The 46,436-nt window shown below is 70.0% G+C and carries 47 protein-coding genes and 1 riboswitch; of the genes, 21 read left to right on the plus strand and 26 right to left on the minus strand.

Annotated elements, in window-relative coordinates; translation table 11 throughout:
* Window positions 1–116 precede the first annotated feature (116 nt).
* Window positions 117–452, minus strand: a complete 336-nt coding sequence (locus ABZV91_RS23720) for an RNA polymerase-binding protein RbpA (RefSeq protein ID WP_030519040.1) — start codon at window positions 450–452, stop codon at window positions 117–119.
* A 417-nt stretch (window positions 453–869) separates the two neighbouring features.
* Here ABZV91_RS23720 and ABZV91_RS23725 point away from each other — a divergent pair, with 417 nt between their 5' ends.
* Complete coding sequence (locus ABZV91_RS23725; RefSeq protein ID WP_030519041.1) at window positions 870–1,193, plus strand: hypothetical protein; 324 nt, start codon at window positions 870–872, stop codon at window positions 1,191–1,193.
* Here ABZV91_RS23725 and ABZV91_RS23730 read toward each other — a convergent pair.
* Both ABZV91_RS23730 and ABZV91_RS23735 read right to left on the minus strand, forming a co-directional pair.
* Window positions 1,144–2,253: a hypothetical protein gene (locus ABZV91_RS23730; protein WP_355245574.1), complete on the minus strand. Its 1,110-nt coding sequence runs from the start codon at window positions 2,251–2,253 to the stop codon at window positions 1,144–1,146. The two genes, ABZV91_RS23725 and ABZV91_RS23730, sit on opposite strands and share 50 nt — an antisense overlap.
* A 106-nt stretch (window positions 2,254–2,359) precedes the next feature.
* Entirely contained in the window at window positions 2,360–3,073 is a 714-nt protein-coding gene (locus tag ABZV91_RS23735; RefSeq protein ID WP_355245577.1) for a M23 family metallopeptidase, read from the minus strand.
* A gap of 183 nt (window positions 3,074–3,256) precedes the next feature.
* Here ABZV91_RS23735 and ABZV91_RS23740 point away from each other — a divergent pair, with 183 nt between their 5' ends.
* Window positions 3,257–3,580: a metalloregulator ArsR/SmtB family transcription factor gene (locus tag ABZV91_RS23740; RefSeq protein ID WP_355245580.1), complete on the plus strand. Its 324-nt coding sequence runs from the start codon at window positions 3,257–3,259 to the stop codon at window positions 3,578–3,580.
* An 11-nt stretch (window positions 3,581–3,591) separates the two neighbouring features.
* Here the strand turns inward: ABZV91_RS23740 and ABZV91_RS23745 are convergent, their stop codons facing one another.
* Window positions 3,592–4,569 (minus strand): glycosyltransferase family 9 protein, encoded by a 978-nt coding sequence (locus tag ABZV91_RS23745; protein WP_355245583.1) that lies wholly within the window; start codon window positions 4,567–4,569, stop codon window positions 3,592–3,594.
* 231 nt (window positions 4,570–4,800) lie between these two features.
* A riboswitch (cobalamin riboswitch) is annotated at window positions 4,801–4,919 on the plus strand.
* A 104-nt stretch (window positions 4,920–5,023) separates the two neighbouring features.
* Here ABZV91_RS23745 and ABZV91_RS23750 point away from each other — a divergent pair.
* From ABZV91_RS23750 to ABZV91_RS23775, 6 genes are all read left to right on the plus strand, one after another.
* A complete protein-coding gene (locus tag ABZV91_RS23750) occupies window positions 5,024–6,550 on the plus strand; it encodes an ABC transporter substrate-binding protein (RefSeq protein WP_355245586.1) in 1,527 nt (508 codons plus the stop codon).
* Window positions 6,547–7,314 (plus strand): class I SAM-dependent methyltransferase, encoded by a 768-nt coding sequence (locus ABZV91_RS23755; RefSeq protein ID WP_355245588.1) that lies wholly within the window; start codon window positions 6,547–6,549, stop codon window positions 7,312–7,314. The genes ABZV91_RS23750 and ABZV91_RS23755 overlap by 4 nt, the downstream gene beginning before the upstream one ends.
* A gap of 7 nt (window positions 7,315–7,321) precedes the next feature.
* Window positions 7,322–8,296 (plus strand): ABC transporter permease, encoded by a 975-nt coding sequence (locus ABZV91_RS23760; RefSeq protein WP_355245591.1) that lies wholly within the window; start codon window positions 7,322–7,324, stop codon window positions 8,294–8,296.
* A complete protein-coding gene (locus ABZV91_RS23765) occupies window positions 8,293–9,117 on the plus strand; it encodes an ABC transporter permease subunit (RefSeq protein WP_355245594.1) in 825 nt (274 codons plus the stop codon). Before ABZV91_RS23760 ends, ABZV91_RS23765 begins: the two co-directional genes overlap by 4 nt.
* Complete coding sequence (locus ABZV91_RS23770) at window positions 9,110–10,636, plus strand: ATP-binding cassette domain-containing protein (RefSeq protein WP_355245597.1); 1,527 nt, start codon at window positions 9,110–9,112, stop codon at window positions 10,634–10,636. The genes ABZV91_RS23765 and ABZV91_RS23770 overlap by 8 nt, the downstream gene beginning before the upstream one ends.
* Before the next feature lie 124 nt (window positions 10,637–10,760).
* The gene (locus ABZV91_RS23775; protein WP_355245600.1) at window positions 10,761–12,119 is read left to right on the plus strand and encodes an LLM class flavin-dependent oxidoreductase; all 1,359 of its coding nucleotides are present in this window, start codon (window positions 10,761–10,763) and stop codon (window positions 12,117–12,119) included.
* A gap of 31 nt (window positions 12,120–12,150) precedes the next feature.
* Here the strand turns inward: ABZV91_RS23775 and ABZV91_RS23780 are convergent, their stop codons facing one another.
* Together ABZV91_RS23780 and ABZV91_RS23785 are read right to left on the minus strand one after the other, a co-directional pair.
* A complete protein-coding gene (locus tag ABZV91_RS23780) occupies window positions 12,151–12,633 on the minus strand; it encodes a nuclear transport factor 2 family protein (protein ID WP_355245603.1) in 483 nt (160 codons plus the stop codon).
* A 35-nt stretch (window positions 12,634–12,668) separates the two neighbouring features.
* Entirely contained in the window at window positions 12,669–13,481 is an 813-nt protein-coding gene (locus tag ABZV91_RS23785) for an SDR family NAD(P)-dependent oxidoreductase (protein WP_355245606.1), read from the minus strand.
* 104 nt (window positions 13,482–13,585) lie between these two features.
* Here ABZV91_RS23785 and ABZV91_RS23790 point away from each other — a divergent pair, with 104 nt between their 5' ends.
* Window positions 13,586–14,188: a TetR family transcriptional regulator gene (locus ABZV91_RS23790; protein WP_355245609.1), complete on the plus strand. Its 603-nt coding sequence runs from the start codon at window positions 13,586–13,588 to the stop codon at window positions 14,186–14,188.
* On the opposite strand, the gene ABZV91_RS23795 is transcribed toward ABZV91_RS23790, so the two are convergent.
* From ABZV91_RS23795 to ABZV91_RS23805, 3 genes are all read right to left on the minus strand, one after another.
* The gene (locus tag ABZV91_RS23795; RefSeq protein WP_355245679.1) at window positions 14,185–15,090 is read right to left on the minus strand and encodes a phosphatase PAP2 family protein; all 906 of its coding nucleotides are present in this window, start codon (window positions 15,088–15,090) and stop codon (window positions 14,185–14,187) included. The genes ABZV91_RS23790 and ABZV91_RS23795 overlap by 4 nt on opposite strands.
* A 146-nt stretch (window positions 15,091–15,236) precedes the next feature.
* Window positions 15,237–16,598 (minus strand): LLM class flavin-dependent oxidoreductase, encoded by a 1,362-nt coding sequence (locus ABZV91_RS23800; RefSeq protein WP_355245612.1) that lies wholly within the window; start codon window positions 16,596–16,598, stop codon window positions 15,237–15,239.
* Window positions 16,599–16,873: 275 nt separating this feature from the next.
* A complete protein-coding gene (locus tag ABZV91_RS23805) occupies window positions 16,874–17,470 on the minus strand; it encodes a TetR/AcrR family transcriptional regulator (RefSeq protein WP_355245615.1) in 597 nt (198 codons plus the stop codon).
* A 75-nt stretch (window positions 17,471–17,545) separates the two neighbouring features.
* Between ABZV91_RS23805 and ABZV91_RS23810 the strand changes: the two genes are divergently transcribed.
* The 4 genes from ABZV91_RS23810 (at window position 17,546) to ABZV91_RS23825 (ending at window position 20,652) form a co-directional block, all read left to right on the plus strand.
* Window positions 17,546–18,667: a YbfB/YjiJ family MFS transporter gene (locus tag ABZV91_RS23810; protein ID WP_355245618.1), complete on the plus strand. Its 1,122-nt coding sequence runs from the start codon at window positions 17,546–17,548 to the stop codon at window positions 18,665–18,667.
* Between the two features lie 53 nt (window positions 18,668–18,720).
* A complete protein-coding gene (locus ABZV91_RS23815) occupies window positions 18,721–19,569 on the plus strand; it encodes a hypothetical protein (protein ID WP_355245621.1) in 849 nt (282 codons plus the stop codon).
* A gap of 318 nt (window positions 19,570–19,887) precedes the next feature.
* Window positions 19,888–20,223: a hypothetical protein gene (locus ABZV91_RS23820; protein ID WP_355245624.1), complete on the plus strand. Its 336-nt coding sequence runs from the start codon at window positions 19,888–19,890 to the stop codon at window positions 20,221–20,223.
* 81 nt (window positions 20,224–20,304) lie between these two features.
* Complete coding sequence (locus ABZV91_RS23825; RefSeq protein ID WP_355245626.1) at window positions 20,305–20,652, plus strand: hypothetical protein; 348 nt, start codon at window positions 20,305–20,307, stop codon at window positions 20,650–20,652.
* A gap of 51 nt (window positions 20,653–20,703) precedes the next feature.
* Here ABZV91_RS23825 and ABZV91_RS23830 read toward each other — a convergent pair whose 3' ends face one another.
* A complete protein-coding gene (locus ABZV91_RS23830; RefSeq protein WP_157181924.1) occupies window positions 20,704–20,859 on the minus strand; it encodes a hypothetical protein in 156 nt (51 codons plus the stop codon).
* 330 nt (window positions 20,860–21,189) lie between these two features.
* Here ABZV91_RS23830 and ABZV91_RS23835 point away from each other — a divergent pair, with 330 nt between their 5' ends.
* On the plus strand, window positions 21,190–21,960 hold the full coding sequence (locus ABZV91_RS23835) for an RNA polymerase sigma factor SigF (protein WP_355245682.1): 771 nt from the start codon (window positions 21,190–21,192) through the stop codon (window positions 21,958–21,960).
* Window positions 21,961–22,300: 340 nt separating this feature from the next.
* Window positions 22,301–23,098 (plus strand): SDR family oxidoreductase, encoded by a 798-nt coding sequence (locus ABZV91_RS23840; RefSeq protein WP_355245685.1) that lies wholly within the window; start codon window positions 22,301–22,303, stop codon window positions 23,096–23,098.
* A 159-nt stretch (window positions 23,099–23,257) separates the two neighbouring features.
* Here the strand turns inward: ABZV91_RS23840 and ABZV91_RS23845 are convergent, their stop codons facing one another.
* From ABZV91_RS23845 to ABZV91_RS23860, 4 genes are all read right to left on the minus strand, one after another.
* A complete protein-coding gene (locus ABZV91_RS23845; protein ID WP_355245629.1) occupies window positions 23,258–25,195 on the minus strand; it encodes a KUP/HAK/KT family potassium transporter in 1,938 nt (645 codons plus the stop codon).
* 391 nt (window positions 25,196–25,586) lie between these two features.
* Window positions 25,587–27,557: a copper-translocating P-type ATPase gene (locus ABZV91_RS23850; RefSeq protein WP_355245688.1), complete on the minus strand. Its 1,971-nt coding sequence runs from the start codon at window positions 27,555–27,557 to the stop codon at window positions 25,587–25,589.
* A 267-nt stretch (window positions 27,558–27,824) separates the two neighbouring features.
* Window positions 27,825–28,454: a DUF305 domain-containing protein gene (locus ABZV91_RS23855; protein WP_355245632.1), complete on the minus strand. Its 630-nt coding sequence runs from the start codon at window positions 28,452–28,454 to the stop codon at window positions 27,825–27,827.
* A gap of 325 nt (window positions 28,455–28,779) precedes the next feature.
* Entirely contained in the window at window positions 28,780–29,058 is a 279-nt protein-coding gene (locus ABZV91_RS23860; protein ID WP_355245635.1) for an SHOCT domain-containing protein, read from the minus strand.
* A gap of 215 nt (window positions 29,059–29,273) precedes the next feature.
* On the opposite strand from ABZV91_RS23860, the gene ABZV91_RS23865 reads away from it, so the two are divergent.
* Together ABZV91_RS23865 and ABZV91_RS23870 are read left to right on the plus strand one after the other, a co-directional pair.
* Window positions 29,274–29,963, plus strand: coding sequence for a response regulator transcription factor (locus tag ABZV91_RS23865; RefSeq protein ID WP_355245691.1), 690 nt, complete (start codon window positions 29,274–29,276; stop codon window positions 29,961–29,963).
* A complete protein-coding gene (locus tag ABZV91_RS23870) occupies window positions 29,960–31,111 on the plus strand; it encodes an ATP-binding protein (RefSeq protein ID WP_355245638.1) in 1,152 nt (383 codons plus the stop codon). The genes ABZV91_RS23865 and ABZV91_RS23870 overlap by 4 nt, the downstream gene beginning before the upstream one ends.
* 171 nt (window positions 31,112–31,282) lie before the next feature.
* Here ABZV91_RS23870 and ABZV91_RS23875 read toward each other — a convergent pair whose 3' ends face one another.
* From ABZV91_RS23875 to ABZV91_RS23900, 6 genes are all read right to left on the minus strand, one after another.
* On the minus strand, window positions 31,283–31,528 hold the full coding sequence (locus ABZV91_RS23875; RefSeq protein ID WP_355245641.1) for a DUF2892 domain-containing protein: 246 nt from the start codon (window positions 31,526–31,528) through the stop codon (window positions 31,283–31,285).
* Between the two features lie 52 nt (window positions 31,529–31,580).
* On the minus strand, window positions 31,581–31,850 hold the full coding sequence (locus ABZV91_RS23880) for a metal-sensitive transcriptional regulator (protein ID WP_355245694.1): 270 nt from the start codon (window positions 31,848–31,850) through the stop codon (window positions 31,581–31,583).
* Between the two features lie 67 nt (window positions 31,851–31,917).
* Window positions 31,918–33,990, minus strand: a complete 2,073-nt coding sequence (locus ABZV91_RS23885; RefSeq protein ID WP_355245697.1) for an MMPL family transporter — start codon at window positions 33,988–33,990, stop codon at window positions 31,918–31,920.
* A gap of 203 nt (window positions 33,991–34,193) precedes the next feature.
* Window positions 34,194–35,519: an MFS transporter gene (locus tag ABZV91_RS23890; RefSeq protein ID WP_355245700.1), complete on the minus strand. Its 1,326-nt coding sequence runs from the start codon at window positions 35,517–35,519 to the stop codon at window positions 34,194–34,196.
* A 47-nt stretch (window positions 35,520–35,566) separates the two neighbouring features.
* The gene (locus ABZV91_RS23895) at window positions 35,567–36,694 is read right to left on the minus strand and encodes a PLP-dependent cysteine synthase family protein (RefSeq protein WP_355245643.1); all 1,128 of its coding nucleotides are present in this window, start codon (window positions 36,692–36,694) and stop codon (window positions 35,567–35,569) included.
* 101 nt (window positions 36,695–36,795) lie between these two features.
* A complete protein-coding gene (locus ABZV91_RS23900) occupies window positions 36,796–37,227 on the minus strand; it encodes a DUF2946 family protein (protein ID WP_355245646.1) in 432 nt (143 codons plus the stop codon).
* Between the two features lie 415 nt (window positions 37,228–37,642).
* On the opposite strand from ABZV91_RS23900, the gene ABZV91_RS23905 reads away from it, so the two are divergent.
* Window positions 37,643–38,149: a flavin reductase family protein gene (locus ABZV91_RS23905; RefSeq protein ID WP_355245649.1), complete on the plus strand. Its 507-nt coding sequence runs from the start codon at window positions 37,643–37,645 to the stop codon at window positions 38,147–38,149.
* Between the two features lie 177 nt (window positions 38,150–38,326).
* On the opposite strand, the gene ABZV91_RS23910 is transcribed toward ABZV91_RS23905, so the two are convergent.
* Window positions 38,327–39,319: a helix-turn-helix domain-containing protein gene (locus ABZV91_RS23910; protein WP_355245652.1), complete on the minus strand. Its 993-nt coding sequence runs from the start codon at window positions 39,317–39,319 to the stop codon at window positions 38,327–38,329.
* Window positions 39,320–39,375: 56 nt separating this feature from the next.
* Here ABZV91_RS23910 and ABZV91_RS23915 point away from each other — a divergent pair, with 56 nt between their 5' ends.
* Together ABZV91_RS23915 and ABZV91_RS23920 are read left to right on the plus strand one after the other, a co-directional pair.
* On the plus strand, window positions 39,376–40,695 hold the full coding sequence (locus ABZV91_RS23915) for an MFS transporter (RefSeq protein WP_355245655.1): 1,320 nt from the start codon (window positions 39,376–39,378) through the stop codon (window positions 40,693–40,695).
* A 222-nt stretch (window positions 40,696–40,917) separates the two neighbouring features.
* Window positions 40,918–41,736, plus strand: coding sequence for a hypothetical protein (locus ABZV91_RS23920; RefSeq protein WP_355245658.1), 819 nt, complete (start codon window positions 40,918–40,920; stop codon window positions 41,734–41,736).
* Window positions 41,737–41,746: 10 nt separating this feature from the next.
* Here the strand turns inward: ABZV91_RS23920 and ABZV91_RS23925 are convergent, their stop codons facing one another.
* From ABZV91_RS23925 to ABZV91_RS23945, 5 genes are all read right to left on the minus strand, one after another.
* The gene (locus ABZV91_RS23925; protein WP_355245661.1) at window positions 41,747–42,982 is read right to left on the minus strand and encodes a hypothetical protein; all 1,236 of its coding nucleotides are present in this window, start codon (window positions 42,980–42,982) and stop codon (window positions 41,747–41,749) included.
* 343 nt (window positions 42,983–43,325) lie between these two features.
* Window positions 43,326–43,673 carry a rhodanese-like domain-containing protein gene (locus ABZV91_RS23930; protein ID WP_355245664.1) on the minus strand — a complete coding sequence of 116 codons (348 nt, stop codon included), beginning with the start codon at window positions 43,671–43,673 and terminating at the stop codon, window positions 43,326–43,328.
* Window positions 43,674–43,737: 64 nt separating this feature from the next.
* Window positions 43,738–44,181 carry a hypothetical protein gene (locus ABZV91_RS23935; RefSeq protein WP_355245667.1) on the minus strand — a complete coding sequence of 148 codons (444 nt, stop codon included), beginning with the start codon at window positions 44,179–44,181 and terminating at the stop codon, window positions 43,738–43,740.
* A 121-nt stretch (window positions 44,182–44,302) separates the two neighbouring features.
* The gene (locus ABZV91_RS23940) at window positions 44,303–45,055 is read right to left on the minus strand and encodes a GAF and ANTAR domain-containing protein (RefSeq protein WP_355245670.1); all 753 of its coding nucleotides are present in this window, start codon (window positions 45,053–45,055) and stop codon (window positions 44,303–44,305) included.
* Between the two features lie 207 nt (window positions 45,056–45,262).
* Entirely contained in the window at window positions 45,263–45,850 is a 588-nt protein-coding gene (locus ABZV91_RS23945; protein ID WP_355245673.1) for an STAS domain-containing protein, read from the minus strand.
* Window positions 45,851–46,204: 354 nt separating this feature from the next.
* On the opposite strand from ABZV91_RS23945, the gene ABZV91_RS23950 reads away from it, so the two are divergent.
* Complete coding sequence (locus tag ABZV91_RS23950; RefSeq protein WP_355245676.1) at window positions 46,205–46,390, plus strand: DUF2795 domain-containing protein; 186 nt, start codon at window positions 46,205–46,207, stop codon at window positions 46,388–46,390.
* Window positions 46,391–46,436: the final 46 nt, after the last annotated feature.

A 46,436-nucleotide genomic window follows, 5' to 3' on the forward strand; every position in this document is an offset into this window, starting at 1 on the left:
CGGGGTGGTCTCCGCCCGCGGCGTGCCCACCTCTCCCCCCCCGTATAGGCCGCGGCCCGCCCCCGCCCACGCGGGGGCGCCCCCGCCCTCACTGTGGCACCTCGGGCCGTCCGGGCTCAGCCCCGGCGACGAGTCTTGAGTAGTTCCAGCCGCTCCTTGAGCAGTTCCTCGAGCTCGTCCTTACTGCGCCGCTCGAGCAGCATGTCCCAGTGGGTACGGGGCGGCTTCACCTTCTTCGCCTCCTGCGTGGTGCCCTCGATGAGCACACCTTCCTGGCCGTTGCGGCACAACCAGGTCGGTGGGATCTCGGCGTCGTCGGCGAACGGAACGTCGAACTCTTCACCATTGTCGGTCCGGTACCGGGCGATCCGGCGGGGAGCCAGATCATGGTCGCGGTCGGTTTCGTAGCTCACCGCTCCGAGCCGGCTGCCCCGGAGTACGCGATCTGCCATCTGTACAGGTCCTCTCTGTGTTGTCGGCGCGTTGCCGCGCGCGGGTCCGCGGTTCCCTGCCACCGGGCTCCGGAACACCGGAGCGGAAACACCGACGGTGTATCCGCTGCGGGGCACCGGAACCCGCGCCGGGGTGCGAACCGATGGGTCGACCCCTTGTTGTCTTGCTACCGCGACCTGGTGGGTCGCGTTCGCCGGCCGTTGTCGCCCGCCGACCGTCCGGGTCACGTGCGCGGGCCGTTGGCTGTGCCACGAATCGGGGGATTCGTGCCGGTCCAGGCCGTGCGCCCTGTTCATGTCAACGTTCGTCAGGGTCTTTCCGTTCCCGAGCCTTGTAATTGTACGGGGTTCGGTGAAAGGGCCCCGCGCGGTGTGCGGTGTGTGCCGCTGCGAGAGTTCCTATTAGGGTGTCGGGTCATGTCGCGCCGGTTGGAGTCGTGCCTGTGGTGTGGTCGGGAAATAGTGGATTCGGAAGCAGGGCGGCGGCGCCGCTACTGCCGGCAGTCCTGCCGCCAGCGCGCCTATGAGCATCGCAACAATGTGAAGGGCACTGGGATCCCCGCCGATTCGGTGGTGCTCAGCGCCGCCGAGGCCACCGCCCTGGCCGACCGGTGGTTCGCCGCGCGCTGCGCGGCCGAGGATGTGGCGACAGCCGTCGACGAGGGGGCCGACCGGGACGAGCTCGCGCGCCTCAGCGCGGTGCTGGTCGAACTCGCCCGGGACGCCGAACGGTTGCGCTGACCTGCGCCGAATCGTGCTGCGCGCGCGGCGGCGAGATCGTCTCGCCGTCGACCGCCGGGGTGGACCCGACGCTGACCGCGCCGAGAACCGTGACCACGACCCCGAGGCCGAGCAGTACGAGCAGGGTGGTGGCGTCCGGATGCACCAGCGACTGTCCGCGCATCGCCTGCCAGAACGTGATGGCCTGCAGTCCGCCCCAGCCCAGGATCACCACCCCGATCACCCTGCTGCGGGTGCGGGCCGGGCGTAGCCGGGGGTAGCGTTTCGCGCACCAGGCGAGGATCAGCACCGCGGCCAGTACCACCTGGATCCCGTGCAATCCGACGAAATGGGGAATGCGCAGATCACCGCCCAGGGTGCTCCAGTGGGTCAGCGGCATACCCGCGACCGCGTCCGGTGCGCCGACGGTCTCCCGTGTCGCGGCGTCGACCACGGTGTGCCCGGCGGCCAGTTCGACGAGCCGGCCGTCCGCGGTGCGGGTGAGCTGGGAGCCGGTGAAACCCATGAGGTATCCCAGTGCCATCGAGGCCACCGCCATCGCCAGTCCACCGCGAATCGCCCACACCGTGGGCCGGTCCGCGCCCGGACGTATCGAAACGATCACGGCGATCAGCAGATTCGCGAAAAAGAGACCCGGAACACCGGAAGCGAAGATCATCTGGCCGATTTCGTTGACCGGATCGGTCTCCGTGTTGAAGTGGCTGAACGTGCCACGTGCGGCCTGGACCACGATGAATCCCACGTCGACGAACGCGGTGACGGCGAACACGACCCCCAGCCACCAGGTCACCCGCCGGCCGCGGTGGGGCAGCGACAGCAGCCAGGCCAGGGTCAGTGAGTACAGCAGGAACGCCGTTCCGAATTTGACCGGTTTGAGCCAGACCGATTCGCCGAGCAGAACGCGGTCGTCGACGACCATCGCGAACAGGCCGACGAACACCAGACCGGCCATTGCCGCGGAACTGAGCAGCAAAGGCCGGTGCAGGCGTCCGATCACCCGACATGGATCGGAAGTAGTGGGGCGTCCGGGAGCCGGGACGCCGGGGAGCAGTGCGGACATGAACCGACGGTAGGAACGGGGATCCGGTCGCCACGTCCCACTACGGGACTGTGTGCGGCCGGTACCCCGGTATGCCGGGGGCCGTCGGCTCGGCCGGGGGTAAGGGTCAGCCGGGGTTGTTCAGGACGATCCCGCGGCCGGCGAGGTAGGGCAGCGGGTCGACCGGGCCGATACCGGGCTGGTGGACCTCGTAGTGCAGGTGCGGTCCGGTGGACTGGCCACGGCTGCCGACGGTGGCGATCACGTCACCGGCCTGTACCTGCTGGCCGACCGATACGAGAATATCCTGCATATGGCCGTAGACGCCGACGCTGCCGTCGTCCTGCTGGACGCGGACCCACAGGCCGAAGCCGGTGGCCGGGCCGGCCTCGATCACGACACCGTCGGTGACCGACCGGATCGGTGAACCCATGTTCGCGGCGAAGTCGATGCCGTTGTGGTTGGTGCCCCAGCGTGCCCCGAAGCCGGAGGACACGACACCGTCGGCCGGTTGTACCGTGGTCGGGCGCGGGGGCTGGAAGAACGGGAACGACACCGGAGCGGGCTGATTGTCGGCGGCGACCTGGTGAGGAGCCCACGCGGCGGGGTCGTGCGAGGTCGCCGGCCGTTCGGCCGGCGCGCGGTCGGCGGAGCCGGCAGGCGCTTCGGAAGTGGCGGCCATCGGGGTGATCTGTTCGTTACCGGCATCGGCTCCCGCGGCGAACAGGGCGAAACCGGCGAAAAGAGCTGTCGAGGTGGCGACAACCTGTGTCGTGATCGGTCGGCGGCCGATCGACGACACCGTGAGCTTACGGAAAGGTAACGGAAGGGTCACGGGCATGGTTACAAGCTAGGGGACCGACACGCCGAGTCAGCAATTGTGTGGCAACTGTCACGAGATCATATAAGCCCAGGTCGTGTATTACCGTCCGATAACGGAACCGGGAATATCGCTCGTCGAGCTGCGCAAGTGAGACATTGATCTAGTTTGACCGAAGTGTGCCAGAAGATCGAAACTGTTTCAGTGGTCGCTAACAGAGTCGCGCCCCTGATCGCCCTGGCAGACCCCACCAGGCGCGCGATATTCGAAGCGTTGCCCGCTGGGCCACGTTCGGTGGGGGAGCTCGCCGCACAGATCGGAATCACCAGCTCGGCGGTATCGCAGCATCTGCGGGTACTGCGGGAGGCACGGCTGGTGATGGTGCGGCCGGCGGGCAACCGCCGCCTCTACTCGCTGGATCCTCGCGGCCTGGGCGACGCCCGGGACTACCTCGAACAGTTCTGGCAGAGCGCGCTGGCCGCCTACGCCGCCGCGCTCAGCGAGGCCGCGAACAAGGACGACCGGTGAGGTCCGGGCCCTCAGCCGACCCTGCGATACGCCGTGCCGGTCACGCTCGCTTCGCCGCGGCGTCTACCCAGTTGTCCGTCGAGGGCCGCGATCACCTCGGCCGACCCGATCTGCAGTAGGCCGGGGTCGGTGGTGGTGGCATGGCGGTCGCCGATACGCCCCGCCCACAGCACCTCGTGCCGGTTCAGCAGGTGCCGCGGCGGTCCACCCTGATCCGGGGCCGTGGGACCGAACAACTGCACGGTGCGCGTGCCGAAGGCGGTGGCGAGATGGGCGACGCCCGTGTCCCCGCACAGCACCACGGAGGCCTCGGCCACCGTCGCCGACAATTCGATCAGGTTCTGGGTGCCGGCCAGCACCCGCTGGCCGGACAGTCCGGCCCGGGCCGCGATCCCCAGCGCGGTCTCCCGGTCGCTCTCGTCACCGGTCAGCACCACCTCGTGGCCGAGCACCAGCAGATGCCGGATCACCGCCGCGAACCGGTCCGCGGGCCAGCGCCGGGCCGCCGCGCCCGCGCCGATATGGACGACCACGCTGTCGCGATGGCTGGTGGTGGCCACGGGTGGCACCAGGCCCAGATTGCGCCGGTCCGCGCCGATCCCGTCGAATTCGAGCAGATGACACCAGCGGTCGATCGGATGGTGTTCGGGCTGCCACTCGGGTGCCGGGATCTCGGGAAACGCCGGATCCCGGTAGGTGAGGATACGTTCGGCCCCGGTCTTGCCGAGCTGCACGATCGGGGCGGCGCCGGCGCCGTGCAGATTCACCGCCAGTTTCGGCGGCGGCCCGTCCCAGCGCAGGCCCTGCACATCGGCGATGGGCACGAACTCGTCCACGCAGGCGATCACATCGACGATGGGGCGCAGGCGGTGCGGTGCGGCCAGCACGAGATGATCGGTGCGGCGGGCCCGGCGCAGTGCACGCAATGCCGGAACAGCGGTGAGCAGATCACCGAGACCGCGTGCCTGAAGCACGAGAACTACCGACACCCGACTCTCCTAGCCACCTGTTGCCCGTTACGCCGCCCCCTCCCGAACCGTCCTGGCGAGGGACGGACCACACGAGAGCATTTCCTTGGATGACTACCACCTGGAACCCGGCGGCAAACGTTGGCCGGTGGCGGCCTGGATCACACGCTGTGCGTTCGCCCGGCGCGGCGATACCGTCCGCCACCTGCCGCGACGGGTATCGCGCGGAACGAGACGATGGTCACCGCCGGGGCGCTTGGGTAATGTAGCCGTCGTCCGTAGGGAAGTCCGGTGCGAATCCGGCGCTGTCCCGCAACTGTGTGGCTCGGATGAGCCGCAGCCAGATACCTGCGGATGAACCAGGAACGGTCATGATCACGTGGGTATTGGTCGATGCGCCGAACGAGCCGCTCGAGCGCGGACCGTTTCGCATGTCTTCGTCGCGTGAGCCTGCCGGACGCGACAGGAGTCGGATATGCGTTCTACACCATCGGTATCGAGCCGCCGGGTCTTCCTGGCCGGCAGTGTGCTGGCCGCGGGAGCGCTGGCTCTCGGCTGCGGCCGCGGCTCCTCCGCCGGTACCGAGACGTTCACCGCGGCGTTCCAGGGTTCCGGCGCCGGGGAGGGAATCGACCCCGGGGTGAACACCCTCTTCATCGACGAAGCCCGGATGAAGGCCGTCTACGACGGCCTGTTCGAGGTGGACGGTTCCATGACGCCGATCCCGCGGCTGGCCGAATCGGCCGAACCGAATGCCGACGGCACCCGGTGGCGGATCGCGTTGCGGGACGCGGCCTGGCACGACGGGAAGAAATTCACCGCCCGCGATGTGCTGTACACCTTCTCGCGGGTGCTCGGGCCCGCGCCGCAGCGCCCGTTCATCGCCGCGTCCTCCCTGGACCAGGTGGATCTGGCCGGCAGTCGGGCGATCGACGACCGCACCGTCGAGATCGCGCTGAAGCGGCCCTCGTTCGAGTTCCTCATCGCACTGGCGGTCTACGGCACCAAGATCGTGCCGGACGGTGCCGTCGATTTCACCCGCCCGGTGGGCACCGGGCCCTTCGTCTTCGACTCCTTCGAGGCCGGGCGGCAGTTCACCGCCCACCGCAACGAGAACTACTGGGACGGTGCGCCCGCCATCGGACAGCTGCGCATCGTGAGTGCGGAGGCGGACGCGCGGGTGAACGCGGTACGCGGCGGCGAGATCGACTACGCCGACAATCTCACGCCCTCGGCCGCGCGGACGCTGGAGGGGCGCCCCGGCGTCACGCTGGTGTCCACCCCCGGCAGCGGAATCCACTTCTTCGCCATGAAGACCGACCGCCCGCCGTTCGACAATCCGGACGTCCGGCGCGCCGTCATGCGGATGGTCGACCGGCGGGAACTGGTGAAGGTGGCCTTCGAAGGCCAGGGCGAGGTCGGCAACGATGTCTTCGGCAAGGGCTATCAGTACTACGCCGATCTCCCACAGCACGAGTACGACCCCGACGAGGCCGGCCGGTTGCTGCGGCGGGCCGGGGTGCGCGACCTGGATTTCGACCTGTTCACCGCTCCGGTCGCCTACGGGTTCGTCGAAGCGGCCCGGCTGTTCGCCGATCAGGCCGCCGCATGCGGAGTGCGGGTGAATGTGGTGCTGGGGTCCAAGGACAGTTACTACACCGACGCGCTGCGGACGGGTCATCTCACGATGGGGCAGTCGGGACCACTGCCGATCCCCAACCATTTCGCCTCGCGACTGCTCACCACCTCGCCGCAGAATCGCACCAAATGGTCCGATCCGCAGTTCGACGCGCTCTACGCGACCGCGCAGGCGACACCGGATCCGGACCGCCGGGCCGCGCTCTACCGCAGCATGCACGAAATACTGCACGACCGAGGAGGTTTCGTGTTCTTCGGTACCACGCACTGGAACAGTGCCGCCGGTGACCGGTTCCGGCCGCCGCCGGCCGCCGTACCCAATTCGCACGACTGGGCGCGCTTCGACGCGGTGGCGGCCCGATGACCGCCGCGCGGCTGGATCCGGACCGGGCGCGGTACTGGGTCGACCGCTGGGATCGCCAGCAGGAGCACTACATGCCCGACCGGGAAGCCCGGTTCGAGGTGATCGGCGATGTGCTCACCGAACTGCTGGTCCGGCCGGATCCGCTGATCGTCGATCTCGGTGTCGGCCCGGGGACCCTGGCGGCCCGCCTGCTCGCCCGCCTTCCCGGCGCCACCGTGGTCGGGGTCGACGCCGACCCCCTGCTGCTGGCCCTGGCCGATACCGTCTACGGGTCGCCGCGGTTCCGGACCGTGTCCGCCGATCTGCGGGAGCCGGACTGGTACGTCGCACTCGACCTCGCGCGCGCTCCCGACGCGTTCGTGAGCACCACGGCGCTGCACTGGATGAACCGGGCACCGTTGCGCACGCTGATCGAGACCTGCGCCCGGGCGTTGCCGGCGGGCGGGGTCTTCGTCGACGGCGACCATCTGTACGAGGGACCGGGCGGTCCGCGACTGGACCGGGTGGGGCGGGCACTGACCGCCCGGCGGGCCGAGCGCGTGGGCTCGGCCGCGGCGGAGGACTGGGCGGCGTGGTGGGCGGCCGTCGCGGCGGCCGACGAACTCGCCGACCTGGTGCGCCTGCGCGACGGCGGTTTCGAGCACACGGTCACCGACCGGCCCACCGCCGGCGATTACACCACCTTCCTGCGCGCCGCCGGTTTCACGGAGGTCGGGACGGTCTGGCAGTACGGCGACGACCGCGTCGTGGTCGGGATCCGGTAGCGGCCCGGTGGCCGAGGATTCACGGCTGTTGCGGCGGCTGCTCGTGCGCCGGGCCGGGTTGGGCGCCGGGCAGTTGCTGATCCTGCTGGTCCTGGTGTTCGTGCTGTCGCTGCTGCTGCCGGGCGATGCCGCCGATATCCAGAACAACACCATCCTGAGCGAGGCACAGCAGCAGAACGCCCGGCACCTGCTCGGGCTCGACGTGGCCCCGGCCACCCGGTTCCTCGATTGGCTCGGTGGCGCGGTGCGCGGGGATTTCGGCACCTCCTATGCCAGCGGCGAACCGGTGGGTGCCGTGATCGCGGGCCCGTTCCTGGTCTCCGCGCTGCTGGCCGGGTCGGCGTTGCTCCTCCTGATACCCCTCGCGGTGGCCGCCGGGTTCGCGGCGGGCACGCGCCCCGGTTCGGTACGCGACCGCGTGATCACCACGATCGGTATCGGATTCGATTCGATACCCGATTTCGTTCTCGCGGTCCTGCTGGTGACCCTTGTGTCGATTCGCCTCGACCTGCTGCCCGCGACCTTCCTCGGCGTCGATCCGGACGCCCTGCTGGACCGGCCCGAATACCTGGTGCTGCCGCTGGTCGTCACCGTGGCCCGGGTGGCGGCCCCCCTGGTGCGGTTGGTGCGGGCCGGTGTGATCGATGTGCTGGACCGGCCGTATATCGCCGCGGCCCGCCGCCTCGGAGTGGGCCGGGTATCACTGTTGGCTCGGCATATCGCGCCCAATGCGCTCGCCCCGGCGATACAGGAGTTCGGCCGCACCGGTGACGGGCTGCTGTCGGGTGTGCTGATCGTCGAAGCGGTTTTCGCGGTGCCCGGTATCGCGTCGGAACTGATCGGCGCCATCGGAAACCGGGACGATCCGGTGATCCTGGCGATCGTCGCGGTCACCGGGACGCTCGCGGTGGTGGTCAACACCCTGATCGATATGACGGGATACCGGATGAATCCGCAGTCGGCGGCGGAGCAGCGCGGATGAGCGCGCGGCGCTGGGCGTACGCGGCGCTGATCGCGGTACCGCTGGTGTTCGCGCTCGCCGGTCCCGTGCTGGCGCGCACCGCGCCGGCCGACCGCGCGATGCCGTTCGGCCCGTCCGAATGGTCGCCGCTGGGGACCGACCGGCTCGGCCGGGATGTCCTGGCGGCCGCGCTCACCGGCGGCCAGACCTTCCTCCTGACCGGATTGCTGACCGTGTTCGGGGCATATGCGGTGGGATTCGCGATCGGGGTGGCCGCGGCGGCCGCGCCGCGGGTCTGGCTCGACGATCTGCTCATGCGCCCGATCGATGTGCTGCTGTGTATCCCGTCGCTGCTGATCATCATGGTGGCCGCGCTGCGCGGCCGGGGTTCGGCGGTGGCGATCGCGTGCGCGATCGGGCTGGCGCTGGTGGCGCCGATCGCGCGTTTCGTCCGGGCGGCGGCCGCCGGTGTCGTGCACGGACCGGTGATGGACGCGTTGCGGATGCAGGGGCAGGGCCGGTCGTTCCGGTACGGGAATTACGCGGTGCGGGAGATGGCGCGGCCGCTCGCGGCCGATCTCGGCGTCCGTTTCACCGCCGCGGTCTATTTCCTCGCCTCCGCCAATTTCCTCGGCCTCGGATTCGACACCACCTCCACCGATTGGGCGGTATCGGTCGCGGCGAACAAGGACGCGCTGCTGATCGCGCCGTGGTCGGTGGTGCTGCCCGCCGCATTGATCGTGCTGCTGGTGGTGGGCACCAATCTCCTGGTCGACGATCTGCTCGCCGATCCGCGCGCCGTCGCGGCCGCGGATCTGCGCCGGGCGGGTCGCCATGGCTGACCGGCCACTGATCTCGGTGCGCGCGCTGAGCGCTCGCGCCGGAGGGACGGTGATCCTGCGCGATATCGCATTCGATATCGCGGCCGGGCAGATCGTGGCGCTGTTCGGACCGTCGGGTGCGGGTAAGACGACCATCGCGACCGTATTGGCCGACGCGGTGGGTCCCGAAATCGAACTGGCCGGGGTGGTGCGGCGCGCCCCGGGAGTGCGGGTCGGGTATCTGCCGCAGCACGCGGCGTCCACGCTGAACCCGGCCCGCCGGATCGGCGCGGCACTGGGCGAACTGGTCGGGCTGCAGCACCGGCGCGCGGGTGGTGACCGGTGGCGGGTGCCGCGGCGGCGGGAAGGGATCGCGCGGCTCCTGGCTGCCGCCGCCTTCGACCTCGACGACCACGCACTCGACCGGGCGCTACGGAAATACCCGTTCGAGTTCTCCGGCGGCGAGCGGGTACGGCTGGCGCTGGCCCAGGTCCTGGCCGGTCATCCCGATGTGCTCGTGGTCGACGAACCGACGGCCGGACTGGATCCGCTCGCCCGGGCCGCCTTGCTCAGGGGATTGCGCAGGGTGCGCGCGGCAGGTACCGCGGTGGTGCTGATCACCCACGACTCGTCCGCTGTCGCACAGCTCGGCGACCGTGTCCTTTTCGTGCGCGACGGGCGACTCACCACGGACGGTTCGATCGAGCCGGGCCCGCTATCCGCGCCGCCGGCGGCCGATCGTGCGCGCGCCGCACCCGAGGTGCGTATCCACGGTCTCACGGTGCGGCGCCGCGGTCGTCCGGTTCTCGACCGCGTGGATCTCGAGCTGCACCCCGGCGAACATCTCGGGCTCGTCGGGGTGTCCGGCGCGGGGAAGACGACACTGGCCCGCTGTATCGCCGGGCTCACCCGCCCCGACGCCGGGACGATCGTGGCGTGGGGCGAACGGCTGCCGGTGTTGCGGCGCAGATCGCGACAGCAGCTCGCCCGTATCCAATATGTATGGCAGGAGTCGGCGGCCTCCTTCGACACCCGGCGCAGCGTGCTCGATCAGGTCGCCGCCACGGGCACCGGACTGCGCGGGATGACCCGGACGGCCGCCCGCGCCGCCGCGGTGGATCTGCTCGCGGAGTTCGGCATCGAGGAGGGACCGGCCCGGCGCCCGCCCGCCGGGCTCTCCGGGGGGCAACTGCAGCGTGCCGCACTGGCACGGGCGCTGCTGGCCGGACCGCACCTGCTGCTGTGCGACGAAGTGACCACCGCGCTCGACGAACCCACCGCCCGGCACATCCTGGACCGGCTGGACGACTACCGCGCCCGCAGTGGCGCGATCGTGGTGTCGATCAGTCACGATCTGCGCGGCCGGCTGGCGCGCTGCGACCGCGTCGGGGTGCTGGACGACGCGCGGATCGCCGAGCTCGGCACGCCCGCGGAACTGTTCGCGCGCCCCCGCACCCGGATCCTGTCGGAGCTGGTGCGGGCCGACGGGATCGCCGCCGGGCGCCCCGCGCCCCAGCATCAGCTCGAGCGCAATCGGTGACGTGCGGCCGGTGGCCGCCGAGACTCGTCGCTGTGAGAGCGAACCCGCAGCACGCGTTTGTCGGCGAGCGCGCCGGCGCGTCCACTTCCGGCCGGTCCCGGCCCGAACGGCCGAGGAGGCGACCGTGACTCGTGAACTCCATCTGGCAGGCTTTCTGATCGCCTCGCACGTCACGCATTCGCATGCGGCCTGGCGTCATCCCGCTTCGGAAACCGACTACCTGGGGCCCGGCTACTACCGGCGGGTGGCGCGAACTCTGGAACGGGGCAGATTCGACTTCCTGTTCTTCGCCGATCTGCTGGCCACCCCGGTGCGCTACGGCAACGATATCCGGGAGCCGCTGCGTAGCGGCACCCAGGCGTCGGCGACCCTCGATCCGTCGCTGGTCGCCGCCGGACTGGCGAATGTGACCGACCGGCTCGGGTTGGCGATCACCAAATCCACCACGTACTTCCATCCCTACGAGGTGGCCCGGATCTTCGCGACTCTCGACCATCTCTCCGGCGGCCGGGCGGGCTGGAACGTGGTGACCTCGCTGAACCAGGCCGAGGCGCAGAATTTCGGAGCCGACGACCATCTCGGGCACGACGAGCGATACGAGCGCGCGCAGGAATTCCTCGAGGTCGCCTACAAACTCTGGGGCAGCTGGGAGACCGACGCGCTCGTACGTGACAAGGTCTCCGGCGTCTTCGCCGATCCGGACAAGGTGCGGACCGTGGACCACGAGGGCACCTGGTTCAAGACCCGGGGCCCGCTGACGGTGCCGCGGTCGCCGCAGCACCGTCCGGTCATCATCCAGGCCGGTTCGTCACCGGTGGGCAAGGATTTCGCCGCGCGCTGGGCGGAGGCGATCTTCGAGATCGACCCGACGCCCGAAGGCCGCCGCGCCTACTACGACGATGTGAAATCGCGGGCGGTGAACTTCGGCCGCGACCCCGAGGACATCAAGATCTTCCCGTCGTTCGTACCGTTCGTCGGCGAGACCGAGGCCATCGCCCGGGAGAAGCAGGCCTTCCACAACGAACTCGCCGACCCGGTCTCCAGTCTCATCACGCTCTCGGTGCACACCGATCACGATTTCTCCCGCTACGACCTGGACGCGCCGATCGAGGATCTGGTGGTCCCGGGAACCCAGGGGCTGTTCGAGGTGGCCCGCCGGCTCAGCGCCGCCGAGAACCTGACCCTGCGTGATATCGGCAAGCTGTACGCCCAGGGGGTACTGCTGCCGCAGTTCGTCGGCACCGGCGAGCAGATCGCCGATCAGATCGAGGCCGGTTTCACCGGCGGCGAGGCCGACGGCTACATCCTCTCCGCGGCCCAGGCGCCCGGTACGTTCCACGATTTCGTCGATCTCGTGGTGCCCGAACTCCAGCGGCGCGGCCTCTTCCGGACCGAGTACACCGGGACCACGCTGCGCGACCATCTGGGTCTGGGCCCGGCCTCGCTGACCCCGGTCGCGCGCCAGGCCACCGCCGTCGGCTGAGTCCGGTCCGCCGGGACCCGGTCCCGGCGGGTCAGTCCGCCGCGGCGGTATTCGTGCGCAACAGGTCCCGGGCGGCCGGTCCGCCGTCGAGGGCCCGGGTGACACGGCGGGTGATCCGCCAGCCGTGCGGGGTGCGGGCGAGCCGGAAACTGTTCGCCCCCGCCCGCCACACCCGGTAGCCGTCGTCGTATCGGCGGACCAGTAGTGATTCACAGACCGCCGTGGCCGTATCGCCGTCGACGACCACCCGGGCCGGTCCGAGGAAATGCGCGCAGCCCGTATCGATCAGGGAGTGGTGCGCCGCCGATTCGACCATCGCGTGGATATCCGCGCGACTGCGCATCGACCAGCCCTCGACATCGTATTCACCGTCCTCGGTCCACAGGTTCGCCACGTCCGCGGCGGCCCCGGCATCGACGAACGGGCCGTAGGAGGCGAGCAGCCGGGTGATCTCCACCTCGTCCTCGAGCCGGCGCACCCGTGCTTCCAGGAGTGCGAATCGTTCCTCGTCCATAGCTGTCCTTTCCGTCACCGTGGCCGGACCCGTGCTCACCGCGGCGGGTCTTCCGCGGCGCCGATGAGCCGGCGCATCATCCGGTCCGCGCCCAGCACGGCCGCCGCGCGATCGGGGTCGCTGCGCCGGGCCGCGAGCCGCTCATGGGCGCCGATGACGTGCACCGGGCCCCGGCCCAGCGCCGCGAGACCTTCCGCCGCCACCTCGTCGGGTTCGGAGACCGGCATGCCGGGGATGTCGAAATCCAGACCCACCCGCTGCATCGCCGGGGTGCGGGTGACCCCGAGCACGAGTTCGAGAACGTCCACGTCGTGTTCGCGCAGTTCGAGCCAGAGTCCTTCGGCGAAGATCCGGCCGAATGCCTTCACTCCGCCGTAGACCGTATGCCGCCGTGATCCCAGATATCCGGCCAGCGAACCCACAAGCAGCAGCCCGCCGCGCCGCCGGTCGCGCATCGGGGCGCCGAATCCGGCGATCAGGGCGAGCGGGGTGGTGATGTTGAGTTCGACGACGCGCTGGAAGGCGCCGGGATCGCCATCGAGGAACTCGGCGCTGTGGGTGTTGGCGCCGGCATTGTGGATCAGCAGCCCGACCTCGACATCGGCGACCGCGTCGAGCACCGCCGCCGCGGCGCCCGGGTCGGTGAGGTCGGCGGTCAGGGTACGAACCGTCACGCCCAGGGCCCGGCACTCGGCGGCGGTGTCTTCGAGGGGACCGGCTCGCCGGGCCACCAGCAGCAGATGGATACCGGATTCGGCGAGTTGCCGGGCGAACGATCGGCCCACGCCTTCGGAACCGCCGGTGATCACCGCCCACGGGCCGTAGCGCCCGGGATCGACAGGGGGCATAGCAGGGTCTCCGTTCGGATTTGGGGATCGGACCACACCCAGTTCTACAACCGGCGGCGCGGAAATACTAGAGTGAATTCTAGTTTTTCGAACGGAGGTATCCAGTGCCGCGGATCGCCGAACCCCGGGAGCCGGGCCGGCCCACCACCACACCTCAGCGTGAGCGCCGGCGCGCCATCCTGCGCGCCGCCGCCCGGCTGGGTGCCGAGCAGGGCCTCGAGCACGTTCAGATGTCCGATATCGCCGCGGCGGCGGGGGTGGCGCTGGGGACGCTGTACCGCTACTACCCGTCCAAACATCATCTCTACTCGGGCGTACTCGAATCGGCCGTCGCGGACCTCCCCGTTCCGGAGCCGGTACCGGACGATCCGCTGGGCGCCGTGGCCGACCTGCTCGAATCCGCGGTGACCGGGCTGCTCCGGCGTCCGCTGCTCGGCCGCGCCATGCTGGTCTCGGCGAATGCCGTGCGCTCGGCCGGGCCGGTGGCGGTCGACACCACGCTGCGCGACCGCATCCTCGCCGCCGCCGGAATCGGCGCACCGGACGAGTCGGATCAGCAGCTGGCCCGGCTCGCCGAGCAGTGTGCCTACGGCATCCTGACCTGGGCCACGGCCGGACAACTCACTCCGGAACAGGCGGTCACCGATATGCGCCGGGCCGCCACGCTGCTGCTGTCGCCCTGGGCGTCCCGCGGCCGGGCCGATTAGCTGCCGCGGTCGTCACCGGGCGCCGCGGCCGTGGGCGCCGGGGCCGGTCCGGCCGGTGCGCGTCGCCGCTCCCAGGCTCGGGCCAGCCCGATCGCCAGCCCGACGTACACCCAGCCCAGCAGGACATCGATCACATAGTGCTCACCCCCGTAGACCAGCGTGAAACCCATCGCCAGCGGAAAGGCGACCAACGGCGCCCGCCACCACCAGCGCCCGGCCGACGGCCACAGCGCGATCGCGATGAGCAGCGCGAAAGCCGCGTGCAGGGAGGGGATCGCGGCGACCGGATTGCTGTGCGCGGCCAGCCAGTCGGCGCCGATATCGACCGAGTACACCCGGAATCCGAAACCGGTGGCCCGGTGGATCCCGGCCTCGATCACCCCGGTGCGAGCGGCGTACCAGGGTGGTGCGGCGGGCAGCAGGACGTAGGTCACCAGACCGAGATAGGACAGCAGCAGGATCCGGCGCATATATCGCGACCAGCGTTCCCGCGACAGGACGTAGAGGATCGCGGCGATCAGCCAGGGCAGCAGGAAATGGCTGGTGTACACGAGTCCGGTGAGTACGGTCCACCAGGGTCGTCCACCGTCCCCGGACAGTTGCTCCTGGAGCCACACCGTGGGGACGGTTCCGCCGAACAGGGCACGTTCCACCACGACCGGTTCCCGGACCCGCAGCGGCATTCCGAGGGTGTTGGCGATCCCCCGCGTGTGGTCGTAGACGACCAGCGCGGCGATCAGCGGTACCCAGTCGACGAGAATGCGTACCTGGTCGCGCCACGGACGGTCCGGGGTGAACGCCGCGATGCCCACGACGATCCACAGGGCCTGATAGATCCGCTGGGTCGGCGGCCCGAAGAGTACGGTCACCACGAGCAGCGCGAGCAGATACACCGACCACACACCGCCGCGCAGCAGCGTGCGGTGCCGTTGCGCGGCCGGTATCTCGGTGGCGGGCGCACCCATCCCCACAGTTTTCATCAACCGGCCCGGAGTCGCCGTCGCGACCTGCGGAAGCGACGCGCGATCGAGACCGCGCGAGGGGCCGCTCAGCGCGGGGTGAACGCGCCCCGATAGGCCGCCGCCGGGTGCGATCCGGGCAGCCGGTCGCGTCCGGTGGCCTTACGGCGCGAGGTCCCCTCGACGTACTCGGTCTTCGCCAGCCCGCGGGCGCGCAGTACGGGCAGAACATGGTCGATGAACTCGACATAACTGCCCGGGATGGTCGCATTGGTGACATTGACCCCGTCGATGCCGGCCGCCCGCCAGACCTGCAACCGGTCGGCGATCTGCTCGGGCGTGCCGACGATACGTCCGTAGCGGCTGCGCAGCCGCGCGAGGTCGCCCACGGTCGGCTCCCGGTCCGGGACCGCCTCGTGCAGCCAGGCGAGCGTGCTGCGGGTGCCCTCGGTCGTGATCTCGCCGATCGGGGTGTCCAGGTCGTAGAAACCGAGATCGTGGCCCAGCCCACCGGCCGCGTGCGCGATGATGGTGGCCGGGTCGATCACCTCGTCGAGTTCGGCGGCCTTGCGGCGCGCTTCGGCCTCGGTGCTGCCGATGACGAACGACAGCCCCTGGAAGAATTTCAGATCGTGCGGGTCGCGCCCGGCCTCGGCGACCAGGCGCCGGGTGTCCTCGATCAGCGATCTCGCCGCCGCGGGGGTGGGGGAGACGATGAACTGCCCCTCGGCGTTGCGGGCGGCGAATCGCCGTCCGGCAGGCGAGGACCCGGCCTGGAACAGCAGCGGGGTGCGTTGCGGGGACGGAGCGACCAGATGCGGTCCCTCCACCCGATAGCGCTTTCCGTCGTGCCCGATCTTGTGGACCTTGTCGAAATCGGCGTGGATACCGGATTCCTTGTCCTGGACGAGCGCGCCCTCGTCCCAGGAGCCCTCCCACAGCTTGTAGACGACATCGACGTATTCCTCGGCCCACCGGTACCGCTCGTCGTGGGCGGTGATCTCGTCGAAACCGAAATTGCGCCAGGCGTTCGCGGACAGACTCGTCACGATGTTCCAGCCGATCCGGCCGTTGCTGGCGTGATCGAGGGTGGAGATCTTGCGGGCGAAATCGAACGGATGCGACTGCAGGATGGAACTGGTCAGCACGATGCCCAGGTGTTCGGTGGCGTAGGCGAGCGCCGAGGCCAGCACGGTGGGATCGTTGCTCGGGATCTGCAGGCCGGTGTCGACGAATGTGCGCCACGATCCGCGATAGTCGCCGTAGAGCCCGACCACGTCGGCGAAGAAGATGTAGTCGAACGTGCCCGCCTCCAGCGTCCGCGCCAGCGAGACCCAGTGCTCGAGCGAATTGAACTCCGTCTGCCGCGCCTCGGGCAGCCGCCACGCGCCGTGCAGGATATGGGAGGTGGTGTTCATGACGAATGCGGAGAACTGCAGCGGGGCTGTCATCGTGGTCCTTCCGTCGAGCACAGCGGCCGCCCACACCGAAGCCCTCGACGGCGCGGGATATCCGGTCGAAGGTATGCCCGCCGCGTGCCGCGCGACACCCATCGAACCACTCTGATCGGAACCCGCGTGTGCCGCTCGCAATCGCGCGCCCACCAGTTGCGCGGGGTGTCCCGCGTACCGCCGCCTCGCCCCGCCTCGCCGGCCGGGCCGGTCGTGGCCGGGCGGTGCCGGCGGCCGTCGCGGACCTGCGCGCGTCCCGCGTGGTCCGGCGGTGGTCAGTCACCGGGTGCCGTAGCGGCCGTGCGCAGCAGGGAAAGCGCGGCGGCGCAGGCATGTTCGTGGACCTGGTCCGGGCCCCGGTGCGCCGCCACCGCGGTCGCGCCTTCCATCACGATGAGTAGTCGGCGGCCCAGCGCGTCCGGTGTGCCGGAACCGGCCCGGGCGGCGATATCGGTGAACAGCGCGAGGCACCGGTCCAGATGACGGGCGGTGATCGCCCGGACCTGGGGGTCGTAGTGCTGGGTCGCGGCATTGATCATGGCGCAGCCGCGGAAGTCCGGTTCGCGGTACCACCGGCCCAGTGCCTCGAAGACAGCGGTCAGGCGAGCCGCCGGATCGGGGCCCGCCGCCGCTGCCGCCCCGGCCAGCCAGGCGATCACCCGATCGCTGCGTGCTTCGAGGACGGCGTGGACGAGTCCGTCCTTGGTGCCGAAGTGCCGGTACAGCGTCTCCTTCGAGATGCCCAGGCGTTTGCACAGTTCGGCGACTCCGACACCGTCGATACCGCGGTTGTAGAGCAGCGGAGCGGCGGAATCGATGACGGCGGCCCGGGTGCGGGCCGGATCGATGGTGGAGCCCTTGGCTACTGGCATATATCTGATGGTACCGATCGGTTCCATGCACTGCTATTCTCCGATGGAACTGATCGGTACCATCTAGGGAGAATCATGCCGGACGTCGTCGACGGCGCGCCGCGCCGGATCCGCATACGTGCCCGGACCCCGTCGACCGGCCGCCGCGGATCAGCGGATCCACCCGCGCCCGCCACACCGGGGCCGGTACTGCGGCAGGCGGTGTGCCTGGCGTTCGGCACCGCTTCGGCACTGGGATTCGCGCGGTTCGCCTACGGTCTGCTGCTCCCGGTGATGCGCGACGACCTGGGATGGAATTCGGCGGCCGCCGGTATGCCGGCCACGGCGAACGGCCTCGGATACCTGCTCGGTGCGCTGGCGACGCCTCCGCTCGCCCGCCGCTTCGGTACGACGTGGGTCTTCCGCGGCGGTACGGTTCTTACCGCGGCGGCGCTGGCCGCCACCGGTGCCGGCGGCGACCAGCTGGTGTTGCTGACACTGCGTGCCGCCGCGGGCGTCGCGGGGGCGGCGGTGTTCATCAGCGGCGGCGTCATCGCCTCCCACCTCGCCGTCCGTGCCGGATCAGGTACGCCGATCACGGTGTACTTCGCCGGGACCGGACTGGGTGTCGTCTTGAGCGGCCTCGGGTTTCCGCTGACGGGTGACCACTGGCAGCTCGCGTGGTTCGGCCTGGGCGTCGCCGCGGCCGTGGCCGCCGGGGTGAGCTGGCCCGCCGGTGGTGAGCCGGGCGAGGCGGTACTGGTCGGCCACAGCTACGGGGGCATGGTGATCACCGGTGCCGCGGACCGGGCGCCGGACCGTATCGCCGCTCTCGTGTACGTGGACGCCATGGTGCCCGCACACGGTGATTCCTGTTGGGATCTCGCCTCCGAGCAAGAGCATCGGTGGTATCTGGATGTGGTGGACACCGGCGACGCCGTCCGGCCGCTCCCGTTCTTCGACCCCAGGGCCACACCGCATCCGCTGGCGTCGGTGCTCCAGCCCTTGGCGCTCGGGGGAGGTATCGCCCAGATCCGGAGCCGGACCTATGTCTATGCCGCCGGATGGGACACTCCCTCACCGTTCACCGCGGTATACGCGCGCCTGAGCCGGGAGCCCGGGTGGACCACGCACTCGCTGGACGGCGGACACAACCTGATGCGGGACGACCCCGAAGGCCTGCTGACGATCCTGCGCGCCTCCATCGAGGCTCGCTGACCCGCTCGCGGGCATCCCGACGAGTACAGTCCGCGCCGCTAGGCTCGGGCGGTATGAGCCTGGGCGAGGTGGCCGCCGACCTGTACGGGCTGGCGCCCGCGGAATTCGTCGCCGCGCGCAACGCCCGCGCCGGGGCGGCCCAGGAATCCGGTGACCGGGAACTGGCCGCGGCGATCACGGCCCTGCGCAAACCCACCGTGGCGGCGTGGGCGGTGAACACGCTGGTGCGTGCGGCGCCCCGCGAGGTGGACGCCCTGCTGCGACTCGGCGCCGATCTGCGGACGGCGCAGCGGCAGCTGTCCGGTGCCCGGTTGCGCGAATTGACCCGGCAGCGCCGGCAGGTGGTGGACGCCTTGGCCGAGCGGGCCGGCGAGGTGGCCGCCGACCGGGGACGCCCCGTTTCCGGGGCGGTACTGCGCCAGGTGGGCGAGACGCTGACGGCCGCCCTGGCCGATCCCGATATCGCCGAGCGGGTCCGCACCGGCACTCTGGACACCGCGCAGAACTATGCGGGTTTCGGCCCGGTGGACCCGGATCTCACCGTGGTCCGGGACAAGCCGAAGGCAGCCGGTACCGCAAGGCGGCGGCAGAATGAACCCGCCGAACCCACCGAGGCCGACCGTGCGCGTGCCTCACGTGCCGAGGCCGACCGGCGGCGTGCGGAGGAAGAGCTACGCGCCGCGGAAGCCGCCGCGCGCGTGGCCCTCGCCGCGGCCGAGGACGACGCGCGGCGGGCGGCCGCGGACCTCGAGGCCGCCACCACGCGACTGGCCGAACTCCGCGACGAGCTCGCCGCGGCGGAAGACCGGCACCGTTTCGCCCGTACCGCCGACCGTGCCGCCCGCGACGCGGTCCGGGCCGCGACGGTCGAACTGGAACGGGCCCGGCGGCGCGAGCACTGACCGGCCATCGCTTCCGGACCCGGTGTGGCGCGACGATGCGGTGCGGTGCACCGTGAGCCGAACGCGGGGAAAGGGGCGTTGGCGGGTCGCGCACGGCGGGGACGGCCGCTTGCACCGCCGTCCCCATCGTATCGGCTGGTCAGAGGGTATGCCGGCCGGTGCATCCGGGGCGGTGCGCGGCTCGAAGTCCCAGCGGGCCCGCATTTTCCGGTGTGCACACCGGCGCGTCGGCGGCGGCGCCGGAGGCGGTTCGGCTGTAATAGTCGGCGCTCGATCGGTTTCCGTGTGTGATGTCCTCCCGTTCAGGAAGGTTCTCGTATGCGTCGTTTCGTGATGGCTCTGGGTTCGGCCGCGCTGGCGATAGCGGTGACATCGGCAGTGGACAGTAGCGCGCACGCCGCGACCGGGCAGGTCGCACTACGGTGGACCGTCGACGGTAGCCGGGTGGAGAAGGTCATCGACAATCCCAGCGGCTGTATCGATCTCAGCGCGGTCGGGGTGGTCGGCCGGGCCTCGGTGCGCAATCTCACCGATCGAAAAGTCAAACTCTGGAACGGCATCGGCTGCCGCGGCACCTACGGCGGCGGTATCGAGCACGGCGAGCGCAACGGCCGCTGGGGTTTCCCCGACTGGAGTATCTACGTCTCGTCCTGATCCGGGTGGCACCCGGCGTACTCCCCGTGAGCGGAGCCGTTTTCGGGGTACCCGGCACACGAGACCCACTGGAGGTGTTGTGTGAAGGCCGAAGACGAGGGCGGTGCGCCCGGCTCGGTGAGCCCGTTCAACCCGGCGGATCCGCTGGACCCGGCGAGCCCGGTGAATCCGGCGAACCCGGTGGATCCCGCGGACGCGATCAATCCGGCGGGCACGGTGATGCCGGTGGTCCCGATGGCCGACGAACAGCCGATGCGCACCTGGCTGTGGCCTACGCTGCTCATCTTCGGCCTGGTGGTCGGGGGTGCGCTGCTGGTGATGATCCTGGTCAGCACCGCCGATTTCGGTGAACAACCGGCGCGGGTCACGCCGACCCCCGAGCAGTGCCAGACCTTCTGCACGACCACTGTCGCGCCACCGGCGCGGTGACAACCGGTGGGGACACCCCGCACGGGTGTCCCCACCGGCATTCCGATACGGCTACTGCGCGCCCTGCTGCCCGGTATCCGGGTCCTGAGCGGTACGCAGTGCGGTTTCCAGCTCCTGACGCAGCCGCGCCGCGGTGGCTTCGTCACCCGCGTCCTCGGCCGTGGTGATGTCCTGGTTCAGCTGGGCGATGGTGTCCTGGATGGTCATCGGTCCTCCGTTCTCTCGCCGGGGCGATCGCGCCGCACGACTGTCTGCCGGCTACGGCGCCCGTCATGGTGCGCATGACCGTTTTCGCCGGTCCGAAACACCGGCCCGGCATGCGGCCCTCGGCCGATTCACACCCGCGGGATTTTCAGATCACGTTTCGATCACCGCGCGGTGGGGGTACCCCATGTCCGACGAGACGGTTTGGGAAAGCCCGAGGAGCGTCCGGTGAACGTAACGACCGAAGCCACGAACGACCAGCACGCCGAAGGCCGTGCGCCGAGTACCGCCCATGTGCCCGGCCCCGGCGACAGCTACGACAATATCGAACCGTTGTTCGCCGAACTGGCGGCGCTCGCACCCGCGGATCCGCGCCGGCGGGCGCTCCGCGAGCAGATCGTGCACCGTTGCCTGCCGTTGGCCGAACATATCGCGCGCCGTTTCTCCGGTCGCGGCGAAGCGTTCGACGATCTGCTCCAGATCGCGCGTCTCGGTCTGGTCCAGGCGGTGGACCGGTTCGACGGGTCACGGGGCAGCTCGTTCCTGTCCTTCGCCATCCCGACCATCATGGGCGAGGTACGCCGCCACTTCCGTGATCACACCTGGGCCGTGCGGGTACCGCGGGGCACCAAGGAACTGCATCTGCGGATCGGTCCGGCCACCGAGACGCTGTACCAGCGGCTGGGCCGGATGCCCACCGCGCGGGAGATCGCCGCGGAACTCGGCGCCGATCTCACCGATGTCACCCGGGCGCTCATCGCCGGTAACGCGCACACCAGCAGTTCCCTCGACGCCCCCACCGACGACCAGGACGACGATATCTCGCCGCCCGCGGTACTGGCCCGGCTCGGCGGGGAGGACCCCTGCTACCGGCTGCTCGAGGATGCGATGACCCTGCGCCCGCTGATCGCGCGACTTCCGCAGCGGGAGCGGCAGATCCTGGTCTGGCGGTTCTTCGCGAACATGACCCAGGTCCAGATCGCCGAGCGGCTCGATATCTCGCAGATGCAGGTGTCGCGGATTCTCGCCAAAACCCTGCGCACTCTGCGGGAGCAGGCGATGGCCGAGCCCGAACAGGCCGAATCGATCACCACGGCAGCCTGATCCGGGCGGCGCCGGACACCAGCGCGCCCGGGTCGCTCGGCCGCCGGGCTCCCGCGGGCATCGATCCCGACGGCACCGCCGTGCGCGGTACCCGCCGCCCGCGCGGTGCCGGTTCCGCGGATCGGCCGCCGGCAGCCGCGAACCCGACGATCGGGTTCGCGGCCCGGTGGATCGGAGACCTCGGCGTCGGCGCACTGTCGCGCCGGGCCGGTGTCGCTGTCCTTTCTCCGGGTCGGCGTCCGGGCGGCGGGTCGGTAAGGGGCAGGCGCGTCCCCGGGAATTCGGATCGGTCCGAGCGGGATCGGCGACCGTGCCCGCGGAACCCGCTACCGTGCTCGACGTGGACCTGGAACTGGACGGAAAACGGGCGATCGTCACCGGCGGGAGCAAAGGCATCGGGCTGGCCGTCGCGCGCGGGCTGGCCGGCGAGGGCGTGGATGTGGTGCTCGCGGCCCGCTCGGCCGGACCACTCGAGGCCGCGGCCGCCGCGGTGGCCGCCGAGACGGGGCGGCGCGTGCTCGCCGTGCCCACCGATACCGGCGACGACGACCAGGTCCGGGAGCTCGTCCGGCGCACGGTCGCCGAACTCGGCGGGGTGGATATCCTCGTGAACGCCGCCGCCACCCCGTGGAGCGCGGGGGCGCCGGCCGGGCTGGCCGACACCACCGACGAGATCGTGCGGCGGGAGGTCGAGATCAAGGTCCTCGGATATCTGCGCACTGCCCGTGCCGTGGCGCCGTACCTGGTCGAGCAGCGGTGGGGGAGGATTGTCAACATCAGCGGACTCGGTGCGCGGCAAGCGAATTCGGTTGCGCAGACCATCCGGAACATCAGTGTGTCCGCGCTGACCAAGAATCTGGCCGACGAACTCGGCCCCTCGGGTGTCAATGTCACCGTGGTTCATCCCGGCCTGACCAGAACCGAACGTCTCACCGACCGCTTGACTGTCGATGCCGAGAAATCCGGACGCGCGATCGCCGGCCTCGAGGCCGAGGTCGCGCGCAACACCCTGCGGCGGGTCATCGATGCGAGTGAAGTGGCCGATGTGGTCACCTTCCTCGCCTCTCCGCGCAGTATCGCCATCACCGGTGACGCCATCGCGGCGGGCGGCGGCGTCCCCGGTCCGGTGTATTACTGATCGAGTTGTGGGAGTGCGGGCGGCGTCGGGGAGTCTCCGATCGCCGGTCTGCCCGACGAACCGCCGATGATCAGCTCTCGGCCGACCGGCTCGGCTCGGCCCGAGCCCTGTCGGCACGTCGGACGGTGCGGGCCCGAGCCGAGGTAGACACTCGCGGTGTCACACTTCGACCTGTGAGCCCACGATCACCGTTCGCTCGCGGGGGAGGCCGAAGTAATCGGCGGCGTCGGATGTGACGAACGAGGTGGCGATGAACAGGCGCTTACGCCACGCCGCCATAGTGGCCACCTCTCCCTTCTTCAATTCGATCTTGGACAGAAAATAGGAGGCGTCGTCCACCGAGAGCGGGCCTTCGGTCTGAGCCGGATCCAGCAGCCGCAGTATCTGTGGGACCCGCGGGGCTTCCATATAGCCGTGCTGGGCGGTCACGTGGATGATGCCGTCCTCGGCGTAGCCGAGGGCGTCTATCCGGACACGGTCGGCATCGGCGACCCGGGGGACCGGCAGAGTGACCAGTGACAGGATCACGACATGTTCGTGCAGCACCCGGTAGTGCTCGACAGTGGCGCGCATCGCCAAGGGAGTGGTTTCGCTGCCGCGGTTGAGGAATACCGCGGTGCCGGGGATCCGGATGAGCGGTGGGTCCCGGTGCCGCAACTGGTCGACGAAGACGCGCAGTGGTCCCTCGGCCTTCTCGCGGGCCGCGGTGACGACCACGCGCCCGCGTGCCCACGTGATCATCACCGTGAACGCGGTGACGCCGATCAGCAGCGGGAGCCACGCCCCGTGCACGAGCTTGGTCAGGTTGGCGGCCAGGAACAATGCGTCGATGGCCAGCAGGGGGATCGCGCCGAGCAACACCAGCCACAGCGGGGTGCGCCATTTGGTGTGGGCCACGTAGAAGAACAGCAGTGTGGTGATGGTGATGGTCGCGGTCACCGCCATGCCGAAGGCGTAGGCCAGTGCCGCGGAGGACTGGAACGCGAAGACCAGCGTCAATACTGACACCATGAGCAGCCAGTTGATCCACGGAACATAGATCTGGCCGATGGTCGATTCCGAGGTGTGCGCGATGCGCAGCCTCGGCAGATACCCCAGCTGCACGGCCTGCGAGGCCACCGAGAAAGCACCGGTGATCACGGCCTGGGACGCGATCACCGTAGCGCCGGTGGCCAGCAGCACCAGCGGTAGTCGCGCCCACCCGGGGGCCAGCAGGAAGAACGGGCCGCTGACCGTGGCCTGGTCGCTCAAAATCAGTGCGCCTTGGCCGAAATAGCTCAGGGTGCTGGCCGGCAGAACCAGACCGAGCCATCCCCTGGTGATGGCCTTGCGTCCGAAATGGCCCATATCGGCGTACAGGGCCTCGGCACCGGTGACGGCGAGAACGACAGCGGCCAGGGCGAAGAACGCGATGTGGAAATGGCCGAGGGCGAAACTCAGCGCATAGGTCGGCGACAAGGCCTTCAAGATCTCCGGATGGTCGATGATCGCCATGACCCCGAGTGCGCCGATGGTCAGAAACCACAGGATCATGACCGGCCCGAACAGCCGTCCCACCGCGGCGGTGCCGCGGCGTTGAACGGCGAACAGGGCGATGATGATCACCACCGTGATCGGGATTATCAGATTCTCGAGGTCCGGCTCGACGATCTTCAGCCCCTCCACCGCGGAGAGTACCGAGATCGCGGGCGTGATCATGCTGTCGCCGAAGAACAGGGCGGCGCCGAAGATCCCGACCCCGGCCAGAACGGCCGCCGCGCGACGGCCACGGGTTCCGCCGAGACGGCGTAGCAGCGTGATCAGGGCCATGATCCCACCCTCACCGTCGTTGTCGGCGCGCATCACCAGCGAGATGTAGGTGAGGGTGACGATGATCATCACCGACCAGAAGATCAGCGACACCACCCCGTACACGTTGGCGGTGCCGACCGGGACCGGATGCGGATCCTCGGGGTTGAACACGGTCTGCAGGGTGTAGATCGGGCTGGTGCCGATATCACCGAACACCACGCCCAGCGCGCCCACCACCACCGCGGCACGTACGGGGCCGCGCCCCGCTGTGTGGCCCGGCGAACCGGTCGGTGTCTCGGTAACCATCGGCGTGCTCCTCCTCGATCCGGGCTCGCACCATATCGTGCCCGGCGACACCGAGGTGTCGTACCGGCCGTTCGTGCCGGAGAGGAGGCGCAACCGCTACCCGCCTGCCGGCGATGCGGTTACGGAACCTCTACGGCGACGATCCAGCTACCGCTCGGGAACCCGATTGTCGCCGCGTATCCGCCACCGAGGCGGAGCTCGGTGCGCACCGCACCGGCGACCGCGGCGTTCGGATCGCGTGAAGATCCCCGGGCCCGGCTCGGCCCGTCCGCGGTGACGAGACCAGGCCGCTGTGGGTGTCGGCCAGAACCACTGTGTCCCGCGGGCGGTCAGGAGGCACGGGTCATCTCCGAGTGAGGCAGAGGACTCGTATCCGGTCGGCAGGTGTGCGTCAGGTACGGGTGAGGTGGGCGGGATCGAGGTCGAGTCGCCGCAGGAGTTGGGCATTGAGGGCGACGACGATCGTGGAGACCGACATGAGTACCGCGGCGATGGCGGGGGAGATCGCGATGCCGGCGAAGGCCAGTGCGCCGGCGGCCAGTGGGACGGCGACGAGGTTGTAGCCGGTGGCCCATACGAGGTTCTGCCACATCTTGCGGTAGCCGGCGTGGGAGAGTTCGATGATCGAGAGCACCGCGCGGGGGTCGTCGGCGGCGAGTACGACTCCGGCGGATTCGATGGCGACGTCGGTGCCGGCGCCGATCGCTACTCCGACGTCGGCGCGGGCGAGGGCGGGGGCGTCGTTGACGCCGTCGCCCACCATCGCGACCGTGTGGCCGCGGTTCTGTAGTTCGGTGACCTCGGCGTCTTTGTGTTCGGGGAGTACTTCGGCGAACACTTCGTCGATGCCGAGGTCGGCGGCGACGGCATCGGCGACTCGGCGGGCATCGCCGGTGATCATCGCGACCTTCACCCCGCGGGCGTGCAGGGCGTCGATGGCCTGGCGGGATTCTTCGCGGACAGCGTCTTCCAGCGCCACGGCGCCGAGCACACGGTCGCCGTGGATCAAGTGCAGTACCGAGGCGCCGCGTTGCACCCAACCGCGGGTCACGGCGCCGACATCCTCGGGCACCGGCAACCGCAGCTCGCTGAGCACGGCCGGACCACCGACGGTCACCTCGGTGCCGTCGACGAGGGCGTGGACCCCGCGGCCGGGCAGCGACCGGAAGCCGGTGGCGGTCGGTTGCTCGGGCGCCGGGACGCGAGCGTGGGCTGCGGCCACGATGGCGCGGGCGAGGGGGTGTTCGCTGTCGGCCTCGACAGCCGCGGCGAGCGCCAGCAGGTGTTCTTCGTCGATGCCCGCGGTGGCGGTGACACCGATGACCTGATGGCGGCCCTGGGTCAGGGTGCCGGTCTTGTCGAACAGCACCACGTCGACGGTGCGCATGCGTTCGAGGGCGAGCCGGTCCTCGACCAGGACGCCTGCTTCGGCGGCGCGTTCGGTGGAGATGGCGATGACCAGCGGTATCGCTAGACCCAGGGCGTGTGGGCAGGCGATGACGAGCACGGTGATGGTGCGGACCACAGCTTCGTCGACGTTGCCCAGCAGCGTCCAGATCGTGAAGGTGAGGATGCCGGTGATCGCGGCGAAGTAGAACAGGAAGGCCGCGGCCCGGTCCGCCAGTGCTTGGGCGCGGGAGGAGGAGGCCTGGGCGTCGGCGACCATGCGTCGAATGCCGGCCAGCGCGGTGTCGTCCCCGACCGCGGTGATCCGCACACGCAGGGCGCTGTCGGTGGCGACGGTGCCGGCGACCACGTTGTCTCCGATGCCGCGGGTCACGGTCCTGGATTCGCCGGTGATCATGGATTCGTCGACTTCGGCGCGGCCGTCGGTGACGGTGCCGTCGGCGGGCACCCGTGCCCCGGCCCGCACCAGCACCAGATCACCGAGGGCCAGCTGCGCCAGCGGTATCTGGGCGATACCGTCGTCGGTGATCTTGTCCGCGGTGTCGGGCAGCATGGCGGCCAGTGCGTCGAGTGCGCCGGAGGCCGAGCCCAGTGCCCGCATCTCCAGCCAGTGCCCCAGCAGCATGATGACGATGAGCAGGGCCGGCTCCCACCAGAAGTCCAGCTCGAATCCGCCCAGGCCCAGCGTGGTGATCCAGGAGGCGAGGAACGCGACGCTGATCGCCATGGCGATCAGCAGCATCATCCCGGGTCGTCGTGAGCGCAGTTCGGCCCAGCCGCCGGTGAGGAACGGCCGGCCGCCGTAGACGAAGATCACGGTGCCCAGCACCGGCGGGATCCACGTCAGGCCCGGGAGGTCGGGCAGGTGGTAGCCGAACAGGTCGGCGACCATGTGGCTGAACCCGACGACAGGCACCGACAGGATCAGGCTGATCCAGAACCGGCGCCTGAACATTTCTCCGTGTGCTCCGTGGCCGGCATGCCGATCATGGCCACGGCCCTCGGCGTGGGCACCGTGCTCGGGGTGAGCGTCGTGGCCGAGGTGAGCGAGGTGTTCGCCGTGGCCGGCGTGCCGATCCCGAGCATCCGGCGGCGGGCTCTGGGTGGAGATGCCGTGGTGCCGGCCGGCGGGTGCGTCCTGGTGGGTGGGCCGGTGCTCTGGATGCGACATCTGCTGCCTCCCTGGGTGCGGCGGGCGATGAGGAATACGAGCGGGTGCGTTCTACAGGGTGGTCAGCAGTTGGCGCATGGTGTCGATCTCCTGCTGCTGGGTGTCGACGATGGTGCGGGCCATCGCCACGGCGTCGGGGAACTGTCCGTCCTCGATCTCGGTCCGCGCCATGTCGATCGCGCCTTCGTGGTGGGCGATCATCTGGGTCAGGAACAGCCGGGCGGCCTCGGTGCCCTGCGCGGCGGACAGGGCTTGCATGTCCTGCTCGCTCATCATCCCTTCCATGCCGTGCATGCCCGGCATATCGTGTCCCGGCATATCGTCCGGCATCCCAGTGGGTTCGCCCCATTGGCCGAGCCAGGTGGTGAGCTGGTCGATTTCCGGGCCCTGGGCGGCCTTGATCTGGTCGGCCAGGGCGGTCACCGGTTCGGGGATGCCCTGCTTGGCCAGCAACATGTCGCTCATCTCGATGGCCTGGGAGTGGTGCGGGATCATCATCTGCGCGAACATCACATCGGCCTGGTTGTGGGCCGTCGCGTTCTCGGCGGCAGCGGTGGTGGTCGAGGTGACCGCGCTCGACGGCGCGGTGGTGGTGCCGGTGTCGGAGTCGCTGCACGCGGCGGCCGCCAATGCCACCGCGAGTGCGGTGGCACCGATTGCGAGGGTCTTCTTCGTGTTCACAGGGGATCCTTTTCTCTCAGGGACACAGGAACGAGTGGGCCGGTGATCGGTCGGCGCGGCCCGGGGGAGGAGACGGTGGTCGTCGTCCGGCTTCCGGCAGTCGGGGTTGTGGCAGTGCGGGGCCTACGGCGGAGGTCGGCGCTGTCGAACTGATTTCGAGTGTGCGTATCGGCCGGATTCGATGCCCGGGTGGAACGTGCCCGACACGGTGGGTATCGGCACCCGCTGGTCCGGGTGTATGCCCGGTGCCGCACCGTCGAGGTGGGGGCGCCGGCCTGGATCGCGGCACCGGCGAGATCCGAGCGTGCTGGATCGGTGGCCGGGTTCAGCCACGGAAGTCTCCTCGCCGGCCGCGGTGGCCGGCGGCCCCATCTGTCTGTGTCAGGACCTGTCGGCGTGCCGTGAACTCGTCGGCGTCGATGTCTCCGCGGGCGAAACGCGATTCGAGCAGCCGCAGCGGATCGGTCTCGTCGGGGCGCGCCGCCCCGAGGCCTGTACCCAGCATCGTGGCCACCAGATAGATCACCAACGCCCAGAACGCGGACATGCCCACGGCCATGACGGTCCAGCCTGCCCAGCCGATATCGCCGGCCCAGCCCATCATGGGCGCCTCCGTTCCTCGGTTCGTGTTACCCAGCCTCGTGGATCTGTCCCGGTACTTCGGTGGAGGTCGTATGAAGATTTGCTCAAGAAGTCCCGCCACGGCCTCGGTGACACGGTGGCCTGGTGAAGATGAACACCATGGCCCCGTCTGCTCGCCCACCCGCGACCACCCGCGATGCCGTGCCGGCGCAGCGCCCGCCCACCAGGCTGCGGGCGATGGTCGTCGAGGACGAGGCGCCGCTGGCGAGTCTGGTCGGCACCTATCTGGAACGCGACGGGTTCGAAGCCACCCTCACCGGCGACGGACGCGACGCTGTCGCGCTCGCCCGGCAGGTCGACCCCGATGTCGTGGTACTCGATCTGGGCCTGCCGGGGCTGGACGGGGTCGAGGTGTGCCGGCAGCTGCGAACCTTCTCCGACGCCTACATCGTGATGCTCACCGCACGCGCCGAAGAAGTCGACACGCTCATCGGGCTCTCGGTCGGTGCCGACGACTACATGACCAAACCGTTCAGCCCCCGCGAGCTGATGGCCCGGATCCAGGCCATGCTGCGCCGCCCACGCACCCCCACCCGGCCGGCCGGCACCGGTGCCGATCCCCAGGCCCGCGTGTTCGGTGATCTGGCCATCGACGTCGACGGCCGCGAGGTCACCGTCGGCGGGGCGCCGGTGGCGCTCACCCGCACCGAGTTCGACGTCCTGGCCGCCCTGGCCCGTGACCCCGGGGTGGTCCTCACCCGAGCCCAGCTGATCGGCACCGTGTGGGGTCCCAGCTGGATCGGTGACGAGCACCTGGTCGACGTACACATCGGTCATCTGCGTCGCAAGCTCGGCGACGACGCCACCCGCGGGCGCTATGTCCGCACCGTCCGCGGCGTCGGCTACCGGATGGGCAGCGGAACATGAACTCCGGTCTCTACGAACACGATGCGGCCGCCGAAGGGCCGGTGCGGCGCTCGGCGGGTTCGAGTTTCGGAACTCGGCTGTTCGGCGCCTTGACCGTGGTGGTGATCGGATGCGCCGTCAGCGCCTGGCTGGTCGCCTCCGCGATGGCCCCCGGCATCTTCCACGACCATCTCGGCCAGGCCGGCATCGACCACAACTCCGATCAGGCCGCACACGTCGAGCAGGCCTTCGGCCAGGCGATCATGCTCGCCTGGGGATTGGCCGTGGCGATCGCGGTGCTCCTGGCACTGGCGGTGAGCTGGTATATCACCCACCGTGTCCAACGCTCTCTAACCGCCGTGACCACCTCGGCCGCCCGGATCGCGGGCGGACGCTACGACACCCGCGTCCACAGCCCCGGGCTGGGCCGGGAATTCGACCAACTCGCCGTCACCGTCAACGAACTCGCCCGCCGGCTCGACGCCACCGAAACCACCCGGCGCAGAATGCTGGCCGACCTCGGCCACGAAATGCGTACCCCGATCGCCACACTCGATTCCTACCTCGAGGCACTCGACGACGGCGTCCGCGATTTCGACGACGAGACCCGCCAGGTTCTGCGCTCGGCGACCCACCGTCTCGAACGCCTCGTTCAGGACATCAGCGCGGTGTCGCGCGCCGAGGAACACCTCACCCGGATCCAGCCGGTGCCCACGACCACCGCGATACTGATCACCCACGCCGTCCACGCGGTACACGAACGCTACGACACCAAAGGCGTCGCACTACGCGCCCACCTCCAGGACTCCGCCGCCGTATCCGTCGATCCCGACCGGCTCGGACAGGTGCTGGGCAACCTTCTCGACAACGCCCTTCGGCACACCCCCGCCGGCGGCCGGGTCACCGTCAGCAGCCGGCTGGCGGGTCCGGGGCGCGTGGAGATCGCGGTCACCGACACCGGAGACGGTATCGCCCCCGACCACCTCGACCACCTCTTCGACCGCTTCTACCGTGCCGATACCGCCCGCGACCGCCGCCACGGCGGCAGCGGTATCGGCCTGACCATCACCCGCGCCCTCGTCGAAGCCCACCACGGCCACCTCCGCGCCGAAAGCCGCGGACCCGGCCACGGAGCACGCTTCACCGTCGAGCTACCCACCGGACACTGACCACGCTGTCGAACCCGCCCGGACAAGGGAAGTGCCCTGCCACGGGCGACTCCTGACGAGGCCGCTCGACGGCGCCACCGCGGCCGCTGCTGCCCTGCGCACAGTCGAAGCCGGGTGGTGTCGCTCATGACCGAGCGGACGTGTCCGTCGATGAACGCGGTTCGCGGGTCGTCATGCGCGCGGGTGCGCACACGCGGTGGTGCGAGACGGGATCCCGAGGCGGGCCATGAGCAAGGTGGCCGGGCACCAGCCGACCGCGCTGTAGAGCAGCAGGTTGGCACCCACCAGAGTGGTCAGCAGCAGCCACCAGGGCGAAACCGCCGCTGCCAGAGCCGATCCGGTGATGGTCAGGATTCCCGCCAGTAGCGGGACGATACGGTCGATGGTCCATCCGCGGGACCGCGGGGAGCGCTGCACAGGTAGAGCCGTCCTTTTCGCGAGGTGGCCACCGTCCGCGCTGCGCGCGGGGTCAGGCCAGGGTGAGGAACAGTTTTTCCAGTTCGTCGACGGTCATCGGGGCGGTGTCGCCGTCGTCCCGGCGATCGAGGCATTCGCGCAGACCGGTGGCGACGATCTTGAATCCGGCCCGGTCCAGGGCGCGGGACACCGCCGCCAGCTGGGTGACGACGTCCTTGCAATCGCGTCCCGCCTCGATCATCGCGATCACGCCGGCAAGCTGGCCGTGGGCGCGGCGTAACCGGTTCAGTACCGGTGCGATGCTGTTCTCGTCGCCGTTCATCGTCTTCTCCTTCTCGGTCACCTCTCCCGATGATACCCCCGGGGGTATCCAGGGTTTCCGTCCGCTCTCATCGGTGGGAGAAGTCGATGGCCGGGAGCACCGCGCGCAGCCATCGGGGCGACCACCAGGCGGCGTGGCCGGTCAGCCGCAGCAACACCGGCAGCAGGACGAGCCGGACCACGATGGCGTCGAGCAGGACGGCGACCCCGAGGATGATGCCCATCTCCTTCGGTGGCAGGGGTTGCGCCAGGGCGAAGGTGAAGAAGACCGCGACCATGACGGAGGCCGCCGCGAAGATCACTCGCCCGGAATGGGCCAGGCCGTCGACATGGGCGATCTTCGGATCGTTCGAGTGCTCGTAGTGCTCCTTCGCGGTGGCCAGCAGGAACACGGTGTAGTCCATGGCGATGGCGAAGATCATCGCGAAGAAGAACACCGGCCCCCACCCGTCGAGGAATCCCTGCGGGGTGAATCCGAGCAGGCCCGCACCGTGACCGTCCTGGAAGATCAGCTTCGCCACACCGAAGGCCGCCGCGGTCGAGAGGAGGCTGACCAGGGTGCCCAGCGCGGCGATCAGTGGGGCCCGCAACGCGACCAGCAGGAGGACGAAGCCCAGTGCGAGGATCACCGCGACGATGATCGGCAGATAGTGGTTCAGGGCGCCCTGCAGATCGAGGTTCTCCGCGGGCGCGCCCCCGACCAGCGCCCCCGCCGGCAAGCGGTCGCGCAGCCCGTCGAGGATCGTGCCCATCTGCCCGTCGGAGGGGTCGACCGTGGGCAGTGCCTGCATCATCACCAGACCCGAACCGTCACCGGCGGGCTGTGCGGGTGTGACCATCGCGATCCCGTCACCGGCGGCGGCGATCCGCGCGGTCTCGGCGGCGTCGCCGGCCGGAGTGATGATCTGCAACGCGCCCGGCGCGCCGGTGCCCAGCTGCTGCTGTACGAGTTCATAGCCCTGCCGCACGGGCGCGTCGGCGGGCACGACCTGGATCGAGGGCATGGCGACTTTCAGGCCGAGTACCGGAATCGCCAGCCCGATGAGAACCGCGAGCGCGGCGATCGCGAACGGCCACGGGCGCGCGTGCAGTAGTTCGCCCCACCGCGCGAACCGCGGCGAGCGATGCTGTTGCCGAGTGGCGTACGGCAGTGCGGCGGCGTTGATCCTGCCCCCGAGCCCGCCGAGGGCCGCGGGCAGCAGGGTGAGCGTGGCCGCGAGGACGAAGACCACCGCGAGCATGATCCCCACCGCCATGGTGCGCACCGCGGGTGCCGGAACCAGCAGGACAGCCGACAGGCTCACCAGCACGGTGAGTCCGGACAGCAGGACGGCTTTGCCGGCGGTGTCCATGGTCTCGGCCACGGCGGCACGAGCACTACCGGCTCTGGTCAGCGCGTCGCGGAAACGGGCGACGATGAACAAGGCGTAGTCGATACCCAGGGCGAGAGCGAACATCATCGCGAAATTCATCGCCCACACCGAGATGGGTGTGATCTGGTTCAACAGCACCAGGCCACCGGCCGATGCCACCAGGCCGGCAACGGTCAGCAGGAGCGGTAATCCCGCGGCCACCAAGGAGCCGAACGCCAGCACCATGATTCCCAGAGTCACCGGCCAGGAGAACAACTCCGCCTTGATCATCGCGTCGTGGTTGGCCTTGTTGAAATCACTCCACAGCGCGGACGCCCCGGTCGGATAGACCTCGATTCCCTCGCCCGACAGCGCCGTCAGTGCCTGCTTGTGTTCGTCGACCGCGCGCACCATATCGTCGGTGGAGGCGTTCGCACCCGCGACGAGGATGCCCGTATGCCCGTCCGGGCTGATCGTCATCCCCGGCTGCGGGGGCACCACGGTGCCGAAGCGGCTGTCACCGGCGAATTCGGTGGTGACCCCGGCCAGCACGCGCTGCATCGCCGGACTGTCGACGGTCTCGGTGTCGGAATGCACCACCACTTGCACGGCCGCCGAGGAGTTTCCGCCGAAGTGCTGCTGAGCCAATTCCCGCACCTGTACCGACTCCGACCCGTCGGCCTGCCATCCGGCGCCGGCCAGGGAGGTGAACACACTCGGTGCCGCCGAGCCCAGCGCGACCAGCACGATCAACCACGCGCCGAACACCCAGCGCGTGTGCCCGGCCATGGTCGCGCCCAGGCGCGAGAGTGGCCCGCCCGGGGTTCGGTCGGTCTCTCTCCGATCGGGGATCGTCTCTGTCACTGCTTACCTCCGCCTGCACGGGCTGTTCGCCGGATCGGCCCTGTTTATACCCCGGGGGGTATCCGTCCGAATCGAGGATACCCCAGGGGGTATATGCGTCAAGTGTGGTGGCGGGCTCGGAGCCGGGATCAGCGTCGCGTTGTCCTCGCCGGTTGGCCTTCGTGATGGTCGACGTCGGAGGGCGGCTGGTGGGCGGGAGTCATGTCCGGCTGCGCGGCTTCCGGGCCCGAAGGGCGCGCTTCGGTGGTGGGGTGTATGTCCTGCTCGCCGCGAGGGGGCCGGTCCTGCGGAGCCGATCGGTCGAGTCGGTGTAGCGCGAAGGCCGACAGTGCGCCGATGACGCCGAGTCCGGCCCATACCGCCCAGTCCGCGCCGGCGGCGCGGGCGGCGCCGACGACGGCGCCGGTGGCGAGGTTGCCGGCCAGGATGCCTGTGCCGACGATCGTGTTGTAGAAGCCGTAGTGGGTGGCCACCAGTTTCCCGCCGGCGAGTGAGACGACGGTGTCCATCTCGAAGGGGAAGACCGCGGCGGTGCCGACCGCGAGCACTGCTGTGGACAGCAGTAGCGCGGCGACGGCGGCCGCGACGCCGAATCGTCCGGGGCCGGGGACGGCGAGTAGCGGCAGGAACGCTGCGGCCAGGATCGCCATCCCCACGGCGAGGCTGCGTCCGGTTCCCCAGCGCGCTTCGAACCATCCGGTGATCCGCAGTTGTCCGGCCACGGCGACGATCCCGGAGACCACGAACAGTGCCGAGACCAGAATCTGGGAGTGGGCGCCGGCCAGGTATGCCGCTTGCAGCGGCAGGGCGAGGTACACCTGGAACGACAGCACATACGAGCCGATCATCGTCAGCGAGAAACACAGGAAGCGACGGTTGGCCGCCACCGCGCGCCAATCCTGCAGCCACGATGTCGGTTCCGTCGCCTTCTGGTCGCGGCGGGCGGGGAGGGCGAACAGTTGTGCCACGGTCAGGACCGCGAACACGACTGCCGCGGCCGCGGCGGTGACGCGGAAGTCGAGGAGCATCAGTGCCAGGCCCAGCAGTGGCCCGGCCAGGATGCCGGCCTGGTAGAAGATGTTGAACACCGCGAACGCTTCGACTCGGCGTTCGCCGGTGTCGGCGGCCAGATAGGCGCGCACGGCCGGGTTGAACAATGCGCCGGCGAACCCGGTCGCGGCGGCGGCGATCAGCAGCCAGGGCAGGGCGGTCGCGAATACCAGTAGCGCGAAGCCGCCGGTGCGCAGCAGGCAGCCCGCGACGATCAGGGGTTTGTATCCGAGCCGGTCGGCCAGGGTGCCGCCGAGGAGGAACATGCCCTGCTGGGAGAAATTGCGGACGCCGAGTACCAGCCCGACCGCCCACGCTGCCAGCCCCAGAGGTCCGGCGAGATAGCCGGCCAGATACGGCATCAGCATGTAGAAGCCGAGGTTGATGCCGAACTGGTTGATCATCAGCAGTCGCGCGGCGAGGTCGAAGCTGCGGAAGCTGCCCACTACGGTCACGATGCCGCCTCTCCTGCCGGGTTGCCGGTGTGCGGGTCGATGATGGTGGTGCAGCGGGTCCACGAGCGCACCACCCGCCGGCCGGGGTGCGTGATGACATCGGGTTCGATCGGCGGGGCGGTGTCGAGCAGGCCGTGTTCGCGGCAGTAGTCGTCGCTGTAGATGGTGTCGAAGTAGCGTTGGGGGCCGTCGGGGAACACTGCCGCGATCCGGAGATCGGCCGGGAAGGTACGTGCGGCCCATCCGGCGACCAGTGCGACGGCTCCCACGCTCCAGCCGCCGGTCGTGTAATGCGTACCCGCCAGCGCGCGGCAGGCCCAGACCGCTTCGGCCGGCGCCACCCAGTGCACTTCGTGGAAGGCCGGGTAGTCGACATTGCGGGGGAAGATGCTGGAACCGAGCCCACGCATGATCCGGGGGCCGGCCGGCTGACCGAAAATCGTGGAGGCGACCGTGTCCACACCGATCAGCGCCAGGCCGGGATCGAATCGGCGCAGGACCCGCGCCACACCGGCCGAGTGGCCGCCGGTGCCGACAGCGCACACCAGGACATCGATTCGGCCCAACTGCTGCTCGAGTTCGAGTCCGAGGGTTTCGTATGCGTCGACATTGTCGGGATTGTTGTACTGGTCGGGGCACCACGCACCGGGCTCGGCGGCCAGGAGTTCATCGACACGGTCGAGGCGGGCCTGCTGCCAGCCACCGCTGGGATGCGGTTCGGCCACCACCTCGATGCGCACGCCGTAGGAGGCGAGCATGCGTTCCACGATCGGTTCGAGCCCCGGATCGGTGACCACGGTGACCGGATGGTGGAAGACCGCGCCCGCCAGTGCCAACCCCAGCCCCAGCGTGCCGCTGGTGGATTCGATGATGCGGGCCCCGGGCGCCAGGTCGCCACGCTGTTTCGCGCGCCGGACCATGTGCAGTGCGGGCCGGTCCTTGATCCCGCCGGGGTTGAACCCCTCCAGTTTCGCCCAGAACCCACGGCCGGCGGGCGCCAGCGGCGCTCCCACCCACAGAACGGGGGTATTGCCGACCAGTGAACTCGACTCCCATACGGGAGCGGGCGGGGTGAGCGCGGTCGCAGACGGCGCGGCGGACTTGCCGGACACGACGTTGTTCATGATCGTCGCTTTCTGTATCCGAACCGCCACACAGGGCGGTTGAGACGATGAGCGGGCAGCGAACACCGGCCGACAGCACACGACGGCCTGGCGCTGACCTGTCAGCGTCGGGAGATACAGAAATTCGTGAGAATGGCTTGCCCGGTCGGCGCGGGTGAACCGGTACCCGGCGGCCCACGGATCCCCTGGGTACCGGCGGTGAACATCACGGTCACCGTGGCCACGGTGACCGAACCGATCAGCACCGTCCACAGCAACGGCAGCACGGTCGCGCCGCCGGCGGGCAGCAGTGACTTCTCGACGCAGAAGATCATGTGCTGCTGATCACCGTGGTGTCCGGCAGGGCCACTCGTACCGTGTGCGTCATCGGTCTGCGAGCTGTCGACGGACAGCGCGGCCACCGTACCGCCGGAGTGGGCGTGGGCGCGCTCGTCGACGCGGTACAGGGTGCAGTGCATTATCGGGGCGACCAGCAGCATCGCCATCAGCAGCAGCGCCACCGACGTACGTCGTAGACCGGGAGAGTCGTTCACCGCGGACCACTCGGATCCGGGCACCGGAGGCGGCCGTGTGCACGCGCCCCGTTTGCCGCGGCCGGGGCACCGACGTCGTCGTGCCGGGCGCTGTCCGCGCGCCCGCGCTGCACAGCGGCGAGTGCGGACTTCCCGCTCATCTGCACCACCTCCTCGCCTTCACCATTGTTCTCGCAGTGCGGCCGGAGCGGCGGAGCAGCACCGCAACGGTCGCGAAACGACGCGGGCGTCATCGGCGCACACCCTCGGCCGTCCTGTGACCAGGCCACCGGTGGCACCCGCCCCGTGCGATACGAATGGGTGCACGGCGCTTCGTCCGCGCCTCGGTGGGAGGAACCGGACGGTGCGCCGCCGGCCGGCCCGGTCCCCTGTCGACGGCGGTCCGGTGCGGGAGTCGCCCTGATATACACGGCGTATGCCGGCGAACACACAACCCGAATCCGACGCTTTCGACGACCTGGTGGCCGCCGCCGACGCGCCCGTGTACATCGTCACCCTGGCCGCCGGTGGTGAGCGGTCCGGATGCCTGGTGGGATTCGCGTCCCAGGTAGGGATCGATCCCGCGCGATTCCTGGTATGCCTTTCCGAGACCAATCACACCTATCGGGTCGCGCCGGACGCGGAGTTCGCGGCCGTGCACCTGGTGGGCGCGCACGACAGGGAACTCGCCGCGCTGTTCGGGGCGCAGACCGGCGACGAGATCGACAAATTCGCGCGGTGCCGCTGGCGCTCCGGCCCGCACGGGGTCCCGATCCTGCTCGACGCCGTGGCCTGGTTCTGCGGACGCATCCTCGCCCGGCACGACTTCGGTGACCACACCGGCCTGGTGCTGGCGCCCGAGACCGGCGCGGTCCCGGCGCCCGCACCGGCCGTACTGCGTTTCCACGATGTCGCCGACCTGCGGCCCGGGCACCCGGCCTGACCCCGGCCGCGGATTCGCCTGGGTGATCCAGGGATTCATAGCCGCGGAGCTCCCGGGTGCCCTGGGGCGCGGGGCGCGGACGTGGGCCACTGTGGGGCGATCGGTGCGCCGAATCCGGCTGCGCCGGGGTAGCAGGGTCGCCTCGTCGGCCGGGATCCAGGTGGTGCGGGCGTCGGATCAGGGGCCGGCGAACGTCTTCCGATACGCCGAGGGCGACATGCCCAGACCGCGCCGCATATGGTGGCGGAGGTTGTCCGGTGAACCGAGCCCGGACCTCTCGGCGACCTCGTCCACCGGCAAATCCGCCGACTCCAGCAGTTCCCGGGCCAGATCGACCCGACGGTCACGGAGCCAGGCTCCCGGCGACAGCCCGGTCTCGGCGCGGAACCGGCGGCTGAAGGTGCGCGGGCTCATCCGCGCGTGCGCGGCGAGGGTCGCGACGCTGAGGGGCTCTGCCAGCCGGGTCAGCGCCCACGCCCGGGTCGCGGCCGTGCTGAGGTCGTCGGGTCCGGGGATGTGATGTTCGATGAACTGGGCCTGCCCGCCCTCGCGCCAGGGCGGTACGACGCAGTAGCGGGCGGCCCGATTGGCCACGGTGGCGCCGTGGTCGCGGCGGATGATGTGCAGGCACAGATCGATTCCGGCCGCCAGGCCCGCCGAACTGAGTACCGCGCCCTCGTCCACGAACAGTACGGTCTCGTCCAGTTCGACCGCCGGGAACAGCCGGCGGAAATCGTCGGCGTAGCGCCAGTGGGTGGTGGCGCGGCGGCCGTCGAAGACGCCCGCGGCGGCGAGTACGAAGGCGCCGGTGCAGATGGACACCATCCGGGCGTCGGCGGGCACGGTGGCCAGCGCCGCGGCGAGGGCGGGGTCCAGTGCGCCGCCGGAGCGGGCGGCGCGGTACTTGGTACCCGGCAGGATCACCGTATCGGCGCCGGCGAGTGCTTCCGGACCGGCCGCGGCGACCATCGAATACCCCGCGGTGGCCGGTACGGGCGCGGCGTCGAGGGAGCACGTCACGACCCGGTACAGCGGGTTACCCTCCTCGTCGGTGGCCTCACCGAACACCAGGGACGGGATGGTCGCGTCGAACCCGACCACCAGTTCGAGCAGCAGCACGACGACGGTATGCGGCCGCCGTGGCGCATCGATGGCACGATCTTCACGCATATTGTCGATTCTGCCACTGGTGAGCGGCCGCCGCCTGCCGGAAGCTGATGATCGTGATGACGAAGATCGATTCCGGTGCCGCGGTCGCGCGCGCCGGGCGGTGGCCGCGACCGCATTTCGCCTGGATCGTCGCGGGCGTGAGTTTCGTGGCGATCCTGGGTGCCGCCGGGTTCCGCGCCGTACCGAGTGTGATGATGACGCCGCTGCATCAGGAATTCGGCTGGTCGCATGCGACGATCGGTGCCGCGATGTCGGTGAACATGGTGCTTTTCGGCGTCACCGCGCCGTTCGCCGCCGCGCTGATGGATCGGCTCGGCGTGCGCCCGGTCCTCACCGGTGCGCTGCTGCTCATCGCCGCCGGGACCGGCGTGGGCACCGTGATGAGCGCGAGCTGGCAGCTGGTCCTGCTGTGGGGCGTGCTGGTGGGGCTGGGTACCGGGTCTCTCTCCATGGGCTTCGTGGCGACCGTCTCGACCCGGTGGTTCGTGGCCCGGCGCGGGCTGGTCACCGGGGTGCTCACCGCGGCGAGCGCGACGGGTCAGCTCGTGTTCCTCCCCGTGGTCGCCGCGGCCACCGAGGCTTTCGGCTGGCGCTGGGCCTCGATCATCGTGACCCTCGCGGCTCTGGCGGTGATCCCGCCGGTCGTGCTGTTCATCCGGGACCGTCCCGAGGATATGGGCCTCACCGCCTACGGCGGCGAATCGGAGCCCGTGGCCGGACCGCTACCCGGCGGCACCTTCTCGGCGGCGCTGGCCGGGCTGGCGCAGGGCGCGCGGGTGCCCGTATTCTGGCTGCTCGCGGGCAGTTTCGCCATCTGCGGAATGACGACGAACGGACTGATCGGCACGCATTTCATCCCCGCCGCGCATGATCACGGTATGCCGGTCACCGTCGCCGCGTCGCTCCTGGCCACCATCGGGATCTTCGACGTGGCGGGCACGATCTTCTCCGGCTGGCTCACCGACCGCGTGGATCCTCGCGTGCTCCTGGTGATCTACTACCTCGGCCGCGGGGCGTCACTGCTTCTGCTGCCGTCGCTGCTCTCGCCCGGTGCCGAGCCGAGTACCTGGGTCTTCATCGTCTTCTACGGTCTCGACTGGGTCGCCACCGTGCCCCCGACGATCGCGATCTGCCGCAGCTGGTTCGGTGCGTCGACCCCGGTGGTTTTCGGCTGGGTGTTCGCTGCCCACCAGCTCGGCGCCGCGGTGGCCGCGTTCGGCGCGGGCTACATACGCGATGCCCACGGTTCCTACGACCTCGCCTTCTTCGCCGCCGCGGGGTTGTGTGTGGTGGCGGCACTCCTGTGCGGTGCCGCGCGCAGACCGCGGGGTGGTGCGCCGGCGGTGACGGCGGAACCTGCGGCCAGGCGGGTCTGACCCGAGGGCGGGGAAGCCGGGCTCGATCGGGCGCTGCGGGCCCACAGGCCCGACCGGGCGCTGCCGGCGAACCCGGCCCGTCCGGAGTGCAGGGGACCGTGCCGTTCGGCCCGGCGGAGTGCCGGGGCGGAGCTACCGTTCGCCGACTGTTACCGCCACGAGTCGTGATCGGCGTTTGTGCGCCGGGCCTCGGGGAAAGCACTCGGTGATCGCGGGCCGACCGTGCCCCGCGCCGACGCCGGGAGAGGCCATGGACTACCGCGTCCTCACCTTCGCCGCCCTCTTGACCTGCTGTGCTCTCGGTCCGCCGGTCGCGCAGGCGGCACCGGGCCCCGAGCCGGGCCCGTCGACCGCCGCGAGCGAGCCCGCGCCACGCACGGCCGTCTCGGTGCGCTCGCTCACCGGCTGCGCTGGGGCACCGCCGAAGAGCGCCAGGTACGCAGCGCGCTGTCGCTGGCCAAGCTCTACCTCACCGAGTACGTACTGCGCCACGGCGACGGTTCGGCCGGCGATCTCGCCTACGGCGAGCGAATGATCCGGTTTTCCGACGACGCGGCCGCCGACGCGGTGGAGGCGAAATATCCGCAGGCCATCGCGATCGTCGCCGCCGAGTACGGGCTGACCGAAACCCGGCCGGGCGCGAACTGGGGCAGCTCCACCACCAGTACCGCCGACGTGGCCGATTTCCTCGCCGCCAAACAGCGCACGGAACCGGCCTCCCCGATCTTCTCCTGGATGGCCACCGCCGCGCCCCGCGCCGCCGACGGCACCGAACAGAACTGGGGCACGGCCACACTGCCCGGGGTCCAGGGCACCAAATGGGGATGGGCGGACGCCCCGCCGCAGGAAGTCGCCTCGGCATCGTTCGGGCCGGGTTTCACGGTGGCCGCGCACACCCGTGGCGGTCCGGCGGATCAGACGGCCGACGTGCTCGGGGCATTGTCGACGATCCTTCCCGGTCGCGGGGGGCCTGCCGCGACTTCGGTGCCCCCGCACACCACCGGCTCCCGTCCGGCACCGGTGGGCTCGCGGCCCGGCTGATCACCCCTCGTCAGAACTGACGTTCGCGCGGCGGCGCGGGATTCGGGCAGAGTCGCAGCGCGAACAGCATATCGGTGTTGCGCGCGGGCTCCGGCGATTCGGCCCGGCGCAGCAGCCCGGCGCCGCGGATCCAGCTGTGGTGCCAGTGATGGAGGTCCGGCAAGGTGACGCCACACTGCGCCGCGGTCTGGCGCAGGCGGCGTCCGGCACCACCGATGGCGCCGGCGAACAGTTTCGCCGCGGGTTCCGGGCGAGTTTCCTGGTACGCGCGGGCCTCGTGCAACAGCGCACGCACCGGGCCCGGCAGAACCCATACGTACAGATCGGCGGCCTGGACATAACCGATCGGCCCGGTGAAGACGAGACCGTCGCGGGTAAGTCCGGTACAGGGCACCGAACCGAGTTCCACCATGGTGGCGCCGGTACACAACAGGGTGGTGAGGGCTGCCGCGTCGACCGGGTTCGCGGTGCGCGCCCTTATCTGTCCGATGGTGCTGTCCTCGACGCGCGTGGTGGTCAGCCCGGGGCCTACCGAGTAGTTGAGGTCGGGCGGCAGTTCCAATCGCATACCGTGCAACAGGAAACCCGCCTGTGCCCCGCGCAGCCGGGCGACGGTGTGCCCGCGACCCGGGCTGCCGCAGACGAGTTCGCCGAGAAACCGGTACAACCCGAGGATCTCGTGCCGTTCGCCGGGGTGGGACACCTCGGCGAAACCGGGGCGAGCCGTCGAAAACGTGTGGTCCCAGAGGTATCCGGCGGCTCCGGGTTCGCCGAACGGTATCGGCGTGGCGGCACCGTCCGGGTGGTGCGTGCACGGACGGCCAGTGCGCGCGGTGAGCCAGCGGCACGTCGCGTCGATCCCTTCGGTGTACACCGTGTCGAGGCGGGCGAATTCCGCCGCGGCCAGACTGCGGTGGGCGTCGGCGCGGAACGTGGTCACATCGCTGTCCGGTATCCAGGGCAGGCCGTCGTCCCCGGTCGTCAGTGCGACTTCGACGATCCGGTCCCGGTGCTCGGCGTCACGGTAACCCATGATGCGAGTAGCGCCTTCCGGTGCCGCCCCCGGTGCGACCGGTGATCGCCGCGCTCTGCGGAACGTCAGCCACTGCTGTAGCTGTCCCTCCGCCAGACCCAGCTTGCGCGCTGCGGACCGCACATCGTCGACGGACAGTTCCTCGTTCTCGTCGAGCTGGATCAATCGGTCCAGTGCGGACGGACGCAGCGTGGCGCCGCTGGTCTCGGTCACGGTGACAACCTCCTGGGCGCAGGCCCGGACGATATTTTCTTTCTCCTCCGGCACATAACATTCGAACACTTCCCGGGCAGTGGGAGGAGATGTTCAACCAGAACTTAACCACCGTTGACAGAGAATCCGCAGTTCCGATATTTGCGGAGGGTTGGCAGTTCGGCGCGTGGGAATCGCGATCGGACCCGGCTCGAGCGCGCAAGCGCTGGAACCGATATCGAAGTGTCGGGCCCGTACGCGGTAAGAACGGGGTGGCCGTTCGATTGCTGATTTCCCGGAGTTGTCACGGCTGGGTATCCGGGGTCTCGACGCCGGAGACCCTGGCGTCCGGAGCCGGCGGTCCTCAGCGGTCCGGCCGCGCACCCGGCTCGAGCGCACCGCCGGCGGCTCGCCATTCGACCAGGCCACCCGACATGTTCTTTGCCTCGAAGCCGTATTCGATGAGGAGATTCGCGGCGCCGTAGGACCGCAGGCCGCCGGTGCAGAAGGTGATCAGGAGCCGATCGTCGGGCAGTGGTTCGTATCCTGTCGCCAACTGTTCGAGCGGTAGGTGGATCGCGCCGGGAATGTGGGTGCGATTCCATTCGAACTGCCGGCGCACATCCACGATCAGCGCTCCGTCACGGACGGCGTCGATCGCCTCCGGCGCGGACAGGGAAGGCGCGCGGTACAGGTAGTGGCGGATGCTCACGGGAGTCGGTCCTCACTTCGGGGGGGAGGGTGGTCGCGATGACGTTTTCGCTGGTCGGCCAGGGTCAGGCGGCGCCGGGACGCACGATCATGAGCACTACGACGGTGAGCCACAGCACGTTGTATCCGCCGGTGAGCATGCTCAGGGTGCGCAGTCGCCGTTCGTCGTCGGGCGTCGCGAGGGCTTGACGCTGCATCGGCTGGATCGTCGTGAGGATGAGCGCGGCGGCGCAGGCGGTGAGCACGATCGCCAGGGTGATCCAGATCTCGCCCAGGCGGTTCTGAAGGGTGGCGAGGACGATGCCGACCACGGGAACGGTCAGGCCCAGCCGGCCGTAGGTCCCGGTGATCCGGTGCAGTGCGGCGGCGACGGCGTGATGCCGGTCCGGTGTCGCGCCGTCGGTGCCGGTGACCGGGGCGTAGCGGGGAAACAGACTGGTGGCCACGGCCGAGCCACCGAGGAAAACGATCGCTGCCAGGACATGGACCGACAGCAACAGGTTGTGCATGAACAGCTCCCTCTCGACCTTCAGGTTAGCTGAAGCCTAACACCTCCTTCAGCTCGACTGAAGGGCTGTGGCCCGCTGCCTGGCCGCCCCCGACGAGATCGGACCAGTCCGGACCCCCGAGCTACGGCCCGGTGGGAAGCTCGCCGCTCCGGCAGAGGTAGGAAGCGATTTCGGTGAGCTTGGTATTGCTGTGCTGACTGGCGCGTACCAGCAGGGCGAAGGCCTGTTCGGCGGTCAGCTTGTACCGCTCCATGAGAATGCCCTTGGCCTGACCGATCAGGTCGCGGGTATCGATGGCGTGCTTCAACTGCGAGACCTGCCGTGCGGTGGCCATCGCCACACCGGCGTGGGCGGCGAAGAGTCGGCCCACGCGTTCGGAATCGGCGCCGAAGGCATGGGATGCGCAGGCGTACAGGTTGAGAGCGCCGAGATCGTCGTCGAGCACGTAGAGCTGAAACGAGAGCATACTGCCGATACCGAGTTCGGCGGCGCGCGCGGCGAACCGCGGCCACCGTTGTTCGCTTGCGGTATCGGGCATTGCCACGGTGTGCCGTTCGTACAGCGCGGTCAGGCAGGGGCCCTGCCCGAACTCGATCTGGGCGCGATCGACCGCCGAGACCACGCTCGCGGAGACGATCGGCGTCTCCATCATCCGCCGCCGCGCGATCACCGACACTCCCGCGTACGCCGCGCCCGGCACGGTGTCCACCGCGGTGTCGACGATGCCCTGCAGCGTGGCCGTCACATCCGCGCGCGACTCCAGATAGCGGGCCAGATCGCCCAAGCGCTCGGCCAGGTCCGCCGGTGTCCGGGAGGGGCCGGAGACTTCCGCCGCCGCGTCGTCCCCCGGGTCGGGCCGTGTATCGATCGCCATCGGAATCGCCCTCCGCAGCAGGTGCCGACCGCGTACCGGCCGACGACGCCGCCCGCGGGTCCGCGTCCGGAGGCCACGTCCGCCCTCCACCCTACGTCCGGAAGGCCGGTGCGGCGGTGTCCGCGGACCCGGCGCACCGGCCCGGTGGGATTTCCGGCCGGAACCATCGCGCCCCGGACCGTGATACGGGACGAACGGGCGGCAGAGTTACCGGCGGCGCGGCATCGCCGTGCCGATCACGGTGTCCGGGAGGCCGGCGTGTCCGGCGACGATCTCGCCGGCCCGATAGGCGGGACGGTCGATACCCGGCTCGTCCCGGGTGACGATCGGGGTTCGAAACCGGCCCGGTCCGCCACCGGCCGTGGTCTCCGGTCGCCGCGACAACGCGGTCACCGCCGCGACGACGGTGGAGCGGATGGGCAGGCTCGCGGTCCGGGAGTCGGCGCCGGCCAGGCGCGCGAGGCGCGCGTCGCCGGTCACCAGGCATACCTGCACACCGTCGCGGCGGTATGCCGCCGCGTCGGCCGCCAGCGCTGCCAGCGTGCGCAACGACAGGAAGCCGAGCCTGCCGGCATCGACGATCAGCGCGCCGCCTCCGGCACTCGCCGTCTCGACCGCCTCGCGCACCTTCTGCCGCCACAGGGGGAGTGTGAAGGCGTCCGCTTCGCCGCGGACGGCCAGGACGACGATGTCGCCGCGCCGGAGCGTTCGGAAGACCAGCTGGTCACCGGGCGATCGGGACGGTGACGGGGAAGTGAGGGCAACAGGTGCAGCAGACGAATCGGATGGCTTCATGGGGACTCGGATCAGTCGAGATGCCTCACGGCATCGTGGCCGGGCCGACCCTGGAGTCTCAAGGCGAACGTGAACCCGTCGTTTCCACCCTACGCGCCCGGCGCCGCCGCCGGACTCGAACCACTCGCCCGTTCCGGCGGGGCGGACCGGTGTTTGCCCCGACCGGTCCCGGGTAGGCGGCCGGGTGGCGGCGCACGGCCGTCGCCGGAACGAAGGTTCAGCGGTACGGCAGATATGCCGACCGGGAAACCGGTCGGGTCACCGCCACCGAATGTGACCCGGCGGAAAGTCCGTGACCGGGCCGGTTCGGCGAAACCGCCGGTCCGACAGCCCATTCGAGCAAGGGAGCGCACAATGAGCCAGATCAGTCCTGTGCAGGTGCAGAAGTATCTCTCCGGTATCGACTACCCCTGTGACCGTGACGGCCTCGTCTCCACGGCGAAGAAGAACGGTGCCGACGCGGACGTGCTCGACGCCCTCAGCGGCCTACCGGACCGGACGTTCGACGGACCGAACGCGGTCAGCCAGGCGATCTTCTGAGCGCAACGGACAGCAACCGGGCCGGGGCCGCGCGGCCCCGGCCCGG

The sequence above is a fragment of the Nocardia sp. NPDC004568 genome (assembly GCF_040609955.1).
Classification (GTDB): Bacteria; Actinomycetota; Actinomycetes; order Mycobacteriales; family Mycobacteriaceae; genus Nocardia.

Excerpts from the sequence above, each read along its gene's own strand:
- ABZV91_RS23720 (WP_030519040.1), bottom strand. The coding sequence starts at position 452 with ATGGCAGATCGCGTACTCCGGGGCAGCCGGCTCGGAGCGGTGAGCTAC.
- ABZV91_RS23725 (WP_030519041.1), top strand. The coding sequence starts at position 870 with ATGTCGCGCCGGTTGGAGTCGTGCCTGTGGTGTGGTCGGGAAATAGTG.
- ABZV91_RS23730 (WP_355245574.1), bottom strand. The coding sequence starts at position 2,253 with ATGTCCGCACTGCTCCCCGGCGTCCCGGCTCCCGGACGCCCCACTACT.
- ABZV91_RS23735 (WP_355245577.1), bottom strand. The coding sequence starts at position 3,073 with ATGCCCGTGACCCTTCCGTTACCTTTCCGTAAGCTCACGGTGTCGTCG.
- ABZV91_RS23750 (WP_355245586.1), top strand. The coding sequence starts at position 5,024 with ATGCGTTCTACACCATCGGTATCGAGCCGCCGGGTCTTCCTGGCCGGC.
- ABZV91_RS23755 (WP_355245588.1), top strand. The coding sequence starts at position 6,547 with ATGACCGCCGCGCGGCTGGATCCGGACCGGGCGCGGTACTGGGTCGAC.
- ABZV91_RS23765 (WP_355245594.1), top strand. The coding sequence starts at position 8,293 with ATGAGCGCGCGGCGCTGGGCGTACGCGGCGCTGATCGCGGTACCGCTG.
- ABZV91_RS23770 (WP_355245597.1), top strand. The coding sequence starts at position 9,110 with ATGGCTGACCGGCCACTGATCTCGGTGCGCGCGCTGAGCGCTCGCGCC.
- ABZV91_RS23780 (WP_355245603.1), bottom strand. The coding sequence starts at position 12,633 with ATGGACGAGGAACGATTCGCACTCCTGGAAGCACGGGTGCGCCGGCTC.
- ABZV91_RS23785 (WP_355245606.1), bottom strand. The coding sequence starts at position 13,481 with ATGCCCCCTGTCGATCCCGGGCGCTACGGCCCGTGGGCGGTGATCACC.
- ABZV91_RS23800 (WP_355245612.1), bottom strand. The coding sequence starts at position 16,598 with ATGACAGCCCCGCTGCAGTTCTCCGCATTCGTCATGAACACCACCTCC.
- ABZV91_RS23805 (WP_355245615.1), bottom strand. The coding sequence starts at position 17,470 with ATGCCAGTAGCCAAGGGCTCCACCATCGATCCGGCCCGCACCCGGGCC.
- ABZV91_RS23810 (WP_355245618.1), top strand. The coding sequence starts at position 17,546 with ATGCCGGACGTCGTCGACGGCGCGCCGCGCCGGATCCGCATACGTGCC.
- ABZV91_RS23815 (WP_355245621.1), top strand. The coding sequence starts at position 18,721 with ATGAGCCTGGGCGAGGTGGCCGCCGACCTGTACGGGCTGGCGCCCGCG.
- ABZV91_RS23820 (WP_355245624.1), top strand. The coding sequence starts at position 19,888 with ATGCGTCGTTTCGTGATGGCTCTGGGTTCGGCCGCGCTGGCGATAGCG.
- ABZV91_RS23830 (WP_157181924.1), bottom strand. The coding sequence starts at position 20,859 with ATGACCATCCAGGACACCATCGCCCAGCTGAACCAGGACATCACCACG.
- ABZV91_RS23845 (WP_355245629.1), bottom strand. The coding sequence starts at position 25,195 with ATGGTTACCGAGACACCGACCGGTTCGCCGGGCCACACAGCGGGGCGC.
- ABZV91_RS23850 (WP_355245688.1), bottom strand. The coding sequence starts at position 27,557 with ATGTTCAGGCGCCGGTTCTGGATCAGCCTGATCCTGTCGGTGCCTGTC.
- ABZV91_RS23860 (WP_355245635.1), bottom strand. The coding sequence starts at position 29,058 with ATGATGGGCTGGGCCGGCGATATCGGCTGGGCAGGCTGGACCGTCATG.
- ABZV91_RS23865 (WP_355245691.1), top strand. The coding sequence starts at position 29,274 with ATGGTCGTCGAGGACGAGGCGCCGCTGGCGAGTCTGGTCGGCACCTAT.
- ABZV91_RS23870 (WP_355245638.1), top strand. The coding sequence starts at position 29,960 with ATGAACTCCGGTCTCTACGAACACGATGCGGCCGCCGAAGGGCCGGTG.
- ABZV91_RS23880 (WP_355245694.1), bottom strand. The coding sequence starts at position 31,850 with ATGAACGGCGACGAGAACAGCATCGCACCGGTACTGAACCGGTTACGC.
- ABZV91_RS23885 (WP_355245697.1), bottom strand. The coding sequence starts at position 33,990 with ATGGCCGGGCACACGCGCTGGGTGTTCGGCGCGTGGTTGATCGTGCTG.
- ABZV91_RS23890 (WP_355245700.1), bottom strand. The coding sequence starts at position 35,519 with ATGATCAACCAGTTCGGCATCAACCTCGGCTTCTACATGCTGATGCCG.
- ABZV91_RS23895 (WP_355245643.1), bottom strand. The coding sequence starts at position 36,694 with ATGAACAACGTCGTGTCCGGCAAGTCCGCCGCGCCGTCTGCGACCGCG.
- ABZV91_RS23905 (WP_355245649.1), top strand. The coding sequence starts at position 37,643 with ATGCCGGCGAACACACAACCCGAATCCGACGCTTTCGACGACCTGGTG.
- ABZV91_RS23910 (WP_355245652.1), bottom strand. The coding sequence starts at position 39,319 with ATGCGTGAAGATCGTGCCATCGATGCGCCACGGCGGCCGCATACCGTC.
- ABZV91_RS23915 (WP_355245655.1), top strand. The coding sequence starts at position 39,376 with ATGACGAAGATCGATTCCGGTGCCGCGGTCGCGCGCGCCGGGCGGTGG.
- ABZV91_RS23935 (WP_355245667.1), bottom strand. The coding sequence starts at position 44,181 with ATGCACAACCTGTTGCTGTCGGTCCATGTCCTGGCAGCGATCGTTTTC.
- ABZV91_RS23940 (WP_355245670.1), bottom strand. The coding sequence starts at position 45,055 with ATGGCGATCGATACACGGCCCGACCCGGGGGACGACGCGGCGGCGGAA.
- ABZV91_RS23945 (WP_355245673.1), bottom strand. The coding sequence starts at position 45,850 with ATGAAGCCATCCGATTCGTCTGCTGCACCTGTTGCCCTCACTTCCCCG.
- ABZV91_RS23950 (WP_355245676.1), top strand. The coding sequence starts at position 46,205 with ATGAGCCAGATCAGTCCTGTGCAGGTGCAGAAGTATCTCTCCGGTATC.